This window comes from Virgibacillus sp. MG-45, assembly GCF_036409425.1.
GTDB lineage: Bacteria > Bacillota > Bacilli > Bacillales > Amphibacillaceae > LDC-1.
Window position 1 is genome coordinate 230,685 of record NZ_JAXOFU010000002.1, and the last position, 57,671, is coordinate 288,355.

Consider the following 57,671-nt stretch of genomic DNA (forward strand, 5'->3'; position numbering starts at 1 on the left):
TTGGAGTGAAATACCGTATTTCGCAGCCGCTTGCTGATACCCTTCAACTAAACGATCGACTTTTAAATTAATTTCTTCATATGAAGCATGTTCTAATGCCTTTAATGTTTCATACCCAGCAGTCATTGCCAGAGGATTTCCTGAGAGCGTACCAGCTTGGTAAATCGTTCCCGTTGGCGCGATGTTCTCCATTATTTCCCGTTTACCACCATAAGCTCCTACTGGAAGTCCTCCTCCAATTACTTTACCTAAACACGTAAGATCAGGCGTGACACCAAAATAACCTTGTGCACAATGATAGCCTACTCTAAAGCCGGTCATTACTTCATCAAAAATGAGTAATGTTCCATTTTGTTCGGTAATCTCCCTTAAGCCGGTGAGAAAGTTTTCAGTTGGTGGAACAACACCCATATTTCCAGCAACCGGTTCTACAATTACTGCTGCAATTTCTGAACCAAAATTATCAAAAGCAAGTTTTACACTCTCGATGTCATTGTATGGAACAGTAATCGTTTGACTTGCTACTGATTGTGGCACTCCTGGACTGTCTGGCAAGCCAAGCGTTGCCACACCAGAACCTGCTTTAATAAGTAATGAATCCCCATGCCCATGATAACACCCTTGGAATTTCAAGATTTTGTCTCTTCCCGTATAGCCTCTTGCTAATCGTAACGCACTCATCGTGGCTTCTGTTCCTGAATTAACCATGCGAATCATCTCAATAGATGGAACGCGTTCAATTACAAGGGATGCTATTTCGTTTTCCAAAGTAGTTGGTGCTCCAAAGCTTGTCCCCTTCTCAGCAACTTCCTTTAGCTTTTGTACAACACGCTCATCGGCATGTCCTAGAATTAATGGTCCCCAGCTTAATACATAGTCAATATATTCATTACCATCTATATCATAAATCTTTGAACCTTTTCCATGATCCATAAAAACAGGCGCCATTCCTACTGATTTAAAAGCACGCACTGGAGAATTAACCCCGCCAGGCATTAGATCTACTGCTTTTTCGTACGCATTGATTGATTGTTGAAAGCTCTTCACAATATACCCTCCCAATATTTAGATCATTTATCTGTTAGCCATGTCGCTACATCTTTTGCAAAATAAGTGATGATTAAATCTGCCCCAGCACGCTTCATCGATGTTAGCATTTCGATTACTAATGCTTTCTCATCAACCCATCCGTTTTGAGCAGCTGCTTTAATCATCGAATATTCTCCACTTACGTTGTAAGCAACAATAGGAACATTCGTATCGTTCCTTACATCGCGAACAATATCTAAATAAGATAAACCAGGCTTAATAATTAGAAAGTCTGCGCCTTCCTCTACGTCTGAAGTAGCTTCTCGCAAAGCTTCCCGTCGATTAGCTGGATCCATCTGATATGTCTTCCGATCTCCGAATTGCGGCGTGCTTTCTGCTGCATCGCGAAATGGACCATAAAAAGCAGAAGCGTATTTAACAGCATAAGACATTATTGGAATATGCTTAAATCCTGCTTTATCCAATGCATGTCGTATAACTTGAACAAACCCATCCATCATATTTGACGGGGCAATAATATCTGCACCCGCTTTCGCCTGTGATACAGCCGTTTTTGCTAGCAATTCTAATGAAGCATCATTATCCACATCATGATTATGAATAACACCACAATGCCCATGGGATGTATATTCACAAAGACAGGTATCTGCAACAACTAGCGTTTCAGGACTCGTTTCTTTTACAACACGCGTTGCTCGCTGTACAATCCCTTCTTCTGCATATGCACCAGTACCAACTTCGTCCTTTTCATTTGGTACCCCAAATAAGATAATTGCGTTTATTCCTAATGCCTCTATTTCTTTTACTTCTTGTGGTAACAAATCTAATGATAAATGGTATACACCTGGCATCGAAGGAACTTCCTTCTTTTTATTCGTTCCTTCTACAATAAATAACGGATAGATAAAGTCGTCCGTTGTTACAGTATTTTCTCGTACCATTGCTCGCATCGCATTAGAGGATCTTAGTCTGCGATGTCGTTTAAAGTCCATCGTTTCACTCATTAGAATCTATCCTTTCATTCAAGTAATCATTCATACAAGCTATCATGCCTTCTATAGTAAATTCCTTTGGTATTAATATTTGCTTAAATCCTACAGCCTTTGCTTGTTTTGCTGTTGTTGTGCCAATACAAACACATTGTTGTTCTCGGAACTGTTCCATGTCTAAATCAATCATTTGTATAAATGCATCAATCGTAGAAGGACTTGTAAAAGTAAGAAAGTCGAAATGCACATCTTGTAATAGTTGATTCAACTCAGACTTCACACGAGTGTTTATCGTCGTATCATATACTTCTATATTGTCAAAAGCGATTCCTGCATGCGAAAACTCGTGTGGTAATACAAATCTCGAACGGTTGCCACGAACTAACAGTATACGTCCTGTCCACTCTTTCTTCTGCAAAAACTCGGTTGCCATATGCTCTGCATCATACACAGAAGGAATAAAATCAGCTGTTATACCATATCTTTGTATTGCTTCCTCCGTTTTATGTCCGACTACTGCCACTTTTAGTGTTTTTAAAGCATCCATCGAAACACCATGAATTAAAGCTAGTTTGATAAAACAATCAACCCCATTCGCACTTGTAAAGAAAATCCATTTATATACGTGCAATTGATTGAGATAATGTTTTACAGAAGCATCTTCCTTACACTCGATTGAAAGTAAAGGTACTTCAAAAGAGCTTCCACCACACTGCTTTATCTTCGCAGAAAATTCCTTTGCTTGGTTTCGTTCACGAGTTACTAAAATATTTTTTCCTTTTAGCAAAGCTGTCATTCGTTATCGAGCTCCGCTTTTACCTTTTCTACAATTGTTTTTGCGCCTTGTTCAATAAGTTTCTCTGCAGCTTCTTGCCCCACTTTTTCAGGATCATTTCCTCGTACGGTCTCTTTTAAGATTGTTTTTCCATCGGGTGTACCAACTAATGCTGTTAATACGATTTCATCCTTATCCAAAAACGCATACCCGCCAATTGGAACTTGACAGCCGCCCTCCAATAAATGCAGGAAGGTCCGCTCGGCTGTTACTGTTCTACAAGTTTCCTCATCATGAATAACCCGGAGAAGCTCAATGAGTTCTTTATCGTCTTCCCGGCATTCAATAGCAAGTGCGCCTTGTCCTACTGCTGGCACACAAATTTCAGGTGCCAAGTATTCCGTAATCAATGATTCACTTAACCCCACTCGTTTTAAGCCTGAAACAGCTAAAATAATGGCATCATAATCCTCTTCTTTTAATTTGCGAATTCTTGTTTCAATATTTCCGCGAATCCACTTAATCTCTAAATCAGGTCGATACGCAAGAAGCTGTGCACCTCTCCGTAGACTACTCGTCCCAACAATTGCTCCTTCAGGAAGCTCCCTTAAGGGGACATCGTTGTTTGAAATAAACGCATCACGATGATCTTCTCTAACAGGAATGGTGGAAATAATAAGACCTTCTGGCATAAGAGCAGGCATATCCTTCATACTATGTACTGCAAAATCAATCTCCTTTTCATACATTGCTTGTTCTATTTCTTTGACAAACAATCCTTTTCCGCCTACCTTCGATAACGTAACATCTAGAATTTTATCCCCTTTCGTAACAATCTTCTTTACTTCAAACGGATTGTTAACCCCAGCTTTTTTTAATTGATCAATTACCCAATTTGTTTGCGTTACTGCTAAATTACTTTTTCTTGTACCAACGATTATTTTTCGCACATTAATGCCCCCTTATTAAAAGTGAAAGTTGGATAGTAAGCTAAATAAAAAGAAATTAATTAGTAAAATTAAGAAAGCTGCTGAATTATATAAGGCAATCGTCTTCCCCTGATAACCACGAACCAAACGTAAAAATAAATAACCCGCATACACAAATAAAAGAAAAATAGAACCAATCGTCTTTATATCAAACCAATAAAATTCATCATTTGATACATGAGCCCAGACAATTCCAAGGGTGAGGCCAATCAAAAGTAATGGTACACCAATCGTTACAGATTTATAGGAATAATCATCCATCTGATTTAGATCGCCTAGCTTCCGTATCCATTTTAACCCTTTTTTCTTTTTTAAAAAACGATATTGCATGATGTATATCAAAGAAAAAATAAACGATAATGTAAAAAAACTGTAGGAGATGACCGCAAGTGTAATATGCGTCACCAGAATTTCATTTACTAATTCTACTCCACCACTTCCCATCGTTTGCTTTGCGCTCGAAAGAATATAGAGAAGCAGCATAAAGAAACCGAATAAGTTGGTAAACAAAACAATAAAATGCATTCTGAAGAATTTATTAATAATTAAAGAAAACGTTACAAGTGTCCAGCTATAAAAAAATAAACTATCCGTTAATGTTTGAATAGGAAAGCGCTGTTCTTTGATCAACACACTAAATAAAAAAACGGCTTGAATAATCCAAACCATACAAAGTAACCAGAAGGCAATTCGATTTACCTTCCGGTTATGTTGAATAAAGTCAATAAAATAACCTATCAAGCTAAGGCCATATATCGCAATAACCATTTCATATGCAAGCTTCATAACAACCACTCACAGAATCCTTTCTTCATTAATTCGTTGGCATTCTTTCAAGAGAAGAAAAGGATGAATTCGGATTGGATTCAATCATTTTTTCATTTTTTTTTGTGTGTTTATTTTTCTCTGCTGCAACCTCTTTTTCAATTCCAAAAATATTAATAAACAAAGCTAAGGCTTGTTCAGGATCGTCCTTTCCAGCAAGCTCCTTTGCCTGCGTTATTGGATCTTTTAGCAATTGATTAATAATACTTTTCGTATGCTTGCTTAACACTTTCTTCTCACGTTCTGTAAGGTCAGGCATTTTGCGTTCAATACTCTTCATTGTTTCTGCTTGTATTGTCAATGCCTTTTGCCGTAATGCTGAAATAACTGGAACGACCCCTAATGTTGTTAACCAATTATTAAACACTTCTAATTCCAAACCGATCATTGATTTTATCTTTATCGCTGCAGCTTCGCGTGCGGCCAAATTTTCATCGACAATATGCTGCAGATCATCGATATCGTATAAAAACACATTGTCTAAACTACCTATCGTTGGATCAATGTCCCTTGGAACAGCTATATCCACTAAAAATAGTGGCCGGCCTTTCCGCTTTTTTTGTACTGGTGCTAATTCTTCCTTTGACAGTACAACAGAATCTGATCCAGTAGAGCTAATTAATATATCTGCATCGGTTAATATTTGCTGCAAATCTGTGATGGCAGCAGCTTTTCCATGAAAGGTCTTGGCAAGTTCTTCTGCCTTTGATAGCGTGCGATTTACAACTGTAATACGATGCACACCAGATCCATGTAAGTTCTTTGCCGCCAACTCTCCCATTTTTCCAGCACCTAAAATAACAACATGCATTTCGTGAATTTTGCCAAAGATTTTCTTCGCAAGCTCCACCGCTGCATAGCTAACGGAAACTGCATTTTCTCCAATCGCTGTTTCACTATGCGCACGCTTCGCGAAGCTAATCGCCTGTTTAAATAACTCATTAAAAATGGTACCTGTTGCCTGTGCTTGTTGAGCAGTTAAAAAGGCATCACGTACTTGTCCTAGAATTTGGGTTTCTCCTAGAACCATAGAATCGAGTCCAGCAACTAGTTGAAAAAGATGCTCTATTGCATGCTCGTTTTCTTCAATGTGTAAATAGGAGACAAAGCTTTCCTTTTCCATTTGAAACCATTTTTCTAAAAATGACTTAATATAATAGCGACCTGTATGAAGCTGATCTACAACTGCAAAAATTTCCGTACGGTTACAAGTAGAGACAATAACATTTTCCAATACGCTTTTTTCGTTATTCAAGGAAGTTATTGCATTCGCAAGCTCGTTTTCTGGAAAAGTCATCTTTTCTCTTATTTCAACTGGAGCTATTTTATGATTGAATCCCACTTTTATAATATGCACCTAATCTCCTCCAATAAATCTTGAAGAGGTTCAAGACCATCCTTATCGCATGCTAATACTTATTTATATAAATTATAACATAACAACTGTGTCCACTATGTAAATTATGTGAACAGAAATTGAAACAATATGGTACGATTAATCGTATATAACACTCTAAATGGAACTCTACCACAACCAGTTTGTGGAAGCAAGAAAACCTTATTAAAAGGGAGTTAAGCGGGGGATACGATGAAAAAACAGCAAATTTTTGTAGCATATGTGCTAATTGGCATTGGCGTTTATTACTTGCTGAGACAATTAAAGATTCCAATATTTACCGATTTCTATTCATGGCCAACACTTTTAATTATTTTGGGAATAGCCTTTTTAGTGCATGGCTATTCAACAAGAGATTATAATAATCTGTTTCCTGGAACAATTTTATTAGGAATCGGTATTCACTTTCACGGGGTTCAGCATTACCCATTCTGGATTGATCATTGGGCTGTCTTTCCATTAATTGTTGGGCTTGCATTCTTCGTGCGTTTTTTCAAAACGAAAGAGGGATTATTACCTGGCGCTATTTTAGTTGGTTTGTCTCTTTTGATTATTTTTTCAATCCAACTACCTGCATGGTTTCACTGGATATATGATCTCATTTCCTATATAGAGTTATATTGGCCAATTGCACTTATTATAGTCGGTCTTTACTTATTAAAAAAGAAATAAATCAAGCTAAAGAGCTTGATTTATTTCTTTTTAAAGAATAGAGCCTAGAAATTCTTGCGTTCTTTCTTCTTTCGGTTGATCAAATAACTCGTTTGGTTTTCCATATTCAATAATTTTTCCATCATGCATATACACAACCCAATCTCCTACCTCACGAGCAAACCCCATCTCATGCGTTACAACCACCATAGTCATTCCTTCATTGGCAAGTTCCTTCATCGTTGTGAGCACTTCTCCTACTAACTCAGGGTCTAACGCTGATGTTGGTTCATCAAACAGCATAATATCCGGCTTCATTGCTAATGATCTTGCAATCGCAACGCGCTGTTTTTGTCCACCAGATAGTTTAGAAGGATATACATTGGCTTTATCAGACAAGCCAACCTTTTCCAAGAGTTCCTTTCCTTCTTGAATCGCAGTTGCTTTTGGTACTTTGTTTACTTGAATAGGTCCTTCTATAACATTCTGAAGTACGGTTTTATGTGGGAATAAATTAAAATGCTGAAAAACCATCCCAACCCTTTGACGAATCTTATTTAAATTTGTTTTGGTAGGCTCAACCGTTTCTTCTTCGATTTGGATTGTTCCACTCGTTTTAATCTCTAAAAAATTTAAGCAGCGAAGTAACGTACTTTTTCCAGATCCACTAGCCCCGATTAAAACAACGACATCACTTTCTCCTACGGTTAGATTAATATCCTTTAAAACGTGTAAATCACCAAAATATTTATTCAGCTTTTCTACGCGAATCATTTCCTTCTGCTTTTCCATTTCCAGGTCCTCCTTAATCACTTACAGCTAGTTTCTTCTCTGTATAACTTACTAATAACGTTAATAGGAAAACTAAAAGCAAATAATAGATTGCACTAATTAATAGCCAGGTCATAAAATCAAACGTATTTGACCCCATTGTTGTTGACACATTAAATATCTCAGCTAATCCAACAAATGCTGCCAAAGAGGAATCCTTTAAACCGATTATAAATTGGTTACCAAGAGGGGGAAGTGCGCGCCGAAAAGCTTGCGGCAATACAATACGCTTCATCGTTTGCCAGCTTGTCATTCCTATTGAACGACCTGCCTCTGTTTGCCCGTTACCAATCGATTGAATGGAGCCTCGAAATATTTCTGCGATATATGCCCCGTTATGGAATGCTAATCCTAGAACCGCAGACCAAAATCCACTTATTTGCAATGGACCATAGGATAAACCATAATAGAATATAAAAATTTGCACAATAAGTGGTGTCCCTCGCACGACAAAGATATACGTATTTGCCAACCAAACAAACAGCTTAATTTTAGTGATCTTTAGCAAGGCAAATAATAATCCGATAAAAATAGCAATAAAAATAGAAATTGCAGTCAATTTTAATGTTAAAAGGGTGGCTTCTAAAAATAGCCACTTACTGTCAATAAAGGTTTGCCATAAATGACCAAAATAGCTAATAAAATCTTCAAACACATTATTCATCTCCTACTGTATCTATGAATTAAACAACGATATACCGAGAATAGTTATCATTCTAGTAACCGTTTAAAATAGCCCTTCATCACTTGGATAAAGGGCAGTATCCACTTTTTCATATACGAACAACTTTATTTCGGTTCTTCGGTTATATCTGCATCAAAGTATTTTTCACTAAGTGATTTCAGTGTTCCGTCTTCTCGAAGTGTTTCTAGTGCATCATTCACTGCTTTTAGAAGCTCGGGATTATCTTTAGAGACCGCAACTGCTTGTTCACTTCTTTCAATTAAATCTTTTCCTTCTATTTTCAATCCACTTGCGATTGCCTCTTTTCCTGTCAGGAAATCGGTAATGACTGCATCATGATGTCCTTTTTCTAATGCCTGAAGGGCTACTACATCACTATCATAGGTTTTAATATTATCTGTTACTTGCTCTGCATATTCGGTATATGTAGAGCCTTTAGATAGTCCGATTTCTAGACCTTCTAAATCGTCCAACTTCTCTAGGTCACTGTCTGGTCTAACGAAGATTTGGGCACCGGAATAATAATATGGGGTGGAAAAATCGACATTTTCGGAGCGTTCAGGTGTAATCGTATGACTCGCAACTGCAGCATCGAACCTTCCTGTTTTCACACCTTCTACAATGGCAGAAAATTTATATCTTTTTTGAACAGGATCAAGTCCTAGCTCTTCTGCAATGGCATTGCCAACTTCAATATCAAACCCAGTCATTTTACCGTCTGCTTCAACATAGCTAAACGGCTTAAACTCACCAGATGCAGCAAATGTAAAGCTTCCTTCCTTCACAAGATTATAATCACTTTCACCTTGTTCCGCACTTGTCTCTTTGTCTTTTTCCTCTCCACAAGCCGTCAGGAGAATCGTAAATAAAGCGATAAGTATCAAAAAATTCAGTTTTTTCAATCGAAATTCTTCCTTTCCTTGTCCATCTTTTCATATATTTTGAAAACGAAAGACACAAATTATGTGTCTATAAAAATTATAGCAATAGTCTTTCCAATTAACTAATTTGGTATTTTCTGATATTAATGCCTATAGCTAGTTTATACGTGATGTCGATATAATATCTCTAATATACTTAATTATCGTGCAATTTACTCTCGGATACACCTGAACTCGTAGAATAGAATCACCAAAAAGCACAGCTCTTCCCACTATCGATGGAAGGAGCCGTGCTTTATAGAATTAATCATTCATATTTTATAACGAATACCTATGAAATAGATAAATAGTGCTTGATTAGCCCCCAAGCCTCATCTTTTCCTTCTCCCGTTTCAGCTGAAAATAACACGACTGGATCTCCTTTTTGAATCCCCATCTCGTTAATGAGTCGCTTTAGATGACTTGCTTTTTTATTTTTAGGAATTTTATCTAGCTTCGTTCCAACTACAATTACTGGAAGATCAAAGTATTTCACAAATTCATACATTTGAATATCATCTCGAGTAGGAGAATGGCGTATGTCTGTAATAAGTACTACAGCCTTTAACGTTTCTCTTAATTGGAAATATTCCTCCATCATATGGCCCCATTTTTCACGTTCCTTTTTAGAAACCTTTGCATAGCCATAGCCAGGAACATCTACAAAATAAAATTGTTCATTAATTTTATAAAAATTTAACGTCTGTGTTTTCCCTGGCTTTGATGATGTTCTGGCAAGATTTTTGCGGGTAATCAATTTATTAATAAAAGAGGATTTCCCAACATTTGATCGACCCGCTAAAGCGATTTCAGGTAAGCGATCATTCGGATATTGTTTTTGACTAACCGCACTAATAATAATTTCTGCACTTGTTATTTTCATGATTTTTCCCCCACCAATGCATGTTTTAATACGGCATCTAAATGATCCACAGGAATAAAGGTTAAATCGTTCTGAACACTAGCTGGAATGTCATCGATATCGCGCTCGTTTTCTTTTGGAATAATAATTGTTGTAATCCCAGCTCGATGTGCACTCATCGATTTTTCTTTTAATCCTCCGATTGGGAGCACTCGACCACGCAAGGTTATTTCTCCTGTCATTCCAACATCCTTACGAACCGCTCGTCCACTTAGCGCAGAAACAAGTGCTGTCGCCATCGTAATTCCCGCAGAAGGACCATCCTTTGGTGTTGCTCCTTCTGGCACATGGATATGAATATCATATTTCTCATGAAAATCAGGGTCCACGTTGAGCTCTTCTGCTCTAGAACGAATATAGCTAAATGCAGCTTGAGCTGATTCACGCATTACTTCGCCAAGCTTACCAGTAAGAATGAGCTTCCCTTTTCCAGGGTAATGAGAGACTTCAATCGAAAGCGTGTCTCCTCCTGCAGCAGTGTATGCCAAGCCAGTAGCTGTTCCAATCTGATCTTCCTTCTCCATTTGACCATAACGGTAAATAGGCTTTCCAAGCAAATCTTCTAACGTTTTTTTCGTAACAATAATTCGTTTCTTATCCTCTGAGATAATAATCTTAGCGGCTTTTCTACATAAGGTAGCAATCTGTCTTTCTAAATTACGAACCCCCGCTTCTCTCGTATACGTTCGAACTAATTCAACAATCGCTTCGTCTCTAATTTGTAAATTACCTTTTTTCAAGCCATTTTCTTTTAACTGCTTTGGAAGTAAATGCTCTTTGGCAATATGAAGTTTTTCTACTTCCGTGTATCCTGAAATAGAAATAAGCTCCATGCGATCCAATAAGGGGCGAGGAATGTTATTTACATAATTCGCTGTAGCGATAAATAACACATTTGAAAGATCATATGTCTCCTCAATAAAATGATCGCTAAAATTATTATTTTGCTCTGGATCTAATACTTCTAGCATGGCAGAGGCAGGATCTCCGCGAAAATCGTTCGCCATCTTATCAATTTCATCAAGTAAAAAGACTGGATTTACCGTCTTCGCTTTTTTCATACCTTGAATTATTCTACCTGGCATCGCTCCTATATAGGTTCTTCGATGCCCTCTTATTTCTGCCTCATCTCGAACACCACCAAGGGAAATGCGGACGAAATTCCGTTCAATTGATGAAGCAATCGATTTCGCTAAGGATGTTTTTCCAACACCTGGAGGACCTACCAGACAAAGAATTGGACCTTTAATCGCATTCGTTAGCTTTTGTACGGCCAAATATTCTAATATGCGTTCTTTAACTTTATCCAATCCATAATGATCCTTATCTAATATCTTTTTTGCACGGTCAATATGGATATTATCTTTTGTCTTTTCAGTCCAAGGCAATGCTAATAGCCAATCAAGATAATTGCGAATAACAGCGCTCTCTCCGGAGCTTTGTGGGATTCTTTCGTACCGTTCAAGCTCTTTATACGCAACCTCTAATATGCGTTCAGGCATATTAGATTGTGCAATACGCTCTCTTAACTGGGTGATTTCCCCACTCTTGCCATCCTTTTCACCTAGCTCATTTTGTATTGCTTTAAGCTGTTCCCGTAAATAGTATTCTTTTTGTGTTTTTTCAATTGAGCTTTTTACTTGTTGTCCAATCTTCTTCTCTAAATCCAGAACTTTTTGTTCATTTGATATTAGTTTTATTAGCTTTTGAAGTCGTTCAACAATAGCGATCGTTTCAAGCAGCTCTTGCTTTTCTTTCAGCTTTAAAGGAAGATGTGATGTTACAATATCTGCAAGTCTACCTGGTTCTTCAATATCTGAAACAGTTGCAAATGTTTCCTGCGTGATTTTTCGAGATAGCTTTAAATATTGTTCAAATTGACTTAATAGAGAACGCATTAACGCCTCCTCTTCATGTGGATCTCCATCGATATCTTCCATTATTTCTATATCTACTAAAAACGAATCATCATCGTCTACATATTGAACAATTGACCCTCTATTCAAGCCTTCAACGAGTACTCGAATTGTACCGTTTGGGAGCTTTAACATTTGATTAACCTTTGCTATTGTTCCAACGTGATAGATGTCTTCTTTTTTCGGATCGTCGACGCTCACTTTTTTTTGGGCAGCAAGGAAAATTCGCTGATCCTCCATCATTGCTTTTTCTAAAGCAGCAATTGACTTATCTCGTCCTACATCTAAATGGAGTACCATCGTTGGAAAAACGAGTAATCCTCGCAATGGAAGAAGAGGAAGACGGTTAGAATCTTTATGCATAATTGTACCTCCATGACTGTATGTATAATCGATTGTATCAAAAGTAAAACAGGTGTTGCATCTAATCCGTAGTATAACCTTCGTTGCTATTCCTAAACTCTGCATTAAGAGATCTCGACGTGATTGATCATCCTATAATCTTAGATAACGAAAAAGACTGACTAGGGGTTACATAGCCTTCCATCTTGTAGTTAGAAGGATTCAGTAAGCCAAGTCAGTCCTCATATGCCAAAATCGATATTTATTCGATTATGCACTTTCCTTTGGCAATTTTTCGTTACCTTTTTGTACGGTTCCATCATTAAATACAAGCTTCGGACTTCCATCTTCCTCTGTAACTGTTTCTTTCGTAATAATACATTTTTCAATATCATCTCGTGAAGGAAGCTCAAACATCACATCGAGCATGATGCTTTCGATGATGGACCGAAGTCCTCTGGCACCAGTTTTTCGTTCAATTGCCTTTTTAGCAATTTCAACAAGTGCTTCGTCTTCAAATTCAAGTTCAACATCATCCATTTGAAATAGCTTTACATATTGTTTTACTAAAGCATTTTTTGGTTTTGTTAAAATTTCTACCAATGCTTCCTCATCTAGCGGCTCTAAGCTACCAATTACCGGCAATCTTCCAATAAATTCTGGAATAAGACCGAAACGTAAAAGGTCTTCCGGTAATACTTTTGAAAGAAGCTTGCCTTTGTCCATTTCTTGGTTTTCTGTGTTTGCTCCAAAACCAATCACTTTTTTACCAAGACGACGCTTAATAATTTGTTCGATACCGTCAAATGCACCACCACAGATAAAGAGCACATTTGTTGTATCAATCTGAATGAATTCTTGATGTGGATGCTTTCGACCACCTTGAGGCGGCACACTTGCAACCGTTCCCTCTAATATTTTTAATAAAGCTTGCTGTACACCTTCACCAGAAACATCTCGCGTAATAGATGGATTTTCTGACTTGCGCGCAACTTTATCAATTTCATCAATGTAAATAATTCCTTTTTCTGCTTTTTCAACATCATAATCAGCAGCTTGAATAAGCTTTAAGAGAATATTTTCTACATCCTCCCCTACATAACCAGCTTCTGTCAATGACGTTGCATCAGCCATCGCAAAAGGAACATTCAAAATCCGAGCAAGCGTTTGTGCGAGAAGTGTTTTCCCACTTCCTGTCGGTCCAATCATTGCGATATTACTTTTAGATAGCTCAACATCTTCTGAATTCTTAACTGAATTGATACGCTTATAATGGTTATAAACAGCAACAGATAAGTTTTTCTTTGCTTTTTCTTGACCAATAACGTAATCATCAAGAATTTCGCAAATTTCCTTTGGCTTTGGAACTTCTTTAAATTCCGATTCTTCTTCTGTTCCGAGTTCTTCTTCTACGATTTCTGTACAGAGCTCAATACATTCATCACATATATAAACGCCTGGACCAGCAACTAGCTTACGAACCTGTTCTTGGCTTTTTCCACAAAATGAACATTTTAATTGTCCTTTTTCTTCATTAAACTTAAACATTCGCTTTTCACCCCTAATGTGTATCTTCATTTAACCAACAATTTAGAATAGCTTAATGTAATCATATCAAAACAAAAATGGAAAACAAAACAAAATACTTCTTAAAGCTGTGTATTTTGTTTCTATATCCTTTTCAATTATTATTTTATGTTTTTATTATGGAGGAGTTTTTTCAAAAGTCAAATCATCCGTATTGTTTATTGTATGACGTGGTGGATAATTCCATTTCGTTTTTCATTCTACAAATTATCCTATGTACTTATGGAGAAAAATGTTGCCAAACGTATTCACATTTACATTTTATATTGCAAAACAAGGTGCGATTCACTCGCACCTTGTTATCATTACCATTTCCAACTTAATCTAAACTTATTCGTATTAAACAGTTTTGCTATGCTCAACTAAAAATTCAATTGATTTTTGAACTTTAAGATCTTCTTTAAGCATATTCGTATTACCACCAAGCATTTGAACTAGCTGATCTTTTTCCACACTATACATGCCTGCCATCTTTTCTAGCTCTGCATCTATATCTTCTTCAGAAGCTTCTAGCTTTTCAGTTGCAGCAATTGCTTCAAGTACAAGATTTGTTTTCACACGTTTTTGTGCATCGTCTTTCATTTGCTCTTTTAAAGCCGCTTCATCTTGACCTGAGAACTGGAAATACATATCCATTGTCATCCCTTGCATTTGAAGGCGTTGTTCAAACTCCTTCATCATACGGTCAAGCTCTGTATCGACCATTGCTTCAGGAATTTCTACTTCAGCATTGTCTGTAGCTTTTTCAATTAACGTTTCGCGCGTTGCATTTTCAGCATTTTGCTTCTTCTGTGCTTCTAGCTCTTCTTTTTTCTTGCTCTTTAATTCTTCAAGCGATTCAACGTTCTCATCAACATCTTTAGCAAATTCATCATCAAGCTCTGGTAATTCTTTCATTTTGATTTCATGGATTTTCACTTTGAAGGTAGCTTCTTTACCTGCAAATTCTTCTGCATGATAATCTTCTGGGAATGTTAATTGCACTTCAGTATCTTCCCCAGCTGTTTTACCAACAAGCTGATCTTCGAAGCCTGGGATAAACTGACCAGAACCAATTTCTAATGAATGGTTTTCACCTTTTCCACCCTCAAAAGCTTCTCCATCAATAAACCCTTCAAAATCGATTACTACCGTATCACCTTGTTCTACAGCACCTTCTTCTTTTACAACAAGCTCCGCAAAGCGTTCACGTTGATGCTCTAGCTCATGGTCTACATCTTCATCTGTCACAGTAACATCTTGTTTTTCTACTTCAAGATCTTTATAATCACCAAGCTTTACTTCTGGCTTTACTGTTACTGTTGCTGTGAATACAAGACTCTTTCCACGTTCGATATCATCAATATCGATTTCTGGTTGGTCGACTGGTTCAATTCCAGCTTCGTCTACAGCTTTCGTGTATGCTTCTGGTAGAACGATATCAATTGCATCTTGATACAATGATTCTGCACCAAAACGCTTTTCAAACATATTACGTGGAATCTTTCCTTTGCGGAATCCAGGTACTTGAACTTTTTTCACAACTTTTTTAAATGCTTTATCCAAAGCACCTTCAAAATCTTCGGCGCTAACTTCAAAAGTTAAAACACCTTCATTTCCTTCTTTTTTATCCCATTTTACTGACATAACTATTTCCCTCCAACACTATTATTTCGATAAACAGCTGCACATGTCATCAGCTAATCTGATTTGGTATGGCGCTAAACATCAAGGATTACTGCAATAACACTATGTATACATATCGAAAAAAAGCCTCCAATATGATACGCTTCTTATCCATTGTATATCATTCAAGGATCTTCACTGCAGACTCAAATTTACAACCATTTCATTATAACATAATTGACAAGCCTTTCAAGCATTTATCGTTAAGATTTCCTAGTCTTCTATAATGCTTAAATATAGTTTTTCGCATATTGTAATTTCTTCTATATATTTTTGCGTTCTATCATCTAGATTTATTTCTTCTTCCACTTTCCCCATAAAATATTGCTCTCCTAATATTTCCAATGCCTTAGCTATTTGTGGTGCATCTTCATTTGCAGGAAAAAAAGGATATTTCACATACAAATATCGATAAAGAAGTCTAACTATTAATTCATAGAGAGTTGGATTCGACTGTTCCAATTTACTTATTATAAAGAGCACTTGCTTCACTGTTAGGTGTACTTCAATTTCGGGTATGTCGATAGGTTTCACATCTAATTCCATTCCTAGCTTATGTATATGGACTAAATAAGGATACTTTTCAGCTTGAAGCCATTGAAAAATAGCTGTTTGAATCACTGGATGCATTCCATCTTTATGCAGTAAATCAACAACTTTTGAAGCTGGAACTACTCCAAGTGCCTGCAGCTTCTTAATCGTTCGCCATTGTGTTTTATAATCATTAGCTTCAATTGCTTCCATTAAATCATCTATGTACGTGCTTGATTTTTCTATATGAATATCATCTTTCATTTTTTCACTCATCGTGTAAAGCTGTTGAAACTGTTCTCGCATGATTTCTGGAAGTGTTCTATCTTTAAGTTCATGCTCGACCTGCTCCATTAACAATTCATATTGGTTTGTTTGAAATAAAATAGTTAAATATATATGTACATAATGAAAATAATGATCGTCCTTTTGATGCATTGCATCTTCACAGAGAAGCTGGGCTTCCGTATGTTTTCCTAATTCCATCAAGCATAAGAGCTTCCCAATAATAATTTCATGACCTTGAACATCATAGTCAAGGAGCTCTTCAAACGCTTCTAAGGCTTCTTCATAACGCTTTTCTTTTAAAGCTTTTAAGCCTTTTTCTTCTAGTATCTCTCTCCATTTTGGAAAGAGGATGATATTTTCTGTATCATTTTTCATATTTCCCCTCCTTCACTTCTTATTGTTAAGTAAAAAAACATAATGTATACATTCCCGCTTCCAGCTACTGTGAAACATTTTATATTCAAATGTAGAAAAAGATGACGATAAAGATAAAAAATGAGAGACCATTTATTTCGGTTTCTCATTAAACATTCCAAGCGCTCTAGCTCATATGCAAATATGTAAATTGTTTTCAAGAATCAACGTAATATATTTATATTATCACATTTTTTTCATTTTTGCTTTGAATACGAAATTATATTTTTTCATCGTATATGAAAGCTTGCTAATTAAATATGGTACAATTACATGTAAAAAGAGGTGTTATATTTTGGTAATTTTAATTAATGCTTTGATGCTAGCAGCCATGATTGCGGCAATTGCGGCTTGGTTTAATACACGTGCTATTTTAAAAGATTTAAACGCTATTAAAATGAAGCTAGAGATTCAAGAGGAGCAGCTTAAAAACACGCCCTTTGTAAAGAATGATCTCGACAAATAAATAAGTGGACTAATTCGCATGCTATTACTTTCATCACTTTTTTTTCTAACATGAGGATGCATCCAAATGAATAAATAAACCATAATCCGTTTAGTTGGATGGATCTATATTGTAATAATTAGTTATTTAAAATGTATTATCCAGAAGAATCTTCTCTAATAACCTCTAGTTTGGGCGGACTTATTTCTATAATAATTGGTACAGTGTTGATTAGTTACTACGAAAGCAAGTAAGGGAAGGGTTGAAAATAGTCCAACAAATGAGGGAAATAAGTAACTTCTTTTATTATGTTTCTCCTGTGATTATCCACTAATTGTTTTTTACGAATTTTGACTACTCGTTGCAGAATTAAATATGTAATGAAGGCAGAAAGAAAATCAAAATGACTTCTTTAATAGAAACCCTCCTTTAAATTTCACGAGGCAAACCAGATAATTTTTATAATGATGACAACTGCCAACACGAACTTACACATTTCTCATAGGATGTTGTATCAAAGGGAAGGAGGTGTTTGTATGAGTGCTGGTTATGGATACGGAGCTGGGTCTGGTTTTGCTTTAATTGTTGTTCTCTTCATTCTTTTAGTTATCGTAGGTGCTGCCTTTGTAGGTGGTGGTTACGGCGGAGGTTACGGATATTAATTTTTAAGTTATTTTTATTTCACATCTCACTATCCACTAGTAAGCCCTCAACAATTCAGCCTTAACTAAAGCGCATCCTTAAAATAAGAGGGAGCTAAACGCTCCCTTATTTTTCATGTGATATTAAACGAAGTACCAATTTCCACATCAAATTTTTGATGCAACTCTATATATTCCTCCATCACTTTTATTACTATCATGATTGCCAATGGGTATAAGTGGTGTGAAAATTTTTTATCAGAACAGCATAAAACAAAAACCTTTATGAACTCGAAGTTCATAAAGGTTTGGTTTAACGTCCCAGGCAGGATTCGAACCTGCGACCCACAGCTTAGAAGGCTGTTGCTCTATCCAGCTGAGCTACTGGGACATATTGGAGCGGGTGAAGGGAATCGAACCCTCGACATCAGCTTGGAAGGCTGAGGTTTTACCACTAAACTACACCCGCATTGTAATCCGTAAAATGTATGTACCATTTTTGGTCACAAGATTTATTATATGCACTTTGATTTTTTTTGTCAACAACAAAATTTACATTCGTTTATACACTTGAAAAGGATCCTGTAACTATAAACAGAATCCTTTTTCCATAAATCACTGACATGATGTTTATTAATTTCCATTTAATGTTGTTTGATAAGTCATTTCTGGAACGAGTGAACCATCCATATCATAAAAGGATACTTGTACATGCTGAAACCCTTCATCCCACTCGATGATTGCATAGGTTCTTTCCTGCCTTCTCCTTGGAAGACGAATACTACCAGGGTTAATAAAAAGCTGATTCCCTTGTTTAATGGCTCCAGCTACATGTGTATGACCAAAACAAATAACTTGTGCGCCCATTTCATCTGCTTTATAAGAAATTCTAGTCAATCCTTCTTTGACTCCATACAGATGGCCATGGGTTACAAAGAAGGAAAGCCCACCAACTGTAAAAAATTGATCATTCGGATACCGACTATCAAAGTCACAGTTCCCACCTACTTTAATAAAATTATCCAATATAGGTGCATCCATGTCTAATTCAGAGTCTCCACAGTGAATCATTAGATCGAGTGAATGTCTTTTTTTAATCGTATCCACTTCTTTTGTCATACCATGACTATCACTAATAATCAGTGCTTGATTCAAGCTATCCCTCCTTTACAATTGATTGTACCCAATCTTCCAACTGGTCTATCGCATTTTTTCGATGACTAATGGAATTCTTCTCTTCCGGTGAGAGCTCGGCCATTGTTTTTTCATATCCATCAGGAATAAAAATAGGATCGTAGCCAAAGCCGTTTTCTCCTTGTGGAGCCAAGGCGATTTTCCCTTCACAATACCCTGTACGAAAAACGGTTTGCTTGCCTGGTACACTTATAGCAAGTACACAAATGAAACGGGCAGTCCGTTTTTCCAAGCTCACCCCTTCAAGTTCTTTTAACACTTTTTCTAGGTTGGCTTGATCGTTTTTCGGCTCTCCTGCATATCTTGCTGAAAAGATTCCCGGTCTGCCATCAAGTGCATCAATGATAAGCCCTGAATCATCTGCTAGAACCGCTTGTCCTAATTTAGCAGCGATTTCTTCCGCCTTTAATGCTGCGTTTTCCTGAAATGTGCTACCTGTTTCTGCAATATCCGGTACACTTGGCATATCCAATAAAGACTTCACATCTATGCCATATTCCGAAAAAAATTGATTAAATTCCATCACTTTTCCTTTATTTTTTGTAGCAATTACAACATACTTCATGATGGATCACCATTTCCCTTTGCAATATATGATGCTAATTCTCCTACCGCTTCTTTTTGAATTGTGAAAATTTCGTTCATGCCTTCCTCTGCAAGCTGAAGCATTGCTTGTAGTTGCTTATATGTAAAGGTAGCTTCTTCACCTGTACCTTGAATTTCAACAAACTCTCCCACACCAGTCATAACAATATTCATATCAACACATGCCTGCGAGTCTTCTACATAATCAAGATCTAGCACTTCTGTACCTTCTGGAAGAACACCTACCGAAATAGCAGCTAGAAAATCTGTTACAGGCATCTTCGTTATTTTCCCCTCATTAAGTAGTTTTCCAAAAGCAAGCACAACAGCAACAAAGGCACCTGTAATGGATGCGGTTCTCGTACCACCATCTGCTTGAATGACATCACAATCCACCCAAACTGTTCGCTCACCAATAATATCTAAGTTCACAACAGAACGAAGCGCCCTTCCGATCAATCGCTGAATCTCCATCGTACGCCCACTAACTTTCCCTTTTGAGGATTCTCTAATATTTCGTTGTGAGGTAGCACGAGGGAGCATAGAATACTCTGCAGTTATCCAGCCTTTACCTTGTCCTCGTAAAAAAGGCGGCACTCGATCTTCTATACTTGCATTGCAAATAACCTTTGTATCTCCTACCTGAATTAGGACAGAGCCTTCTGGGTGTTTTACAAAATTAGTCGTTATTGAAATTGGTCTTAAACTATTGTTGTTTCGTTGTTGACTACGCATACGCTTCCTCCTAACATTTTCATCATCTAGCTTACCATATTTTTGTCCGATTGCCGAAAAAAATCCATCCAACAAAACCCTTTCCGCCCTATAATCTTAAAAATTTCCAAGACAATTTCCTAAAAAAAAGAAGAGGCAGTCAGCCTCTATTTCCTTTATAATTTTTCACTTGGAATAAATGACTTTTTAGACACCGGTTCCTCATATGCTTCTCCATTTTCATTTACAAGTTTGTCAATGTTGTCCACTTTAATGTCAACCGCATCAACTAGTTGTTGTTCTGTCAGGGTCCGGACAATTGTTTCAATGACTTCATCAGAAATCACCGCTTTATCTTTATCCTTTAAAATTTGCTGATTAAATTTTAATTGAAGCACACCATCACTTAACACTGGTTCTGAAATTAGTTCTGCTTCTGTATTAAACACATGGACCGTATTTGTTGTGTATCCAGGTCCATCAAGCATCGCTTCGACAATTGCTTGATACATATCTTTCCCTGTTACATCGACATGCTGTGTCATTGGAACATAGTATCGATTTTCGTTATGTTCAGCAGGGTAGTACATCGTGACAGGCTTGCTATTAATTAAATCAACGGTATCTGTTTTCAATACATTAATTCCATTTGCTCGGGAGTAACCATCCGTAAGTGGTGTTCCATTCACAGGCATCTCGCTTTGAGGATGACCATTTATCCATAATTTAATTCGATCTACATTTTCAAATTGAGTTAAGGTAAAGGTCATTGCTTCGAGAATTTTCGTCTCGTCTTCTGCCTTATAATTTTTAAAGTCTTCCGAAACGTCCACAATCATTGTTCCATCTTTTTCTAAGCGCAATCCAAGAATCTCTGTTCCCTCTGGAAGTACAGCCTGAAATCCATTTGGAAGCAATGAGGTTACTGGTCCTCCCTTTACTAGATATTCTAATACTTGCTTTGCTACCTCTTTTGAATCCGGTAAAGGTAAATCTAATGTCTGAGGTGCTACCATCCCATTTACATCCATTAAATACAGTTGACGGGCAACTGTTTCTGTTTTTCCTTCATCATCCGTTTCCTTTTCATCTTCTTTTGTTTTCTTTGTTTGATTTGCTTCCTCCATATTATCTACTTCTTCTGCATTTTGCGGTGGATCAATTTCTTCCATGGATTGCTCCCCTTTAAAGCATCCCGTCAGTAAAACTGAAACGATACCAATTAGGAACAAAAGCAATATTCCGCGCTTTTTCATGTCATTCCCTCCTACGATGGTTTGTACTATTATATATACGAGCCCATCGTAAAATTAGACCAAATTTGCGAAGAATGAGAAGATAAATCTTGACGAGAAAAACGACTATTTATAAATCATTCCTTTTAATGGACGATCATTTACGAGAAGAACTCTCGTCAAAAGAGAGTTTTTTAACTTTTCTTTATATCAATTAAAAACAAACAGGAGCCACATATAGCTAAGCTCCCGTTTAACAAATTACCGCTTTTTCGATCATTACGGTTTGTAAGTTTTCGATTTTAGAATGAAAAATTTCTTCTGTTATTTTAGTGAATATGTCTAATTCGCCGGTTGTGTAAAATTGATGCTTTGGTGCTTCTTCTGAATCATTTAATAAATGATTCCATTCAAGAATTATACTCGTTTCCCTTGCTGTTTCTTCACTTGAAGAAATGAGCGAAACTTCAGAGCCTAATACTTCCTGAATAATATCTTTAATTAATGGATAATGCGTGCAGCCGAGAATCAACGTATCGATTTCACTCGACCTAAGTGGGATTAGGCTTTTTTCAACGATATCATACGCCTGCTGACCAGCTAAAATACCTTGTTCAACCATTGGCACAAATAAAGGGCAAGCTAACGGAGTTACCATGATATGTTCGTTTATTCTTGTTAATGCTTGTGCGTATGCACGACTACGAATAGTTCCTTCTGTTCCAATTATACCAATGCGATTATTTTTAGTTACTTTAATGGCTGCACGTGCGCCTGGCTGAATCACACCAATTACCGGAATATTTAGTTGCTTTTGTAATTCTTCCAATGTATAAGCCGTCGCTGTATTACAAGCAATAACTAGCATTTTTATTTCTTTTTCAAGGAGAAAATCAACCATTTCCCAAGTGAATTGAACGATTTCTTCCTTTGACCTAGGGCCATAAGGACAGCGTAATGTGTCTCCTAAGTAAATTAGTCTTTCTTTAGGAAGCTGTCGCATAAGCTCGTGCGCTACTGTTAATCCACCTACTCCGGAGTCAATTACTCCAATTGCCCGCTTCAAATTAAATCGCCTCTTCTTCTGTTTTATTTCTGTTGTATATGTTTCATCTCTTCGTGTAGCATTTGAAGCAGCTCATCTAATTGCTCCGTTTGTTTTTCTGAAAAACTTTCCAGTACTTCTCCTAAAAATTCCTGACGCTTTGCAATAACCTCTTTTATAATACTATTTCCTTTTTCCAAAACTTGTATCCGAACGATTCGTCGGTCATTCAAATCTTTTAATCGGACAACTAATTCATTCTTTTCCATACGATCAACTAAATCTGTCGTGGTACTAAAAGCTAATCCAATTTTATTGGATAACTCTCCTATCGTTAACTCCCCTTCTTCCACCAGCCATTGAAGTGCAATGAATTGAGGAGAAGTAATTGGATAATTATTTAAGATTTTCCGTCCGTTTTGTTTAATTTGCCCTGATATATGACGAAGTCGCTTTTCAAGTGTCGCTATAACATCGTTAGATAAATTGTTTTCCAACACACTACCTCCCATAGTCTCTCTACAGGCATATTTTATCACAAATTTAGACAAAAAAATTGTTTTTCTTCTATAAAGTTACATTCAATCCCGATGTAAATGCTAAAGCATTGATCAAACCCTATTCTAATTGATTTTTTAAACGATCATTTTGTGAGTAATTTATTCAAGAGCATAGGAACACGTGACTCCTGACAAGCTTTTTTTAATCTACTAGTAATGATAAGAAAATGACTTTCACCAAGCATTTGTGCGCACCGATTCCCTCTTGATTCATAAGCTATTATTGACTAGATAATTCCCTTCATACTGCAGCTCTATGACAGCAAGGAGGGGTTAACATTTGAAGGACAACGACTACAAGCCAAAGCAATTACTAACAAAACGTGAGAGAGAAGTATTTGAACTCTTAGTTCAGGACAAAACGACAAAGGAAATTGCCCAGGAATTGTTTATATCTGAGAAAACCGTCCGAAACCACATTTCAAATGCTATGCAAAAGTTGGGTGTAAAGGGGCGCTCACAAGCTGTAGTAGAGCTTATCCGAATGGGAGAACTAAAGCTCTAAGACTATAGGAGATTTGCTTCAACAAGCTTCTCTCCTAATCGAAACACGATCCAATGGATCGTATAATGAAACCGACTACCTTCATGGTTAGTCGGTTTTTATTGTTCATTAAACTTTCAAATCATTTTACCTGTTCAAGCATTAAGATTTAGCCTACGCTTTCATGCCCAGTTTTAAATAATCTTTATAACTATTTTAAACGCACATCAATAACCATTCTTTCTTGGTTCGTACCATTGAAAGATGTCGTTAATTTCATCAAGCTTACGGGATTGGATTGCTAAAACATCCTTACCTTCTGTACCAATTATGCTACAATGACATCTTGACATCGAACCTTACACACGATTTTTAAAAAGCAAGATCCAATTAAATAGCAAACGAATCAAGGTGGCATGAGCCTGGTACAATATCGAATTCAGATCTCAAGCAGGTGCCGTTTAAAGGGCGTAATAAACAAGTATGATGCCAAGATATATACTACAGCGAATATACTTTCATTAGTATAAATAATTAATAAATAATTCTTGGTTAAATCTATCTATTGCTTCTTTAGTAATTGAAGATAATGATCTATTACTTTGGGTGATCCAGCCAAAGTAAACAACATGATCTGAAAAATTTTCAATATCAATCGTAATAAGCTCTCCTGATAAGACAAGCGGATGATTAGCAAATGAATAATCGTGTCCAATTGTCACTGCCATGTCTTCTGTAAGAGCAGTAACAATGGCATCTCCATTATTCGTAGAAAATAGCACATCAATCTCACCATAAATATTAGAAAAGTCACGTATAAACCAATTTATATAATCGTCTTGATATAAAACAAAAGTTTGATTTTTGAGTTCTTCCGGTGTAAGCGATTTTTTTTTAGAAAGAGGAGAATCTCGTCCAACACAAAGAACGATCTTCCCTTCGATAACTGATTCGAAAGTAAATTCTACCCTCTGTTGAATCATTTTCTCGCTCATTGCTATAAAGCCTGCATCTAAATTATTCTCTAAAAATCCTTCCATAATTTCAAAGGAACCTTTTTCAATAATTTCTACTGTAATATTTCTGTATTTTCTTTTTAATTGAGCAGCTATTTTAACAAGTGTAGGTGTTACTCCTGGCATTCCTGCCAAACGCAGTTCACCAGTAACTATATTTGGTTGACCTTCTGCTTCTTCTCTAAGTTCTCTAACTTTATTTAATACGTCATTAGCCTTAAGGATAATTTCCTTCCCAACTTCAGTAGGTACTGTACCTATTCGGGATCTCCTGAATATTTTAATATTTAATTCGTTTTCTAGAGAAGAAATAGACTGACTAATCCCTGATTGAGTAATATGGAGAGTTTCCGAAGCTTTTGATATTGATTTCATTTTTGCAACTTCTACAATATGCACTAATTGTTCTATATTCATCCGTATACCCTCTTTCATTAAGTTAAACTTATATTAATATAACTAAAAGTAAATTTATTAAACTATATTTGAATATTATAATAGGTATATAGGTATATTATACTCAATATTTTTTCCTAGTGTAATCATACTATAAAAATAAATAATCTAAGGGGATGTTACACAATGAAAGCAGCAGTATGGTACGGAAAGTATGACGTGCGTGTTGAAAGTACACATGAACCTGTAGTTGAGCCTGGAAAGGTTAAAGTTAAAGTTGAATGGGCAGGTATTTGCGGAAGTGATTTACATGCTTACCATGGTGCAGGTGTTCAACAGAATGAGCCTCATCCTGTTTCAGGTGAAATGGCGCCTCTTACATTGGGGCACGAATTTGCAGGTGTCATTACAGAAGTCGGGGAAGGAGTTTCCGATTTTGTGGTTGGTGACCGTGTAGCAATTGAACCGCTTATTTATTGTGGAGAATGTGAATATTGTAAAGAGAATCATTATAACAAATGTAATTCCGTTGGATTTATCGGATTAAATGCAAACGGAGGGTTTGCTGAATATGTTGTATTAATGCCGAATATGCTCCACAAGCTCCCTGAAAAAGTATCCCTTGAAGAAGGTGCACTTGTTGAGCCGACTGCCGTTGCTTTGCATGCGGTGAAGCAAAGCAAGTTAAAAGTAGGGGATAAAGTTGCTGTATTTGGTGTAGGACTAATAGGATTGTTAACAATCATGGCTGCTAAAGCTGCAGGTGCAACTGATATTTTTGCGGTCGATATGTCTCCTGAGCGATTACTTAAAGCGCAAGAGGTGGGAGCTACACATACAATCAATCCTGCTGAGGAAAACGCCGTAGAAACAATTTTAAAATTATCTAACGGTGGTGTTGATGTTGCATATGAAGCTGCAGGTGTTGAAATTACGCTAGGAAACGCATTATCATCAGTGAAAAAAGGTGGAGAGATAATGGTGCTCTCTATCATTCCGGAACCTGTAAAAGTAGATATTTTACAATTGACTTTTAAAGAAGCTAACATTACTTCCACATTAGCTTATAGAAGTATATTTCCTGAAGTAATCGCTTTAATCGCTTCAGGTGTTCTTGACGTAAAAAAAGTTGTTACTAAAAAAATTACTTTAGACCAAATCGTGGAGGACGGTCTTAAACTATTAGATAGCGACAAGAGCCAAGCAAAGATTTTAGTTAAAGTACAACAATAATTATAAAATCAAGCCACTGAATACTTGGGTGGCTTGATTTTTAGCTTGATTTAAAATAATAATTTATTAGCATTATTTTGCCTTTTATGTGAAGAATAGTATGCTTTTTTTACTACATTATGAACGGTGGTCATATGAATAAAAAAATCAAATTGTTTTTAGTTAGACATGGAGAAACCTATTTAAACAAGTATAATAAGCTACAGGGGTGGACTGATAGTCCTCTAACAGAAAACGGCAAAAGAATAGTAACAAAGACTGGTAAAAGGCTAAAAAATGTTCCTTTTCACTATATATATACAAGTGATTTAGAAAGAACAGTAGAGACTGCAAAATTAATCCTTGAACAAAATAGGAACAACAAAAATAGGAACATACACAAAAATAACAATTTAAGAGAAGTATTCTTTGGTAGCTTTGAAGGAGAATATATAGACGATTTTTATAAAAAAGTACTCCAACAAAGTGGTTGTAATAATACAACTGCATTGTATAAAAATCATAGCCTAGAAGAGGTAATGAATTTCATAAAAAAAATAGATCCGTTTTCACATGCAGAGAATTATCCGGAATTCTGGAAAAGAATTGAGATCGGATTAAATGAAATCGTATCTCAATGTTGTAACAACGAAAATATTTTACTTGTCACTCACGGCGTTGTAATAAAAACTATAATAAATGAGTTTTCGAAAAAAGGAAATATTGAACAAGAAATAAAAAATTCCAGTATTTCTATACTCGAATATTCAAATAATACCTTTAGCGTTGTTTCAATTAATGGATAAATTAATTAAGTGGTACTTGTGTGAAAAGGCGCTCATAAGCTGTATTAGAGCTTATCTGCTTCAGAGAACTAAATCTATAAGAAATGCTTCATTAGATTATTTTATGAAACCGACTACCTTTATGGATAGTCGGTTTTCTCATCGTTTCATTCTGTTTACTGTTCTCACGATTTTTCAATTAGCTTGCGCTTCATTTTTATTCGTTAAAAAAGAGTAAAAAGTGTATCTTCACAACTATTTCAAGCGCATATCAATAACCATTCTCCCTTGGATCGTACCATTTTCCATCTCATGAAAAATGTCGTTAATTTCATCAAGCTTACGGGATTGGACAACAGGTACAACTTTCCCCTCTGCACCAAACATAAATGCTTCTTCTAAATCTTTTCTCGTCCCAACAAGAGAACCAATTACTTCAATCCCGTTGAGAACACTCTTAATTATGTCTAAATCCATTGTTTCAGGAGGTAAACCAACGTTAACCACTTTGGAGGTCGGACGTACAGAGTTAACCGCTTGATTAAAAGCTGCCTTTGACACAGCTGTTACAACAGCAGCATGTGCTCCTCCCACCTCTTTTTGAATCACCTCATCAACATTCGGAACTGTTTTTACGTTATATGTTAAATCAGCGCCAACTTCTTTCGCCAGCTGTAGCTTATCATCATTAATATCAACGGCAATTACTTTAGCATTGAATACACGCTTTGCATATTGAATAGCTAAGTTTCCAAGTCCTCCTGCACCAAATATTACTATCCACTCACCTGGACGAATATCGGATACTTTAATTGCCTTATAAGTTGTAACACCAGCACACGTAATACTTGTTGCCTGTTCTGGGTCTAACCCTTCTGGCACCTTTACGGCATAGTCTGCTGCGACAATACATTGTTCTGCCATTGCTCCATCAACGCTATACCCTGCATTTTTTGAATATAGACAAAACGTTTCGCGACCTGTCACACAGTATTCACATGCTCCGCAGCCTTCAAAAAACCAGGCTACACTAACACGATCTCCTACCTTTAAACTCGTTACATCATCGGCGATTTCTTTTACAATTCCTACTCCTTCGTGGCCAAGGATACGTCCTGGCACTTCACCAAAGTCACCTTGTGCAACATGCAGATCGGTATGGCAAACACCACAAAATTCAATATCTACAAGTGCTTCGCCAGGCTCCAACGGGCGCAATGTAACATCCTTCACTTCTACAAGCTTGTCTTTATCAGAACTTACAACAGCTGCTCTCATTCAGTATCATCCACCTTTTCTTGTGATTTTTATCATATATATTTCAATGATAATACGTATAAAGGTTCATTATAGTAATACCCAATACGATATAAATTACACGACAAAAACAACAAATAGTAGACATTTATAGCGCGGATAAATTTAACCCTTTTCCGACTCCTTTAATCTCCTAATAACTTTTCTTTACTTTCCTCATCCAATGGAATGGGTTGTCCTGTCGTCGCATTTACATAAACCAACCTTCCCCGACCAGTAAGACAAATGTCACCGTGTTGATTCAAAGCCATATAATGCAAGTCAAAAGAAGAATTCCCTACTTCATCTGTTTTAACAAATAATTGAACCGAATCTCCAAAATATAACGGCTTATGATAATCACAATGTAAATCAGCGACAACTGGAATTCCTTCATTTCCTTTTAGATCCGTGAATAAACCGCATGATCTCATATAAGCAATTCGCGCCTCTTCAAAATAAATAAATGGCGATACATTGTTTACATGCCCAAACATATCTGTCTCAGAAAAACGAATAGTAATCGGGATATAAAATGAAAATTCTGATTTCCAAGCTTCTAAGTCGTTTATATAGGATGCTTTCATGCGTATCCTCCCCTTTATATCTTTTAACGAATTATCAAAAAACCCTCGCCATCTAAGAGGCAAGGGTCTTGTTGTAAAAAAAATTAATGTGCGTTATCACTACCAAAGAAATTCTTAAAGGCTTGAATATTTGTAGCTCTGTTCATTGCTGCAATAGATGTAGTCAATGGAATTCCTTTCGGACAAACCTGTACACAGTTTTGCGAGTTACCACAGCCGGTAATTCCACCATCTTCCATTAACGCATTTAAACGTTCACTCTTATTCATTGCACCTGTTGGATGCGCATTGTATAAACGCGGCAGCGATAAAAGTGCCGGTCCGATAAAGTCGGATTTATCATTAACGTTTGGACAAGACTCTAAGCACACACCACAAGTCATACATTTAGACAATTCATACGCCCATTGTCGTTTCTTTTCAGGCATGCGCGGTCCAGGTCCAAGATCATAGGTTCCATCAATTGGAATCCATGCTTTAATTCGTTTTAATGCATCAAACATACGAGATCGATCTATCACTAAATCACGTACAACTGGAAACGTATCCATTGGTGCTAGATGAATCGGTTGCTCAAGCTCATCAACTAAGGTAGAACAAGATTGTCTTGCTGTACCATTAATTACCATCGAACACGCTCCACAAACTTCTTCCAAGCAATTCATTTCCCATTGTACAGGACTTACATGTTCCCCTTTGGCATTGACCGGATTTTTTTGAATCTCCATCAAACCGGATATAATATTCATGTTTCTACGATATGGAACATGAAATGTTTCCTTATACGGAGCCGAATCCGGACTGTCTTGACGTGTGATTATAAAAGTAACCGTTTTTTGATTTTCAGCCATTTCACTAACTCCCTCCGCTTCATTAGTGCTTCGTCGTGTAATCACGCTTACGTGGTTCAATTAATGACGTATCAACATCTTCATAAGTAAATACTGGTGATTTTGTTACCGGATCATATGCTGCGACCGTCGTTTTCAACCACTCTTCATCATTGCGTTCAGGGAACTCTGGCTTATAGTGTGCCCCACGACTTTCATTACGGTTATATGCACCAAGCGTAATCACTCGAGCTAGATTTAGCATGCTTTGTAGCTGACGAGTAAACATAACACCTTGGTTACTCCAACGTGATGTATCATTAATATTAATGTTGTTCCAACGTTCTAATAGCTCTTTAATCTTCTCATCTGTCTTTAGGAGCTTGTCATTATGACGAACTACAGTAACATTATCTGTCATCCATTCTCCTAATTCCTGATGAATACGGTATGCGTTCTCATTTCCATCCATCTTCATTAAAGCTTCAAACTTTGCTTCTTCTTCTTTTACTTTGTCTTCAAACAGTTTGGATGGTAAATCTTCCACATGAACAGCAAGCCCATCAATATATTCAATTGCTTTCGGCCCAGCAACCATTCCACCGTAAATAGCGGACAATAAAGAGTTTGCTCCAAGTCGATTGGCACCATGCTGTGAATAATCACATTCACCTGCTGCAAAAATTCCAGGGATACTGGTCATTTGATCATAATCAACCCAAAGTCCACCCATTGAATAATGGACAGCAGGGAATATTTTCATTGGGACCTTACGTGGATCTTCACCAACAAACTTCTCATAAATTTCTATAATTCCGCCTAGCTTTACATCGAGCTCTTTCGGGTCCTTGTGTGAAAGATCCAAGTAAACCATGTTTTCTCCATTAATACCAAGCTTTTGATTTACACACACATCAAATATTTCACGTGTTGCAATATCACGAGGAACAAGGTTCCCATAAGCAGGATACTTTTCTTCTAGGAAATACCACGGTTCGCCATCCTTATATGTCCAAACGCGCCCGCCTTCTCCACGAGCAGATTCACTCATTAATCGTAATTTATCATCACCAGGAATGGCAGTCGGATGAATTTGAATAAATTCGCCATTCGCATATCTTGCACCTTGTTGATATAGAATACTTGCAGCTGAACCGGTATTAATGATCGAATTCGTGGACTTCCCAAAAATAATACCTGGTCCACCAGTTGCAATTATTGTAGCATCCGATGGAAATGCTTTAATTTCAAGCGATTTAAGATTTTGGGCAACAATTCCTTTTCCTACACCATCATCATCAAGTATGGCACCAATAAATTCCCAGCCCTCGTATTTAGTAACTAATCCTTCTACTTCATACCGACGCACTTGTTCATCAAGTGCGTATAAAAGCTGTTGGCCAGTTGTAGCCCCAGCGTAGGCCGTTCTATGCACTTGTGTACCTCCAAAACGACGAAAATCTAATAACCCCTCAGGTGTTCGGTTAAACATAACTCCCATACGATCCATGAGATTAATAATTTTGGGAGCAGCTTCACACATTGCTTTTACAGGGGGTTGATTAGCAAGAAAGTCCCCACCATAAATCGTATCATCAAAATGTAGCCATGGAGAATCTCCTTCTCCCTTCGTATTAACCGCACCATTGATTCCGCCTTGGGCACAAACAGAGTGAGAGCGTTTTACAGGTACAATGGAAAATAAGTCGACGCTTACCCCAGCTTCAGCAGCTTTTATGGTTGCCATGAGCCCAGCTAGACCACCGCCAACTACAGCAACTTTACGATTACTCATTGAATGCTCACCCCTTCTATTCTATTAAATAACTTCTCGTCAATGCTTTCATCTAAACAATGTCAGTGTTATACAAATGCTAATAGCGCTCTAATACCTATAAAACTAACAACTAAAAACACCGCTAATGTAACATATGTAACAATTTTCTGTGATTTTGGTGATTGTGCAAAGCCCCAATGTACCATGAAGCCCCAAAGGCCATTTGAAAAATGGAAAACTGCAGCCAGCACACCTACAATATAGAACCAGAGCATGATTGGATTCGATAAAATGTTCTCCATTAATCCAAAGCTTAGTTCTTCATTTCCTAGCCCAATTTGCACACGCGTTTCCCATACATGCCACGCAATAAAAATTAATGTGAAAACACCTGTTATTCGTTGTAGGTAAAATAACCAGTTTCGAAAAAATGAGTATTTCACTGTATTATTTCGCGCGGTAAAAGCAATGTAGACCCCTAGAATTGCATGAAACAAAATTGGTAAATAAATAACAAAGATTTCAAGCGCTAAAAGGAATGGAAGGCTTTCCAAAACTCCCGCTGCTGCGTTAAAACTTTCTTCTCCATACACAGCAAAATGATTCACCACCAAGTGCTGAACCAAAAAGATCCCAATTGGAATTACGCCTAATAGTGAGTGTAATCTTCTCCAAACAAACTCACGATGCTCCGCCATGTGTTACCCCCCTCAGATTTGATGTTGTTTTTAATGGCATGACATATTAGAGCAATAATAAAAAGATTTATTGCCGTATCAGTCACAAAATGTACATTTTGTGACATATTTATTGTACTTCTATCTGATAGGAGCGTCAAGGAAACGAATCACAAATTAATGGGAGTATTTTCCTTCTAACGCGTAATCTATTTTGAAAAGAAAAGCCTATTGCATGAATGCTAAAATAGTTGGATAATAGAGCTAATCATTAAGCGGTTTTACGATTAAGTAGCCTGCATATTTTTCCTCTTTAGAAAGGATGAACTTCATGACGAAAAAACAAAATCTACATTCCTTATCCATACTGGACAATTTACATACTTCTGGTGCCGGCTATGATGTGTTACGATATCTTGCTCTTCCTGAACTATTAGGAAAGGAAAAGGATAGCTTGCTTTATTTTATGGGGAAATCGCTCGCAAGAAACTTTGAGTTCCAAGCCTTTGGAGATATCTTATACTTTTTTGAAACAGTCGGCTGGGGAAAATTAGAGCTGATAAAAGAGAAACGAAAAGAACTTGTCTTTTATATGATGTCAGATGCTGTCGCAAGAAGACTAACTTCTGATATTCAAGCGGAGTTTCGTCTAGAAGCAGGCTTTTTAGCAGAAGCCATTCAAGCAGTAAAAGGAATCGAATGTGAATGTATGGAAGAAGTGAATTATAAAATTCATCAGGTTGAATTTAAGGTAGTATTTACAGATTAAAAGACGCTTATGCAATGATGTGTAATAACTGGGCTAGACACAGAATTCTTTATTGAAAAAATCGAATAATATCGTTGAGTTTTCGATTTAAATATGATTTTTTTCATAATGTGTTTTCTAGCTGTTGAAATGGGTGAGACGCTAGTGGAACAGTACAAACCTCGGGCTAGCACGGAAAAGCACATTTTCTTTTCGTGTTAGCCCGAGGCCATGCCGCAGAAGCGCTCCCCCTTTTTAAACGCTGTTGCGATTATTCATAATTCAAGACAAATGCTAGCGATTTATCTTAACACCTTCTAATGCGATTTATTTAAAGCCTCAATAATTGCTTTTGCAATATTTGCTGGAATACCAAGCTTTGTAATATCTCCTATATCGGCTTGCTTAATCTCATCCAATGATCCAAAATGAGTTAACAGCAATCTTCTCCGCTTTTCACCAACACCTGGAATATTATCTAATTCGGACTGGAACAAGCTTTTACCTCGAAGCTGTCGATGAAATGAAATGGCGAAACGATGCACTTCATCTTGAACACGTTGCACTAAATAAAACTCCTGTGATTGTCTAGATAAAGAAACTACTTCTGGAGGTTCGCCATACAACAATTCACTTGTTTTATGTTTATCATCTTTTACAAGTCCACATAATGGAATATCTAAGCCCAACTCATTTTCCAACACATCTCTTGCTACATTCATTTGCCCCTTTCCACCATCTACGACTATTAAATCAGGTAATGGTAAAGCTTCCTTTAATACCCGGCTATAACGACGTCTAATGACCTCGCGCATTGTTTCGTAATCATCTGGCCCGAGAACATCTCTTACCTTAAACTTGCGATATTCTTTTTTGTTCGGCTTTCCATCAATAAAAACAACCATGGCAGAGACGGGGTCTGTCCCTTGAATGTTGGAATTATCGAAGGCTTCAATCCGGTGCGGTGTTTCAATATGCAATGCTTGTCCAAGCTTTTCTACTGCAGCAATCGTTCGTTCTTCATCTCTTTCAATTAATGAGAACTTCTCATGTAATGAAATTCTCGCATTTTCCATTGCAAGCTCAACTAACTCCTTTTTTCGTCCACGGAAAGGAATATGCACATCTGCACTTAGAAGCTCTTGAAGAACATCAATATCTGTACCAATCGGAACAAATATTTGTTTTGGCTGCAAATGATTTTTATGCAGGTAAAAACGACCAATAAAGCTAACAAACGTTTCCTCTGGACTATCAAAGAAAGGAAATAATGATACTTCTCGTTCAATTAGCTTTCCTTGGCGTACAAAGAAAACCTGTACACACATCCATCCTTTATCATAACTGAAACCGAACACATCTCGATCGACTAGATCATTTAACATCATCTTTTGTTGTTCCATAACAACCTCGATATGCTGTATTTGATCTCGAAGCTCCTTTGCGCGTTCAAAGTTTAGTTGCTCACTTGCTTCAAGCATCTTTTCTTTTAATCGCGATTTAATATCTTTATAACCACCTTGAAGAAAAGAAGAAATACTTTGAACGATTTCTTTATACGTATCTTTAGAAGGCGGATCATCACTACAAGCCAAGCATTGATTCATATGATAATATAAGCAGTACCTTCCAGGCGGATTATTGCATTTCCTTAGCGGATATAAACGATCTAATAGCTTTTTTGTTTCTCTAGCGGCAATAACATTCGGGTATGGGCCAAAATATTTCCCTTTATCTTTTTTTACTTTTCGAGTTATTAACAGCCTTGGATGTCTCTCAGACGTAATTTTTAAGTATGGATAGGATTTATCATCCTTTAGCATCACGTTATACTTGGGATCATATTTTTTAATCAAATTCATTTCTAAAATTAATGCTTCAATTTCAGATGAAGTAACAATATATTCAAAATCAACAATCTCTTGAACAAGACGCTGTGTTTTTTGATCATGTGCACCAGTGAAATAAGATCTAATTCGATTTTTTAATAACTTCGACTTTCCTACATAAATAATGGTACCGTGCTTATCTTTCATCAAATAACATCCTGGTTGTGCTGGTAGGACGGATAGCTTTTCTTTTATGATTTGGTTCATTTATTATTCCTTCCTTTTAATCACACATGCTTCCTATATTTACTCCTCTTCCACTTCTCAATGAAAGAAACGAAAGTATACATAAATCATAATCCGCACGTTGTAAAAAAACAATCCCCTGTTACAAATTGTAACAAGGGATCTCTTCTTTTTTGATAAAGACGTATTAAGCGTGCTTGTTAATTAAATCAACAAGAGCTTCTTTTGGTTGGAAACCAATTACTTGGTCAACTACATTGCCGTCTTTGAACAGCAACAATGTTGGAATACTCATTACTCCAAATTTTCCTGCTGTTTCTTGATTTTCATCCACATCAAGCTTTACGATTTTAACTTTATCGCTCATTTCTCCATCAATTTCTTCTAATACTGGAGCGATCATTTTACATGGTCCACACCAAGGTGCCCAAAAATCCACCAATACAAGTCCTTCTGAAGTTTCTTTAGTAAAGCTTTGATCTGTAGCAGTAACAATTGCCATCTATAATCCTCCTCATTTAAGCTTAAATCTTATAATGCAAAACCATTAAAGTGAGTATATCATTAATAAGAATTCCATACTAACACTTTGCTTATACATAACTAAAATAGTAAAAAGAAACGAAACAAAAGCCTTCACATCTATTTATGAAAAAGGAATATAGAGAGACCTTTCACTATGCTTTAAGCTGCTTAATTTCCTCAGTAAGCATTGGTACTACCTCAAACAAATCACCGACTATTCCATAATCAGCAACATTAAATATATTTGCTTCTGGATCTTTATTAATCGCTACAATTACTTTTGAATTTGACATTCCTGCTAAGTGCTGAATAGCTCCAGAAATACCAACTGCAATATATAAATCTGGTGTTACTACCTTTCCAGTTTGCCCAATTTGCAAGGAATAATCACAATAGTCGGCATCGCAGGCTCCACGAGATGCGCCAACTGCACCGCCTAAAACCTCTGCTAGCTCGTATAATGGCTTAAAGCCATCCGCACTTTTTACACCGCGCCCGCCAGCGATAATAACATTCGCTTCTGATAAATCTACACCTTCGGAAGCTTTACGAATAACATCTTTAATTACTGTGCGAAGATCTGTAATATCCACATCTATTGCTTCAATGGATCCTGTTCTAGATTCATCTTTATCAAGCGAAGGTATGTTATTTGGACGGATCGTAACAAATACGATACCACCTGTTACGACTTTCTTTTCAAACGCTTTTCCTGAATAAATCGGTCTTGTAAATACGGGATTATCTCCATCCATCTCGATTGCAGTTGCATCAGAGATCAAACCAATTTCTAACTTACTAGCTATTTTGGGAGTTAAATCCTTTCCGATTGCAGTATGCCCCATGATAATTCCGTTTGGTGATTCTTTTTCAATAGCTGCTAAAACAGCCTGGCCGTAGCCATCAGATGTATATTTATCTAATTTCTCATGTTCCACGGTAATAACACGATCGGCTCCATGGTAGATCATTTCCTGTGCCTGTTGGTCTAATCCATTTGCACCACATATCACACCGACAACTTCTGCATTGGCATTCATTTGTTTTGCGGCTGCTATTGCTTCAAAGGTGACATTTCGTAGCATCCCTTCTCTTGCTTCTCCAATTACAATAATTTTCTCACTCATTGGTATTTCTCCTTTCTAGCATGTAGTTAAAGTACTTTCGCTTCATTCTTAAGCAATGATACAAGCTCTTTTACTTGATCACCTATGTCACCTTCTAATACTCGACCAGCTTCTTTTTCCGCTGGTAAAAATATATCTAATGTTTTTGTTTTCGGTGCTAAGTCATCTTCATCTAAATCAAGATCATCAATTTCAAGCTCTTCTAAAGGCTTCTTCTTCGCTTTCATAATTCCAGGCAAGGAAGGATATCGTGGCTCGTTTAATCCTTGCTGACAAGTAACGAGTATCGGTAACGATGCTTCGACCTTTTCTACGTCACCCTCCACATCCTTGTCTAAGAATATCTTCTCACCATCAATTGTTAAGCTCGTAATTGTCGTCACGTAAGGAATTCCTAATCTTTCTGCTAGCCTAGGGCCAACCTGACCACTTGCCTCATCAATTGCAACATTACCTGCTAAAATCAAATCAGCATCTTTTCCATCAAAGAATGCCTCCAAAATTTTAGCTGTTGTAAACTGATCGCCTTCCTCTAAATCATCTTCTGTATTAATTAATACCGCTTTGTCTGCTCCCATCGCTAATGCAGTACGTAGTTGTTTCTCAGAATCTTCATCACCAATCGTAACGACTGTCACCTCGCCACCGTGCTCATCACGTTGCTTAATTGCTTCTTCCACTGCATATTCATCATAAGGATTGATAATGAATTCAGCACCGTCTTCTTCAATATGTCCATTTGACACAGCAATTTTTTCTTCCGTATCAAATGTCTTTTTTAGTAGTACATAAATGTTCATGTACGCTCCTCCTTCATTGAATGTTTTTAAACTAGTCATACACGCATGCTTAAATCAATTAATCTTTGAAATTCGGTTTTCGTTTTTCCATAAATGCTTGAATACCTTCTTTCGCATCAGCAGAGCCGAAAATTTCTCCAAATAAATGTGCCTCTGCTTTTGCTCCCTCATCAAATCGAGATGTCTTCGCATATGGCAAAAGTTGCATAATCCGATGAATAGAAGCTTTGCTTTTGGCAGCGAATTTTGTTGCTAGTTTACTAGCTTCATGAAAAGCTTCGCCAGTATCAACTGTTTGGTTAACTAATCCAAATTGTGCTGCTTCTTTTCCCGATATTGGTTCCCCGCTTAAAATCATCTCATATGCTTTTGCCATTCCAACATATTGTGGTAGCCGTTGTGTTCCTGCAAAGCCAGGTATTATTCCTAGGTTTAATTCTGGTAATCCAAGCTTTGTGTTCTCTTCTGCAATTCTTATATGACAAGCCATTGCCAATTCTAATCCACCACCAAGTGCCGCCCCATGAATAGCAGCAATTACAGGGATTGAAAAGTGTTCAATTCGCGAAAAAATTTCCTGTCCACTGCGCGACAATGCTTCGTAGTCTAGCGAATTTTGTAAAGAGGTGAATTCCTTTATATCCGCCCCAGCAGAGAAGAATTTCCCATCTCCACGTAAAATAATAGCCTTAGCCACCCCATTATTTTCAATAGCATCAAGTTTCTTATTCAAATCAGATAATAATGAACTGGATAATGCATTGGCAGGTGGACTTTGAATCGTAAGAATCGCTATACTCCCATCTTGCTTATAATCAACTGTACTCAACATACCCCTCCTCATTGCACATCATGCATCTTTTTAAAAAATTCCCACCTTTTTCATTCTATCAAAAAAATGAAAGCGTTTTAATCTTTTTTTGAAAGTCCTTTTGTTATCAAATCATGAACATTTGGCGCAAGTTGAACTAAATCATACTTTTCATCCTTCATTACCCAGTTTGTTACCGTCTCATCCAACGTTCCAAAAATCATCTGTCTAACGAGTGGAATGTTCATGTCCGAACGGAACAGACCTTCCTGTATTCCTTCGTTAACGATCGAATCCATTACCGTCAAATAAGACTTTAACACCTTATTAATTTCTTGACGCAACGCTAAATTTGATTGACGAAGCTCAAGCTGTGTGACAATCGCCAGATGATGGTCCTCAGCTAACTGTTGAAAATGCATTTTTATTAGTGTTAATAATTTATCATTTGCATTTTCTTTTTCCGCAATAGCGGCAGCAATTTTATCTATAAATTGCCCCATCTTCTCTTCGAATACGGATACTAATATATCTTCCTTGTTCTTGAAATACAGATATATTGTACCGTCTGCCACACCAGCCTTCTTTGCGATTTTTGAGACTTGTGAAGCATGGTAGCCATTTTCCGCAATGACTTCAACTGCAGCTTCAATAATCATTTTATACTTCGGTTTATTTTTTTTCATATTGATCTCCTTTTAATCCTTACATAAAATGAATGAGTAATCATTCATTTTATATTGTACTGATTAGAAAAAAAATTGTCAATATGAAGCCTGTCCATTATTTGGTTAAAAAGAGCTATTCGTAAATAAATACGAATATAGAGCGAGCTTATATAAAACGTTTCTTTACTAAAACGACAACCTTGACTTATTAATTATACTTTTTCTGTCTGACGTCTTTTTTCCTCATCGATTAGCTGTCTTCGTAATATTTTACCAACAGCTGTTTTTGGAAGTTCATCACGGAATTCAAATATTCTTGGTACTTTAAATGGAGCTAGATTCTTTCTGCAATACGTGTTTAATTCCTCTTCTTGAAGCTCAAATCCAGTCTTTGGAACAATATATGCTTTTACTGTTTCACCGCGATATGGATCAGGAACGCCAGCTACGACAGCCTCTAAGATTCCTTCATGCTCATAAAGCACTTCTTCAATCTCGCGAGGATAAATATTATAGCCGCCGGCAATAATCATGTCTTTCTTGCGATCGACAATATAAAAATATCCATCCTTATCCATGTATCCAAGATCACCTGTTAAAAACCAATCATCTTTAAACACAAGTGCTGTTTCTTCTGGTTTTTCCCAATACCCCTTCATAATTTGCGGCCCTTTAACTGCAAGTTCTCCAACTTCTCCTAATTCTGCTTCCTCCATTGTGTCCATATCAAGTATTTTAGCATCTGTATCCGGCCATGGAACGCCAATACTACCTGGAACTCTTTTCTCCCATATAAAATTGGCATGTGTAACTGGAGATGTTTCGGTCAGCCCATAACCTTCTACAAGCTTTCCTCCCGTTACTTTTTCAAAGCTTTCTTGAACTTCAACTGGTAATGGAGCAGATCCGCTAATACAAGCCTCAATCGAAGATAGATCATAATTTGTTATATCAGGATGATTTAACAAACCAACAAAAATCGTTGGAGCCCCCGGAAATAAGGTCGGTCTTTCTTTTTCAATTGTTTTTAAAACTTCCTTTACATCAAACTTAGGCATCAAGAGCATCTTAGCTCCAAACATAATGGAAAGATTCATCACCGCAGTCATACCAAACACGTGGAAAAAAGGGAGGATCCCCATTATTACTTCTTCCCCTTGTTTCGCTTTATACATCCAAGCTTGGCACATTTGAACATTTGCAACTAGATTATAATGTGTAAGCATTACACCCTTTGGATATCCAGTTGTTCCACCAGTATATTGAAGTAGAGCTAAATCAGTCATCGGATCAATTTCTACTTTCTTATATTCTGCGTTTGCATTTGATAAAATGTGACTCCATTTGTGTGTCGTTTCACTTTGTTCAACCTTTACGACAATATTATATTGTTTTTTTTGTATAAAAGGATATACAACATTTTTAGGGAATGGCAAATAATCCTTTATGCCAGTAACAATAACATGCTTTAATGCCGTCTTCTCCCGAATATTCGTTACCCTTGGTAACAGGATATCTAAACATACGATAAAGGTTGCTCCAGCATCATTTAATTGATATTCTAATTCCCGCTCGGTGTATAAAGGGTTTGTTTGTACAACAGTTGCTCCTGCAAATAAAGCACCATAGTAGCTAATAACAGATTGCGGACAATTCGGAAGCATAATCGCAATGCGATCTCCTTTTGTCAATCCAAGCGATTGCAAATAATTTGCCATTTTCTTTGCAGCTGTATACAACTCATCATAGGTTAGCTCTTTCCCCATAAAATGAAGCGCTTTCTTTTTCCCGTAACGAGATGCAGCCTGCTCTAAAAAAACATATAATGGTTCTTTTTCATACGCAATCGTAGTCGGTATTTCCGTTGGATAATGCGAGTGCCATCTTTTCGCTTCTCCCATCCTTATTCCTCCTTTTTTACTATATTTATTCCATTATACCGACTAATTGATATTTTTTGAAATTTTATTTAACTTTTTTTAAAATAATCTACATTAGATAAATAATACCAATAATGACGAAAACAGCTGCTACAACTATTAATACCTTGGCCAATGTTTCCACGTATTCTTTTCTCCCCTATCCAATAATAATGCTTGCTCCAATGACGAAAGAAAGTCCGATTGAAATGGTCATTGAGATAAACCCTACTGCAATGTTTCCTTTCCCGATTTCCTCATCAATTTTAATCGAAGGTGTCATAAACTCAAAAACAAAATAACCAATTAATAATAATAGAAATCCAAAGGCTCCCCATCCAATACTCTGTAACAGCGTATCATTATGCTCAATCGAATGCCTAAATATGGTTGCAATTCCAAAAAGCTTTCCTCCAGTTGCCATCGCGACTGCAAAATTTCCTTTTTTTATTTGTTCCCAATTTTTATAAGATGTAACAAGCTCAAAAATAGCTAAAAATACAAAAGAACACAAGATAACAACACTATATCGAGCCACTGTCTCCACAAAAACATTTTCCCAAAAAGCTCCCATTTAGCATCCTCCTCTCCTATTTCAATTCAATTACAGTAACGCCACTTCCGCCTTCCTCCATGGTTCCTTCTCTGTAATTCGATATAGAGCGATGCTTTTTCACAAAATCCTGAACCCCTTTTCTTAAAGCACCTGTTCCTTTCCCATGAATAATAGATACTCTCGGATATCCTGCAAGCAATGCATCATCGATATATTTTTCTAATCGGATAAGCGCGTCCTCGAAACGTTCTCCTCTTAAATCAAGCTCTGTTCGTATATGATAGTTTGCACCCTTTACTGTGGCCATCGGTTTTTCATAGCTCGTTTTCTTTGTCCTTACAAGCTTTAAATCCTTTCGTTTTACTTTCACCTTCATAATTCCTGCTTGAATAAGATATTCATCATCACTTACCTTTTCAATAACCGTACCCTTTTGATTATAAGCTAATAATGTAACATCATCACCAGCATGTAAATCCCCTTGAGATTCCACTGTCCTCGGTTCTTCCCTTTTTTCTGCTCCTAGTGAAGGTAATGCATCGTCCAATGCTTTTTTAGCTTCAATCCATTCATGCTCCTTTAAGACTGCACCAGCCTTCATTTCTCTTAGTTGGCGAACAATTTGTTCTGCTTCATCTTTCGCCTTTTGAATTGCTCTCTCAGCTTTCTCCTCAGCTTTTTTATATAGCTTTTCACGCTTTTCATCAAGATTCTTCCATTCTTGTTCCAGTTGATGTTTAAGCTGTTCACTTTCTTCTAGAATTCGCTGTGCAGCCTCATAATCCTTTTCTGCTTCATGCTGTGAACGTTCAAGGGAAGCAATCATATTTTCCACACTCTTAGAATCCACACCAATAAGACTTCTCGCATGTTCAATAATTCGCGTATTTAAACCAAGTCTTTTTGATATTTCAAAGGCATTACTTCTACCTGGTACCCCAATTAATAGGCGATAAGTTGGTTGTAGAGTTTCTACATCAAATTCTACCGACGCATTCGTAACATTTTCGCGATTATAGCCATATGCCTTTAGCTCTGGATAATGCGTTGTAGCGATTACACGAGCACCTCTATTTACGACTTCATCCAAGATAGACATGGCGAGTGCTGCGCCTTCTTGTGGATCTGTTCCTGCACCGAGCTCATCAAATAAAACTAAGGATTGATGGTCGACCTGCTCCATAATTTGCACGATATTTGTCATATGCGATGAAAACGTACTTAAATTTTGTTCTATGGATTGTTCGTCACCAATGTCTGCATACACATGCTTAAACACGGCAAGCTCACAACCATCTAAAGCAGGTACTTGCAACCCTGATTGTGCCATTAATGTACATAAACCGATCATTTTTAATGTAACCGTCTTTCCCCCTGTATTTGGACCAGTTATAACAATGGTTGTAAAGGAGGTACCAATTTCAATATCGTTGGCAACAACTTGGTCTTGTGGAATTAATGGATGTCTTGCTTGCTGCATCTTAATTATGCCTTGATCATTTATCTTTGGCTTTGCTGCTTTCATTTTCTCTGCTAGCTTGGCACGCGCATGAATAAAATCAATGGTCGCTAAAATAGAAAGATTGTCCATTAATACCGCTTCGTTTTCAGCAATTTGTCCAGTTAAACGCATTAAAATTCGATCAACTTCTTGTTGCTCATTTAAGCTAGCTTCTTGAAGCTGATTATTCATCTCTACAACAGCTTTCGGTTCCATGAATAACGTTTGACCTGATGCAGATTGATCATGTACGATTCCACCAATTGCTGCTCGATATTCATGTTTGACAGGTAAAACATACCGATCGTTTCGAATTGTAATGATTGCATCAGATAACATATTACTTTTCGTTCTCGTATAATTATCTAATTTATCTCGAACTTTGCTCTCTAATGTCCTTATTGATGTACGAATACTGCGTAGCTTTTCCGAGGCACTATCCATTACATGTCCATGATCATCAATACAGCTCTTTATTTGTTTCTCAAGGTCTCGAAGAGGTGTTATACTAATTGCTAATCCTTGAAGTATTGGTACATCCACCTCTAACTTTTCAAAAAATTCCTTCACCATTCGCCCGCCATAAATTGTATTAGCAACATCCAGGCACTCACCCGAATGTAACATTCCACCAATTACACTTCGTTTAATGCTCGGCTTAATATCGGAGATGCCACCTAGTGGAATTTCCTTATTTAGTCGCCTAATATTAACCGCTTCATCGGTTTCATTTTGTCTTAATTCTACTTCCTCGAGCTCCGTATCAGGAGTCAACTGGGCAGTAAGTTCTTTTCCCAATGATGTTGCTGCTTGCTCGCGAAGCTGTTCTATGATTTTTGTAAATTCTAACACTCGATATATCCGTTTGTTCATTCTACTTGCTCCTTTGAATACAGCTTAATATTAACGATTACGATTAAAGAAAGAGAAAAGTTTCTCTTTTGACCAAGTATTAATAACAAGCTCCTTATTAGCCCATCCTTTTTTAGCGATGCCAACTCCATATTGCATATAATCAAGCATGGCATAATTATGCGCGTCTGTGTTTATTGCAATGGGGATCCCCTGTTGTATTGCTTCTTCTACCCAACGTGCCGATAAATCCAATCGATTCGGATTTGCATTTACTTCAAGCGCCGTATTTGTTTCTTTTGCACGCGCTAAAAGCGACTCCATGTTAACAGCATATCCTTCTCTTCTTCCAATCAGCCTTCCTGTTGGATGTGCAATCAGGTTTACAAAAGGATTTTCCAGTGCGGTAAACAAACGATACATGATTTGATCCTCGGTTTGATTAAAAGCCGAATGAATAGCACCGATAACAAAATCCATTTCTTTTAAAAAATCAGTGGAGAAATCAAGCTTCCCATCTGGGAGAATATCCATTTCTACGCCCGCAAATACATGAATATCCCGATACTTCGCATTAAGTCGTTCAATTTCTTCACGCTGTTTTCTTAAACGTGACTCATTCAGACCGTTCGCAACACGTAAATTTTTGGAGTGATCAGTAATCGCAATATATGCATATCCTTTTTCCCTTGCTTTCGCTACCATTTCTTCGACTGATTGTGCCCCATCACTCCAAGTAGTATGCATATGCAAATCTCCTCGAATATCTTCTAACGCAATGAGTGGCTTTTCGTTATTCAATGAATGAAACTCTTTATCTCCTTCTCTAATCTCTGGTGGTATATAAGGCAAATCAAAATGATGAAAAAATTCAACTTCATTTGCAAAGGTCAACGTTTCATCCGTTTCATCCACGTGCACCCCATATTCACTAATCTTTTGACCTTTTGATTTTGCCAGCTGACGCATTGCTACATTATGATCTTTTGAACCAGTGAAATGATGCAATGTAGTTGCAAATGCTGGAGGATTTACTAATCGAAAGTCAACATTAATATCATAAACGTCCGCTAATGTAATCGATACCTTTGTTTCTCCCTCTGCAATAACTTCTTTTATTCCTGGTATGTTCAATAAAGCATCGCGAACCTCCGAAGGTTTCTTCGTTGCTATGATGAAGTCAAGATCCTTTATTGTTTCACGCATTCTTCGTAAACTGCCAGCACGTGCAAATTGATCTATTTCTAGAATTCTAGCCAGCCTTTCTTCTATCTTTTCAGCAATAGGAAGCATAATAGCAATCGGAATACGTTCCGGGCGTGAACCTACCTCGTCTAGAGCGGCTAATATTTTCTTTGCTGACTTTTCTCCAAAACCAGCTAGCTTTTCTACACGTCCATCCTCAAGTGCCGCCTTTAAAGATTCTCCATCTATCACTTGAAGTTCTTGGTACAGCTTTGCTAATTTTTTTCCGCCAAGCCCAGGTATATTTAATAAAGGAACTAATCCTTCTGGCACTTCTTCTTGTAATTGGCGCAATGTTTCCGATGTATCCTCTTGCAAATATTCTTCGATAACTGCACTCGTTCCTTTGCCGATTCCTTTAATCTTCGTAAAGTCATCAATATCTGTTAATGACCTTTCATCCCTTTCAAGTGCCTGTGCTGCTCGTCGATAAGCTGCAATTTTAAACGGGTTCTCTCCTTTAAGCTCCATATAAACTGCTATATTTTCTAATAGCTTTATCACATCTTTTTTGTTTTTTGTCATCCATATTCACCTACTTTATTCTCTTAAGAAACATTTATTTATTTTCAGTTGAGTTCTAGTACAAACCAACATATTATATCAAGAAAAAAGACTAATTCAGCAGCGGTTATCCTTATTGTACATGTTATACAATAGCATCCCCAACATTTTGAATCAGTCTTCATGGTTTCCTTCTAATTAATTTACGATTGCATTTACATACGAAAACCAAAGTTCACTTACTTTCCCTGATAAATATGGTGTATGTTCTAAAATAAACAATGCCACCGTAGAATCATTCACATATGCTTGCACACTTGGAACTGGCGCCAGTGCTAAAATATATAATACAATAAAAACAATTAAATAAATTTCTAAAAAACCAAGCACTGCTCCTAGCCCTTTATTAACAGAATTAAGAACTGGTAAAGATGCAACGAAATCAAGCATTGAACCAATTATTTGTAATAATATTTTAGTCGCAAAGAAAATAGCAGCAAAGGCAATAACATTGTAAAACGCAGTCTCTAGTGGCATCGATTGCAAAAGTTCTGCCCATAAACCATCATTAGATATGTCTGGATACGGAATCCATAGTGGAAGCTTAGAAGCTAGCACATCATAGTATATTGCTGCTACGATAAAAGCAACAATAAATCCAATTAAATGAATCGCTTGTAGGATTAGCCCCCTTTTTAATCCCATCAAGAATCCAAATATGAGTAATAAAATTATTATGAAATTGATCATTCTTTATTTATCCTCTTTCTTTTTTAATGAGCCTAGCAATGTAGCGTAGTCTTCTTTTAATTTCAAATAATCGTTCATCGCGTTGACCGCAGTTAATACAGCTAAACTAGATGTATCTAGCTGTCTATTCATTTCCTGTATTTCACGCATCTTTTGGTCTACGAGACTAGCAACTAGTCTAACATGGCTCGAAGACTCGCTTCCTACAATTGTATATGGTCTATTATGTATTTCAACGGTTATCCGTGTTTTTTCATTTTGACTCACACGTATATCCTCCTAAATATATTGCTTGATTTCCTCTCATATTGAGAGGTTTGAGGTTCGACAATCCAATAACTGTCTATATCTTAACATGAAATTATGAATTTAGGGAACTATTGTCTTGTGAAATTTTTTCATTTATTTCTTATGGTTGCTTTGATATAGTCTATATATATTGATGATAGGAGCGATAATTTTGCCACAATACGTGCAAGTTTTCTCGGAACAAACGATTCAATCGATGAAGCAGTATTATGCTAGCCATATTACGAATACGCCACAAGGGGCGGTTTTTCAGGCTAAAACGGCTAATGCTGTAATTACTGCCTACAGTTCAGGGAAGGTATTATTCCAAGGGGCTTCACCTGAGGTAGAAGCTGATAAATGGTTATTAAACAAGGATGAAAGAACTCCTAAAATAGAGAACCTAAAGAAGAAAACACATTCCTATGCACCAAAAGAAGCCCTATTTCATGCCGCACACATTGGCTCAGATGAAGCTGGAACAGGGGATTATTTTGGGCCGATTACCGTTGCATGTACATATGTTCAACCTAAGGACATCCCGGAACTAAAAAAAATGGGTGTGAAAGATTCAAAGCACCTAACTGATAATATCATTGTTGAAATCGCCAAGGAATTAGCGATACGAAAGATTCCATATTCGCTTCTTGTTATGCGGAACGAAAAGTATAATCGGCTGCAAAAGCAAGGATGGTCACAAGGGAAAATGAAGGCCATGCTTCATCATCACGCCATCCAATCCTTACTAAAAAAAATTGGCAATGCACCATTAGACGGGATTCTAATTGATCAGTTTTGTGAACCAAATGTATATTTCAACCATCTTCGAACAGAAAACGAATTCGTCAATAATCAGACTTATTTTATGACAAAAGCAGAAAGCTACTCTATCGCTGTTGCTGCGGGATCGATTATTGCTAGAGCAAGCTTTGTAAGAGAAATGGATCTACTTTCAGAAAAACTTGGAATTCCGCTTCCGAAAGGAGCATCTGATAAAGTGGATCGTACCATTGCAACCATTATTAAAAATAAATCTGCGGACACGTTGCATACATGTGCAAAGGTTCATTTTGCGAACACAAAAAAAGCTACTAAATATTTGTAGCTTGGACAGAAGTTAAAGCAAGCACATTTGCATCTAATAAAGGTAAGCGTTATCCAGCTAGGGTCCTTTACAAAGTCAGTATAAACTAAATCCACCACACTTCGTAAAAACAGAAGAATGGTGGATTTTTTCAGTTAAGAGCGGATATACGCATCATATTTCGTATTTATCTCTTGAATAATTTGTTCAAAGGATGCTTCTACTTCATCATCCTTTAATGTTTTATCAGGATCCTGATAAACTAATTTAAAAGCAACTGACTTTTTCCCTGCTGGTAAATTGTCTCCAGTATAAAGGTCAAAAATACTAACATGCTTCACGAGTGGAGCGCCAATTGCTTGAATGGACTCTTTGACAGCTCCAGCAGCTACACAGTCATCCATTATGAAAGCAACATCACGTGTAACGGAAGGATACTTAGGGATATCTGTATAGCTAGGGACATGCTGATACCCATTTAAAACCTCTTCCATATTAATATCAAATACATAGGTCTCCTTTAATCCGAGCTCCTTTTCAAGACGTGGATGAAGCTGTCCAATAAATCCAATCGTTTGGTTCCCATAACTTAGTGTCGCACATCTGCCAGGATGCATATCTGGCAATACTGCCTGCTCGAACCGTACAGATAAATTTAAATGGTCAAAAAGCGCCTCGACAATTCCTTTTACAACATAAAAATCGACTCGTTTTCTTTCTTGTTGCCATGGCTGTTCTAACCACATACCAGATAAAGCTGCAGAAAGTCGCAATTTTTCATCCGGCTGCTTTGATAACGCTTTTTCTTGAGAAACGAAAATCGTACCGAGCTCATAGGAAGCAAGATTCAGCTGGCTTCTCGCCACATTATGCGAGAGTGTTTTTAAAAGCTCTGGCAAGATGCTCAGTCTAAGATAGCTATGATCCTCTGTCATTGGCATCGCTAAACGGATTGCTTCTGGTTTTAACGCTTTAATTTCTGGGCTGATTAGCTTCGAAACAAAGCTTTCACTTGTTAATGAATACGTAATTGTCTCCATTAAACCCGCACCTTGTAAAAACCGCTTTACTTCACGCTTTACACGTTGACGTTCTGTTAAGGCACCTGCTTGCGCCGCACCTGCCGGCAATGTAAAAGGTAAACGGTCATAGCCATAAATACGAGCAATTTCTTCTAGCATATCTTCAAAAATCGTAATATCATCACGTCTTGTCGGAACGTGTACCGTAAAATGAGATGCCTCTTGCTTAAAATCAAAACGAAGTCTTCGTAAAATATCACGAATTTCTTCTGCTACCATATCTGTTCCTAATCGTTTATTAACTTCATCAACTTCTATTTCGACAACTTTTTGTGAACGATCTAGATTATCAACTTCCACAACTCCTTGAAGTACCTTTCCTCCAGCATATTGTTCCATCAACTGACAAGCACGCATTCCAGCTCGTTTTACACGTTCTGGATCTATCCCTTTTTCAAAGCGTGTACTTGACTCACTGCGAAGACCAGTTTGTTTCACTGTTTGACGTACAGTTCCACCATCAAAAAAGGCTGCTTCTAATAAAATGGTTTTTGTTCCACTATGAACCTCCGTATTTGCTCCACCCATTACACCTGCAAGTGCAACGGCTTCTGTACCATTTGTAATAACAAAATCGGCTGTTGAAAGGGATCTTTCTTCATTATCGAGTGTAATGATTTTTTCATTCGAATTTGCTTTTCGTGTGACAATCTGTTTTGTATTTAACCGATCGTAATCAAATGCATGTAAAGGCTGACCATATTCAAGTAAAACATAATTAGTAATATCAACCACATTATTTATTGGTCGAATTCCAGCGGCAATTAGATAGTTCCGCATCCAAAGTGGCGACGGCTTTACTGTAATATCCTTTATTACAAAAGCTCCATAATATGGATTGATCTCTTTGTCCTTTACTTCAACCGATATATAATCGGATGCCTTTTCCGCTATTGTAGATACCGATTCATCTGGTAAATCAAGCGGTTGATCTAAAATGGCAGCTACTTCATATGCTACCCCAAGCATGTTTAAACAATCCGCTCGATTAGGTGTTAGATCAAATTCAAGCACAGCATCATTTAAATTAAGTAATGGCTCTACACTTTCCCCTACTTTTACATCTTCGGGAAAGACGAATATCCCTTCTGATACATCCTTAGGAACATATTTCTCTTCGATTCCTAATTCTTGGAGAGAACAAATCATACCGTTTGATTCTATTCCTCTTAATTTAACTTTTTTTATTTTAAAGTTACCCGGTAAAATAGCCCCTGGTTTTGCAACAGCGACCTTTTGACCTTTTGCAACATTAGGAGCACCACAAATGATTTGCAGTTTTTCCTCCTCTCCAACATCCACTTGACATAAATTTAACTTGTCTGCATTTGGATGCTGTTCACAGGATTCCACATAGCCGACAACCACATTCGAGCTTTGTTCAGCAATATATTCGATTTTATCTACTTCAATCCCGGATTTCGTTATTTTTTCAGCCAGTTGCTCTGGACTAATTCCTTCGATATTGACATAATTTTTTAACCAGTTTAATGAAACTAACAATGCACGCTACCTCCTTATGCTTGATGGAATTGTTTTAAGAATCGTGTGTCATTCAAATAAAATTGACGGATATCATTCACACCATACTTTAGCATGGCGATTCGATCTGGACCCATTCCAAAGGCAAATCCAGAATAAACATCTGGATCATATCCAGCCATTGACAGTACCTTTGGATGAACCATTCCTGCCCCAAGAATTTCAATCCATCCCGTTCCTTTACATACAGAACAACCTTCACCATTACATGTTTTACAAGAAATATCCATTTCAACCGATGGCTCCGTAAATGGAAAGAAGCTCGGACGCAATCGAATTTTGCGGTCTTCACCAAAAAGCTTTTTCGCAAAAACATTAAGAATACCTTTTAAATCGCTCATCCGCACATCTTTATCTACATATAGGCCTTCTATTTGCGTAAATTGATGGGAATGTGTTGCATCATCCGTATCACGACGGTAAACAATTCCTGGGCATATCATTTTTACTGGTTTTTCACCTTTATATTCACGCATTGTTCGTGCTTGCATCGGTGATGTATGGGTGCGCAAAAGTAATTCATTCGTAATATAAAACGAATCTTGCATATCCCGTGCTGGATGGTTCTTAGGTAAATTTAACGCTTCAAAATTGAAATAATCGGTTTCCACTTCCGGTCCCTCGCGAACTTCAAAGCCCATACCAATAAATAAGTCTTCAATTTCTTCAACAATTTTTGTTAATAAATGTGGGCCACCTATTTCCACTGGACGACCTGGAAGCGTGACGTCAATAGACTCGGCATTTAATTTTTCATTTAAAGCCGCCTCTTCTAATACATCATTCTTTTCTTCAATTGCTTTTGTAATTATTTCACGTACTTGGTTTGCTATTTCACCTACGACTGGACGTTCTTCCTTAGAAAGCTTCCCCATCCCACGTAATACACCAGTTATGGATCCTTTCTTCCCTAGAAATGCTACTTTAATGTCTTGTAGCTCCTTCTGATTATCCACTTCATTAATTTGTTGAAGTGCATTCTGTTGCAGAGCCAATAATTGTTCCTTCACTAACAACTACCTCCTTAAATAATGAATTAGAACGTTAATACAATTGCATAAAAAAAAGCCCCAATCCCTTGTAAGGGACGAAGCTTGGTTTCGCGGTACCACCCTTGTTGACACATTTTCGTGTCCACTCAATTTAATGATAACGGATTATAATCCGGAACACCTTTACTTGTTATATCAAGGTCCAAGTGTCAGCTCCAGAGTGAAATGACAGCAATTTCTGTATTGGAAATGCTCTCAGTCTATGACATTTCCTCCCTTTTACACAGAACAAATCGGATTGCTGCTAGCTCCTTCTTCGCTCATAATATGCAATTCACATTGTATTATGATTATAAGTAATTTATTACTCGTTTGCAATGGTTTTAATATGGTACATTAAAATTCCTGCTGCAATCCCCACATTTAATGATTCTGCATCCCCATAAATGGGAATTGTTACCCGTGTTGTTGCCAGCTTAAACAGATCCTCCTGTATACCGGACCCTTCGTTTCCAACAATCAATGCTGTTCTCTCTTTAGGATGAACAGTATGATAAGAACTTGCATTTTTTAAAGCACTCGCCCAAATCGCAACTCCTTGTTGCTGTAAATCTTGCGCTATAGTCACTAGATCACCAGTAATGACTGGTAAATGAAACAAAGAACCTTGTGTAGCTCGAATTACTTTATCATTGTACAGGTCGACCGTTCCTTTACCTAAAACAACCATATCAAAGCCAGCCGCATCTGCTGTACGAATTAAAGTGCCTAAATTTCCCGGATCTTGTATCGCGTCCACTAAAAGCAAGTGGTTTCCTTCCACACTTTGTTGCTTCTTCTGCTGTAAGATAGCCGCAATGCCTTGAGGCGCTTCTGTCTGTGATATATGAGCAAACACAGACTTGCTAAGCGTTGTAATTTCGAGTCCAGCGCACCAATCTGGTACTGTTATATTTTCATCTACTAAGAGCTCAATAATAGGCCAATCGCTCTTTACCGCTTCTTCCACCAAATGAAATCCTTCTACTAGAAACGTATTTGTTTTACTACGTTCTTTTCGTTTATGCAGCTTGCGCCAATATTTAACGTTATCATTTTGTACAGAGGTTATCACCATAAAATCATTCCTATTCTTCAAATTAGCCATTCTAATCATACATATTTATTGCTATCCCGGTCAAACTATCTATAGCAAATTGTGAATTAGGAGTGATAAAAATGAATTTAAATTTAAGAAAAGCAATTATCACCAACATTTCTTCAAACAATCAAGAACAGTTAGAAGCAACAATTGTAGACGCAATTCAAAATGGAGAAGAAAAGATGCTCCCCGGACTAGGTGTTTTATTTGAGCTCATTTGGAAGCAATCAAACGATCAAGAAAAACAAGAAATGTTGGACGCACTAGAACAAGGTGTAAAGGAAGCGTCATCCTTGAGTTAATAACGGTTATTGCTACAACTAAAGCTAGAAATTCCCCAAAAAAGGTCCTAGTATAGCCCCCAAATATTAGATTACATTGGGAGGCTCTACTTTGGCCTTTTTCTTATTTTGGAACACAGCTTCATCATTCAGATTATTTTAAATATGGTTCACCTATATAAATTTTCCCACCCCTTTCCAAAAAATCCAATTATTTTTTCAAAATCGATTGACTATAAGATGGATTCAGATAAAATAATCGTATGCGCTTTTATACCTAATTACATTATCATGTGTGCGCAAATCGAAAGGGGATTACATAATGGAAGAAACGTTTACAGAAGAACCAAAGAAATCAAAAGGGTCAAAGAAACTAATTGCTATTGTACTTGTTGCCCTGCTCCTTATTGGTGGTGGAATTGCAGCCGCTATGCTGTCATTAGGTTCGCCAAAAACGAACTATTTCCAAGCGGAGAAAGCAACGATTGAATTCATGACAGAACAAATAGAAAATCGTTATGAGCAAGAGCTAGACTGGAAAGAAAAAACAACAGAAGACCCATCAAGTACAACTTATGCGCTTACTGCAGAATACAACGATCCGTACGGAAGCTATGGGGGCTTCATTAGTCCTGATCAAATCATTAATAATTCAAAGCTAACGATTACAACAGAAACAGATATAGAGAAAAAGCAGCTGGCTTCTAAAATCAGCGGGAATTTTGCTGAGATGGACCTTGGCAGTATTGACTTTTATCTTACCGAAGAAGATATGCTTGTTGGGTTACCATTTTTAGATGAATTACTTCAAGTAAAAGGAAATGACATAGGAAGACTACTATATGAAGCCGACCCAACAACGTTCTCCGAGGATACAACAGTTGATCTAGGAGCCCTATTTGAAAATACAAGTAGCCTTTACCCAGAAGAAGACCTCGAATATCTTCAAAAAGAGTATTTAAAGCTAATTTATGAAGAACTGCCTGAGGGTGCATTCTCGTCTGAAGATGACAAAGTTGAAATTGAAGGAAAGTCAGTAAAAACAGAGAAAATTACGCTGAACCTTTCTGAAAAAGAGGTAAAAGAGCTTCTCTCGACAATTTTTACAAAAATGGCGAACGATAAAAAACTCAAAGAAATGATCAAAGAACAATATCAAATTCAACAATTCGGTGCAGGTATTTCAATTCCCAATACTTTAACACCTGCAATTGAAAAAGAGGCTGACGCTTTCGTTAACGAATTTGAAAAAGCTACAAAAGAAGCCGATAAAGAATTAAAGGATTTTCAAATTCCAAATGGTTTAACATCTACGATATGGACAAAGGACGAATTAATTGTTAAACGAAGCTTTACTATCGAATTAGGACCAACGAAGGAAGAGCTTGTTACACTATCCTTAGATGGAACACAGCTTTTAGAAGAAAAAACACAGTCTTTTTCCTATGACTTTAACTTTAAGGACTCCTATGAAGAAGGAACATTAAATCTGACTGGTGATTTAGCATGGGATGGCAAAAAGGTAGAAGATTCTATTAAACTAGTAGTAGATGAAATCGAAATGGCTTATCAAGGTTCAGAAACGTTAAAAGATGGTACAAAGGACTTTGAACGTATTTTTTCACTACGGGATTCTTCAACTGAAGGAAAGTTAGTTTGGGCAGGAAATGCATCCTATAAAAAAGATAGCATGAAATCAACGCATGAATTTTCACTTGAAAGCCCTGATATGGAACAAGATATGTTCACTCTCTATATGAACAAGGATGCAAAAACAATTAAAAGCGTCGAAATGCCAAATAAAGATAATGTACAAAATATAGGTGAAATGACGCCTGATGAAATGATGAATTATGTTGAAGCAGAAGTTATGCCGCGTTTTCAAGAATGGATGATGGGGATTATGGGACCTGTTTGGTAAGGCCCCTCCTCAATCTTTAAATTTGAACGGCAAGAAATGAGTGGTTGCATGGTTTTTATCAAACATCTTATTTTATTTGTGAAGCAATATAGCATGCAATTACAGAGGAAGTGGCTCTCACTTCCTCTTATTTTGCTTTTTCCCATCCTCCTTATTGCGATGGGAACGTTAATCATTGCCACTTTTTTTTCTCCCCAAGAAAAAGAACCAATCCGTGTCGGATTGGTTGACTTAGACCAATCGAAAGAAACAAAAATGGTTGTGCAATTAATTGAAAGTGCATCACAATTAGGAAGTTACTTAGATATAGAAAGCATGGATGCTCTGGAATCCAATGAACAATTAACACAGAACACGCTCAGTGCAAGCATTGTTTTTCCAGAGAACTTTGTGCAAAATCTTTACGAAGGAGACAAAGTCAAGATTCACGTATTAGGGAATCCGCAACAGCCGACAAATAGTCAGCTTATAAAATCATTAATTGATAGTGTTACGAGACACATAACAGCATCACAAGCTAATATTTTAACGATTAACTATTATGCACGCGAATTAGGGATGCCAAAGGATGAACGTGACACACTTCTTTTTGAACAATTTAAAGAATTTGTTTTCTATGCGATGGGAAAGGATAGTGTCGTATCTGAAGAAACGATAATAAATCAAACTACTTCTTCCCCCGTGTTGTATTTTAGTATGGCTAGCTGGTTTATTACCCTAACGGTGTGGACCTTCTCCCTTTTTAATCTGCTATATCAAGAAGGAAGCGTTCTTTTAAGGCAACGAATGAAGCTCTATGGTGTTACTCAAATACAGCAAGTAATAGCACGAATTATCGTTACAATTGGTACGGTAATGATTCTTTTTAGTTTATCGCTTTTTTTCATTCATTATTTTTTAAAGTTAGACCTAGTGGTGAACGATTACATCCGGATTTCTGGAATAATATTTCTATACATTCTGATTGCTCTAAAACTGTTAGCATTAATTGAGCTGCTTATTCGTTCTGCAAAATTTCGGATCTTACTGCAAATCATGTTCATCACCTTTTCCTTGTTTTTTAGTGGTGCTATCATTCCAACCATTTATTTTCCTATACAATTCCAAGCTGTTATTGAAGGGATATATGCAAAGCACGCTTTTTATTGGCTACAAGAAATTGTCTTGAATGATCGGATAAGTGTAGTCTGGCAGCCTCTCCTATTAACGCTCATTGTTTCTACTTGTATGTTGATTGCAGCTTCGATATGGAAGGAGCGAGTATCTTAATGAAATCTATATGGATAACAAGATGGCTCCATTGGAAAAAGCAACTGATTAGCCTATTATTTTGGTTATTCCTTCCACTCTTTGGAACGATAATTATTATTCAGGCAGCTCACGCTTTTCAAGAGGATGCCCAAATCCCAATAGGACTTGTCCTACACGATGATAGTCCGTTCGCTCAACAGTTATACTCAGATATTGCTGCCTCCCCCTTTGTTCAAGTTCAAATTCTTCAAGAAAAAGATGCCTTAAAGCAGCTGGAGGCTCATGATCTAGATAGTGTATTTGTTATTGAAGAAGACTATGGCGAACAAATTCAAAAAGGAAACCGAAAAAACGTCATTACGGCCTATCGATCCGACCTTTCCTTTGCATATTCTCCTATCAAAGAAATGGTTGTATCATTGGTACAACAAGAAACAGGTAGATCAAAGGCTGCATTCTATGTAATGAGATTAGCTGAGAAATATCCCCCTTATGAAAAAAGGTGGAGCTGGGAAGAGATTACTTCTAAGAGCAAGGAGATTCAAAAAGAAGAAGATTTATTAACATCTACCTTTTCTTTTTTCGGGGAAACGAAAAAACAAGGATCAAGCTCAAGGCTTTGGGATCCAAATCCTTGGGGAATCTGGGGTCTGTTCCTGATTCTAAGTACGTTTTTCTTGTTTGATTGGATGGTGAAGGAACGTGAAAAAAAGCTAACGAGTAGATTTGCTTTTATGCGGATATCTTTTTCTGCGTATTTACTCGGCAATGCCTTTCTATACTTGTTGCTCTTTCTTATTATTGACAGTCTATCCTTTGTCATACTGCAACGAATATACGATTCCTCCATTTCAACCGAGTTATTCCTTTCCATCATAACCTTTCGATGGATGACGGTAGCTGGATCTTTTATTATTGCATTATGTGTTAAAAATATATATACACTTTATGGAACTGGATTGGCAATTGTTTTATTATTCGCTATTACAAGTGGTGTAATCCTACCTACTGATCTATTTCCAAATTCTATGGGTTGGGTCTATACATACCATCCGATAACCTATTTACTTCATAATAAACCGATTTGGAACTGGCTAGCACTATTTTTATTCATCATTGCACTATGGTACATACGAAAGGAGAACAGCAATGCTCCAAGTAAATGGCATTCATAAACGTTTTGGAAGAAATACCGTCCTCAATCAGCTCACATTCTCTGCAGTGGATGGAGAAATTATTGGACTCGTTGGTGAAAATGGGGCTGGTAAATCGACTTTGCTAAAGCTATTGGCGACATTAGATTTACCAGATGCGGGATCCATCACGTTAGAAGGAAAATCATACACAAAACAGTTGAAGGAAGTAAGAAAGCGAATCGGTTTTGTTCCGCAGGATATCGTTCTTTGGGAACATTTTACAGTTGCTGAAAACATGCGCTTTTTTGAAAAACTATCATGGACAAAGAAATCAACAGCTGCGTTACAAAGCCTTTGTGCACAGATGAAGTTAGATAAATGGGAAGAAAAAGTTTCCACCTTGTCTGGTGGTATGAAACGAAAGTTAAACCTGGCCATTAGTATGATTCATGATCCTAAACTTCTATTGTTAGACGAGCCGACAGTAGGAATTGATTTAAAATCACGCAAAGAAATCGGAGCTTATCTTCAAAAAGAAGCAAAGGAAAACAACAAGATAATTTTATATACCTCTCATGATATGGATGAAATTATCCATTTATGTGATCGTGTTATTT

At 37.0% G+C, this 57,671-nt stretch carries 54 protein-coding genes and 2 tRNA genes (2 of these 56 cut by a window edge); 13 read left to right on the forward strand and 43 right to left on the reverse strand.

Features of this window, described 5'->3' with window-relative positions; all coding sequences use genetic code 11:
- The 6 genes in view from hemL to hemA are tightly spaced (at most 28 nt apart) and all read right to left on the reverse strand, a layout consistent with a single transcriptional unit that may run on beyond the window.
- Window positions 1-1,047, reverse strand: partial view of a glutamate-1-semialdehyde 2,1-aminomutase gene (gene hemL / locus SPK86_RS03385; protein WP_284139737.1) — the 5' portion only. 243 nt of this gene lie to the left of the window's left edge; 1,047 of the gene's 1,290 nt are visible here — the first part of the coding sequence; its start codon is at window positions 1,045-1,047; its stop codon lies off the left edge, out of view.
- 23 nt (window positions 1,048-1,070) lie between these two features.
- Window positions 1,071-2,054, reverse strand: a complete 984-nt coding sequence (hemB, locus tag SPK86_RS03390; RefSeq protein WP_330948657.1) for a porphobilinogen synthase — start codon at window positions 2,052-2,054, stop codon at window positions 1,071-1,073.
- Complete coding sequence (locus tag SPK86_RS03395; protein ID WP_330948658.1) at window positions 2,047-2,835, reverse strand: uroporphyrinogen-III synthase; 789 nt, start codon at window positions 2,833-2,835, stop codon at window positions 2,047-2,049. Before SPK86_RS03395 ends, hemB begins: the two co-directional genes overlap by 8 nt.
- Window positions 2,832-3,764, reverse strand: a complete 933-nt coding sequence (gene hemC / locus SPK86_RS03400; RefSeq protein WP_284139740.1) for a hydroxymethylbilane synthase — start codon at window positions 3,762-3,764, stop codon at window positions 2,832-2,834. Before hemC ends, SPK86_RS03395 begins: the two co-directional genes overlap by 4 nt.
- 15 nt (window positions 3,765-3,779) lie before the next feature.
- On the reverse strand, window positions 3,780-4,589 hold the full coding sequence (locus tag SPK86_RS03405) for a cytochrome C assembly family protein (protein ID WP_330948659.1): 810 nt from the start codon (window positions 4,587-4,589) through the stop codon (window positions 3,780-3,782).
- Window positions 4,590-4,617: 28 nt separating this feature from the next.
- Window positions 4,618-5,985: a glutamyl-tRNA reductase gene (gene hemA, locus SPK86_RS03410; protein ID WP_330948660.1), complete on the reverse strand. Its 1,368-nt coding sequence runs from the start codon at window positions 5,983-5,985 to the stop codon at window positions 4,618-4,620.
- Between the two features lie 231 nt (window positions 5,986-6,216).
- On the opposite strand from hemA, the gene SPK86_RS03415 reads away from it, so the two are divergent.
- Window positions 6,217-6,696, forward strand: a complete 480-nt coding sequence (locus SPK86_RS03415; RefSeq protein WP_284139743.1) for a LiaI-LiaF-like domain-containing protein — start codon at window positions 6,217-6,219, stop codon at window positions 6,694-6,696.
- 30 nt (window positions 6,697-6,726) lie between these two features.
- Here the strand turns inward: SPK86_RS03415 and SPK86_RS03420 are convergent, their stop codons facing one another.
- From SPK86_RS03420 to SPK86_RS03455, 8 genes are all read right to left on the reverse strand, one after another.
- Window positions 6,727-7,467: an amino acid ABC transporter ATP-binding protein gene (locus SPK86_RS03420; RefSeq protein ID WP_284139744.1), complete on the reverse strand. Its 741-nt coding sequence runs from the start codon at window positions 7,465-7,467 to the stop codon at window positions 6,727-6,729.
- A 13-nt stretch (window positions 7,468-7,480) separates the two neighbouring features.
- Window positions 7,481-8,146 carry an amino acid ABC transporter permease gene (locus SPK86_RS03425; protein ID WP_443089751.1) on the reverse strand — a complete coding sequence of 222 codons (666 nt, stop codon included), beginning with the start codon at window positions 8,144-8,146 and terminating at the stop codon, window positions 7,481-7,483.
- 149 nt (window positions 8,147-8,295) lie between these two features.
- A complete protein-coding gene (locus SPK86_RS03430; protein WP_284139746.1) occupies window positions 8,296-9,093 on the reverse strand; it encodes a transporter substrate-binding domain-containing protein in 798 nt (265 codons plus the stop codon).
- A 310-nt stretch (window positions 9,094-9,403) separates the two neighbouring features.
- Entirely contained in the window at window positions 9,404-9,994 is a 591-nt protein-coding gene (gene yihA, locus SPK86_RS03435; RefSeq protein ID WP_284139747.1) for a ribosome biogenesis GTP-binding protein YihA/YsxC, read from the reverse strand.
- Window positions 9,991-12,312 carry an endopeptidase La gene (lon, locus tag SPK86_RS03440; RefSeq protein WP_284139748.1) on the reverse strand — a complete coding sequence of 774 codons (2,322 nt, stop codon included), beginning with the start codon at window positions 12,310-12,312 and terminating at the stop codon, window positions 9,991-9,993. The genes yihA and lon overlap by 4 nt, the downstream gene beginning before the upstream one ends.
- A gap of 249 nt (window positions 12,313-12,561) precedes the next feature.
- Entirely contained in the window at window positions 12,562-13,839 is a 1,278-nt protein-coding gene (gene clpX / locus SPK86_RS03445; protein WP_284139749.1) for an ATP-dependent protease ATP-binding subunit ClpX, read from the reverse strand.
- A 378-nt stretch (window positions 13,840-14,217) separates the two neighbouring features.
- Entirely contained in the window at window positions 14,218-15,504 is a 1,287-nt protein-coding gene (gene tig / locus SPK86_RS03450; RefSeq protein WP_284139750.1) for a trigger factor, read from the reverse strand.
- A gap of 252 nt (window positions 15,505-15,756) precedes the next feature.
- A complete protein-coding gene (locus SPK86_RS03455) occupies window positions 15,757-16,737 on the reverse strand; it encodes a tetratricopeptide repeat protein (protein WP_330948661.1) in 981 nt (326 codons plus the stop codon).
- A gap of 334 nt (window positions 16,738-17,071) precedes the next feature.
- Here SPK86_RS03455 and SPK86_RS03460 point away from each other — a divergent pair, with 334 nt between their 5' ends.
- Window positions 17,072-17,242 carry a hypothetical protein gene (locus SPK86_RS03460; RefSeq protein ID WP_330948662.1) on the forward strand — a complete coding sequence of 57 codons (171 nt, stop codon included), beginning with the start codon at window positions 17,072-17,074 and terminating at the stop codon, window positions 17,240-17,242.
- Between the two features lie 515 nt (window positions 17,243-17,757).
- Entirely contained in the window at window positions 17,758-17,883 is a 126-nt protein-coding gene (locus SPK86_RS03465; RefSeq protein WP_284139753.1) for a YjcZ family sporulation protein, read from the forward strand.
- A 296-nt stretch (window positions 17,884-18,179) separates the two neighbouring features.
- On the opposite strand, the gene SPK86_RS03470 is transcribed toward SPK86_RS03465, so the two are convergent.
- The 8 genes from SPK86_RS03470 to SPK86_RS03505 form a co-directional block, all read right to left on the reverse strand.
- Window positions 18,180-18,253 (reverse strand) — tRNA-Arg (locus SPK86_RS03470).
- 4 nt (window positions 18,254-18,257) lie between these two features.
- Window positions 18,258-18,331, reverse strand: a tRNA-Gly gene (locus SPK86_RS03475).
- Window positions 18,332-18,495: 164 nt separating this feature from the next.
- Window positions 18,496-19,017 (reverse strand): metallophosphoesterase family protein, encoded by a 522-nt coding sequence (locus SPK86_RS03480; protein ID WP_284139754.1) that lies wholly within the window; start codon window positions 19,015-19,017, stop codon window positions 18,496-18,498.
- Window position 19,018: 1 nt separating this feature from the next.
- Window positions 19,019-19,621, reverse strand: a complete 603-nt coding sequence (locus SPK86_RS03485) for an XTP/dITP diphosphatase (protein WP_330948663.1) — start codon at window positions 19,619-19,621, stop codon at window positions 19,019-19,021.
- Complete coding sequence (gene rph / locus SPK86_RS03490; RefSeq protein WP_284139756.1) at window positions 19,618-20,376, reverse strand: ribonuclease PH; 759 nt, start codon at window positions 20,374-20,376, stop codon at window positions 19,618-19,620. The genes SPK86_RS03485 and rph overlap by 4 nt, the downstream gene beginning before the upstream one ends.
- Before the next feature lie 155 nt (window positions 20,377-20,531).
- Window positions 20,532-21,611 carry a GerMN domain-containing protein gene (locus SPK86_RS03495; protein WP_330948664.1) on the reverse strand — a complete coding sequence of 360 codons (1,080 nt, stop codon included), beginning with the start codon at window positions 21,609-21,611 and terminating at the stop codon, window positions 20,532-20,534.
- A gap of 232 nt (window positions 21,612-21,843) precedes the next feature.
- On the reverse strand, window positions 21,844-22,656 hold the full coding sequence (racE, locus tag SPK86_RS03500; protein ID WP_330948665.1) for a glutamate racemase: 813 nt from the start codon (window positions 22,654-22,656) through the stop codon (window positions 21,844-21,846).
- A 23-nt stretch (window positions 22,657-22,679) separates the two neighbouring features.
- Entirely contained in the window at window positions 22,680-23,147 is a 468-nt protein-coding gene (locus tag SPK86_RS03505) for a MarR family winged helix-turn-helix transcriptional regulator (protein WP_443089749.1), read from the reverse strand.
- Window positions 23,148-23,475: 328 nt separating this feature from the next.
- Here SPK86_RS03505 and SPK86_RS03510 point away from each other — a divergent pair, with 328 nt between their 5' ends.
- Complete coding sequence (locus SPK86_RS03510) at window positions 23,476-23,700, forward strand: helix-turn-helix domain-containing protein (protein ID WP_284139760.1); 225 nt, start codon at window positions 23,476-23,478, stop codon at window positions 23,698-23,700.
- Window positions 23,701-24,200: 500 nt separating this feature from the next.
- Here the strand turns inward: SPK86_RS03510 and SPK86_RS03515 are convergent, their stop codons facing one another.
- Window positions 24,201-25,112, reverse strand: coding sequence for a LysR family transcriptional regulator (locus tag SPK86_RS03515; RefSeq protein WP_284139761.1), 912 nt, complete (start codon window positions 25,110-25,112; stop codon window positions 24,201-24,203).
- 165 nt (window positions 25,113-25,277) lie between these two features.
- On the opposite strand from SPK86_RS03515, the gene SPK86_RS03520 reads away from it, so the two are divergent.
- Both SPK86_RS03520 and SPK86_RS03525 read left to right on the forward strand, forming a co-directional pair.
- Window positions 25,278-26,324, forward strand: coding sequence for a 2,3-butanediol dehydrogenase (locus SPK86_RS03520; protein ID WP_330948666.1), 1,047 nt, complete (start codon window positions 25,278-25,280; stop codon window positions 26,322-26,324).
- 134 nt (window positions 26,325-26,458) lie between these two features.
- The gene (locus SPK86_RS03525; protein ID WP_330948667.1) at window positions 26,459-27,109 is read left to right on the forward strand and encodes a histidine phosphatase family protein; all 651 of its coding nucleotides are present in this window, start codon (window positions 26,459-26,461) and stop codon (window positions 27,107-27,109) included.
- Window positions 27,110-27,343: 234 nt separating this feature from the next.
- Here SPK86_RS03525 and adhP read toward each other — a convergent pair whose 3' ends face one another.
- The 5 genes from adhP to SPK86_RS03550 all read right to left on the reverse strand — a co-directional run bounded on the left by adhP (window position 27,344) and on the right by SPK86_RS03550 (window position 32,276).
- On the reverse strand, window positions 27,344-28,366 hold the full coding sequence (gene adhP, locus SPK86_RS03530; RefSeq protein ID WP_284139764.1) for an alcohol dehydrogenase AdhP: 1,023 nt from the start codon (window positions 28,364-28,366) through the stop codon (window positions 27,344-27,346).
- 164 nt (window positions 28,367-28,530) lie between these two features.
- Window positions 28,531-28,971 carry an acyl-CoA thioesterase gene (locus SPK86_RS03535; protein ID WP_284139765.1) on the reverse strand — a complete coding sequence of 147 codons (441 nt, stop codon included), beginning with the start codon at window positions 28,969-28,971 and terminating at the stop codon, window positions 28,531-28,533.
- 83 nt (window positions 28,972-29,054) lie between these two features.
- The gene (sdhB, locus tag SPK86_RS03540) at window positions 29,055-29,822 is read right to left on the reverse strand and encodes a succinate dehydrogenase iron-sulfur subunit (protein WP_330948668.1); all 768 of its coding nucleotides are present in this window, start codon (window positions 29,820-29,822) and stop codon (window positions 29,055-29,057) included.
- 22 nt (window positions 29,823-29,844) lie between these two features.
- Window positions 29,845-31,596 carry a succinate dehydrogenase flavoprotein subunit gene (gene sdhA / locus SPK86_RS03545; protein ID WP_284139767.1) on the reverse strand — a complete coding sequence of 584 codons (1,752 nt, stop codon included), beginning with the start codon at window positions 31,594-31,596 and terminating at the stop codon, window positions 29,845-29,847.
- A gap of 68 nt (window positions 31,597-31,664) precedes the next feature.
- Window positions 31,665-32,276, reverse strand: a complete 612-nt coding sequence (locus SPK86_RS03550; RefSeq protein ID WP_284139768.1) for a succinate dehydrogenase cytochrome b558 subunit — start codon at window positions 32,274-32,276, stop codon at window positions 31,665-31,667.
- Window positions 32,277-32,586: 310 nt separating this feature from the next.
- Between SPK86_RS03550 and SPK86_RS03555 the strand changes: the two genes are divergently transcribed.
- The gene (locus tag SPK86_RS03555) at window positions 32,587-33,024 is read left to right on the forward strand and encodes a DUF2507 domain-containing protein (RefSeq protein ID WP_330948669.1); all 438 of its coding nucleotides are present in this window, start codon (window positions 32,587-32,589) and stop codon (window positions 33,022-33,024) included.
- A 296-nt stretch (window positions 33,025-33,320) separates the two neighbouring features.
- On the opposite strand, the gene uvrC is transcribed toward SPK86_RS03555, so the two are convergent.
- The 12 genes from uvrC to zapA form a co-directional block, all read right to left on the reverse strand.
- A complete protein-coding gene (gene uvrC, locus SPK86_RS03560; RefSeq protein ID WP_284139770.1) occupies window positions 33,321-35,099 on the reverse strand; it encodes an excinuclease ABC subunit UvrC in 1,779 nt (592 codons plus the stop codon).
- Between the two features lie 166 nt (window positions 35,100-35,265).
- Entirely contained in the window at window positions 35,266-35,580 is a 315-nt protein-coding gene (gene trxA, locus SPK86_RS03565; protein ID WP_284139771.1) for a thioredoxin, read from the reverse strand.
- Between the two features lie 175 nt (window positions 35,581-35,755).
- Window positions 35,756-36,730, reverse strand: coding sequence for an electron transfer flavoprotein subunit alpha/FixB family protein (locus SPK86_RS03570; RefSeq protein ID WP_284139772.1), 975 nt, complete (start codon window positions 36,728-36,730; stop codon window positions 35,756-35,758).
- A gap of 26 nt (window positions 36,731-36,756) precedes the next feature.
- Window positions 36,757-37,530, reverse strand: a complete 774-nt coding sequence (locus tag SPK86_RS03575; protein ID WP_284139773.1) for an electron transfer flavoprotein subunit beta/FixA family protein — start codon at window positions 37,528-37,530, stop codon at window positions 36,757-36,759.
- A gap of 58 nt (window positions 37,531-37,588) precedes the next feature.
- Window positions 37,589-38,362, reverse strand: coding sequence for an enoyl-CoA hydratase (locus SPK86_RS03580; protein WP_284139774.1), 774 nt, complete (start codon window positions 38,360-38,362; stop codon window positions 37,589-37,591).
- A 77-nt stretch (window positions 38,363-38,439) separates the two neighbouring features.
- Window positions 38,440-39,027, reverse strand: coding sequence for a TetR/AcrR family transcriptional regulator (locus SPK86_RS03585; protein ID WP_284139775.1), 588 nt, complete (start codon window positions 39,025-39,027; stop codon window positions 38,440-38,442).
- 194 nt (window positions 39,028-39,221) lie between these two features.
- The gene (locus tag SPK86_RS03590; protein ID WP_330948670.1) at window positions 39,222-40,910 is read right to left on the reverse strand and encodes a long-chain-fatty-acid--CoA ligase; all 1,689 of its coding nucleotides are present in this window, start codon (window positions 40,908-40,910) and stop codon (window positions 39,222-39,224) included.
- A gap of 178 nt (window positions 40,911-41,088) precedes the next feature.
- Window positions 41,089-41,502, reverse strand: a complete 414-nt coding sequence (locus SPK86_RS03595) for a DUF350 domain-containing protein (protein WP_330948671.1) — start codon at window positions 41,500-41,502, stop codon at window positions 41,089-41,091.
- 16 nt (window positions 41,503-41,518) lie between these two features.
- Complete coding sequence (locus SPK86_RS03600; RefSeq protein ID WP_330948672.1) at window positions 41,519-43,858, reverse strand: endonuclease MutS2; 2,340 nt, start codon at window positions 43,856-43,858, stop codon at window positions 41,519-41,521.
- 30 nt (window positions 43,859-43,888) lie between these two features.
- On the reverse strand, window positions 43,889-45,607 hold the full coding sequence (gene polX / locus SPK86_RS03605; RefSeq protein WP_330948673.1) for a DNA polymerase/3'-5' exonuclease PolX: 1,719 nt from the start codon (window positions 45,605-45,607) through the stop codon (window positions 43,889-43,891).
- Window positions 45,608-45,784: 177 nt separating this feature from the next.
- Window positions 45,785-46,336, reverse strand: coding sequence for a CvpA family protein (locus SPK86_RS03610; RefSeq protein ID WP_284139780.1), 552 nt, complete (start codon window positions 46,334-46,336; stop codon window positions 45,785-45,787).
- Window positions 46,337-46,339: 3 nt separating this feature from the next.
- Window positions 46,340-46,603 (reverse strand): cell division protein ZapA, encoded by a 264-nt coding sequence (gene zapA / locus SPK86_RS03615; protein WP_284139781.1) that lies wholly within the window; start codon window positions 46,601-46,603, stop codon window positions 46,340-46,342.
- A gap of 193 nt (window positions 46,604-46,796) precedes the next feature.
- Here zapA and rnhC point away from each other — a divergent pair, with 193 nt between their 5' ends.
- On the forward strand, window positions 46,797-47,729 hold the full coding sequence (gene rnhC / locus SPK86_RS03620) for a ribonuclease HIII (protein WP_330948674.1): 933 nt from the start codon (window positions 46,797-46,799) through the stop codon (window positions 47,727-47,729).
- A 134-nt stretch (window positions 47,730-47,863) separates the two neighbouring features.
- Here the strand turns inward: rnhC and pheT are convergent, their stop codons facing one another.
- The 3 genes from pheT to SPK86_RS03635 all read right to left on the reverse strand — a co-directional run bounded on the left by pheT (window position 47,864) and on the right by SPK86_RS03635 (window position 52,438).
- The gene (gene pheT, locus SPK86_RS03625; RefSeq protein ID WP_330948675.1) at window positions 47,864-50,293 is read right to left on the reverse strand and encodes a phenylalanine--tRNA ligase subunit beta; all 2,430 of its coding nucleotides are present in this window, start codon (window positions 50,291-50,293) and stop codon (window positions 47,864-47,866) included.
- A gap of 14 nt (window positions 50,294-50,307) precedes the next feature.
- Window positions 50,308-51,342 (reverse strand): phenylalanine--tRNA ligase subunit alpha, encoded by a 1,035-nt coding sequence (gene pheS, locus SPK86_RS03630; protein ID WP_284139784.1) that lies wholly within the window; start codon window positions 51,340-51,342, stop codon window positions 50,308-50,310.
- A 346-nt stretch (window positions 51,343-51,688) separates the two neighbouring features.
- Window positions 51,689-52,438, reverse strand: a complete 750-nt coding sequence (locus SPK86_RS03635; protein ID WP_330948696.1) for a TrmH family RNA methyltransferase — start codon at window positions 52,436-52,438, stop codon at window positions 51,689-51,691.
- Window positions 52,439-52,542: 104 nt separating this feature from the next.
- On the opposite strand from SPK86_RS03635, the gene sspI reads away from it, so the two are divergent.
- The 5 genes from sspI to SPK86_RS03660 form a co-directional block, all read left to right on the forward strand.
- A complete protein-coding gene (gene sspI, locus SPK86_RS03640; RefSeq protein WP_284139785.1) occupies window positions 52,543-52,767 on the forward strand; it encodes a small acid-soluble spore protein SspI in 225 nt (74 codons plus the stop codon).
- A 301-nt stretch (window positions 52,768-53,068) separates the two neighbouring features.
- Window positions 53,069-54,667: a DUF6583 family protein gene (locus SPK86_RS03645; RefSeq protein WP_284139786.1), complete on the forward strand. Its 1,599-nt coding sequence runs from the start codon at window positions 53,069-53,071 to the stop codon at window positions 54,665-54,667.
- A 48-nt stretch (window positions 54,668-54,715) separates the two neighbouring features.
- On the forward strand, window positions 54,716-55,936 hold the full coding sequence (locus tag SPK86_RS03650; protein WP_284139787.1) for an ABC transporter permease: 1,221 nt from the start codon (window positions 54,716-54,718) through the stop codon (window positions 55,934-55,936).
- Window positions 55,936-57,093, forward strand: a complete 1,158-nt coding sequence (locus tag SPK86_RS03655) for an ABC transporter permease (RefSeq protein ID WP_284139788.1) — start codon at window positions 55,936-55,938, stop codon at window positions 57,091-57,093. The genes SPK86_RS03650 and SPK86_RS03655 overlap by 1 nt, the downstream gene beginning before the upstream one ends.
- Window positions 57,068-57,671, forward strand: the 5' portion of a protein-coding gene (locus tag SPK86_RS03660) for an ABC transporter ATP-binding protein (protein WP_330948676.1). It continues 71 nt past the right edge of the window; the window shows 604 of its 675 coding nt (coding positions 1-604); it begins with the start codon at window positions 57,068-57,070; its stop codon lies off the right edge, out of view. The genes SPK86_RS03655 and SPK86_RS03660 overlap by 26 nt, the downstream gene beginning before the upstream one ends.

What these genes read in the sequence shown, in the direction of transcription:
- hemB (WP_330948657.1), bottom strand. Translation starts at nt 2,054, where the DNA reads ATGAGTGAAACGATGGACTTTAAACGACATCGCAGACTAAGATCCTCT.
- SPK86_RS03395 (WP_330948658.1), bottom strand. Translation starts at nt 2,835, where the DNA reads ATGACAGCTTTGCTAAAAGGAAAAAATATTTTAGTAACTCGTGAACGA.
- SPK86_RS03405 (WP_330948659.1), bottom strand. Translation starts at nt 4,589, where the DNA reads ATGAAGCTTGCATATGAAATGGTTATTGCGATATATGGCCTTAGCTTG.
- SPK86_RS03415 (WP_284139743.1), top strand. Translation starts at nt 6,217, where the DNA reads ATGAAAAAACAGCAAATTTTTGTAGCATATGTGCTAATTGGCATTGGC.
- SPK86_RS03420 (WP_284139744.1), bottom strand. Translation starts at nt 7,467, where the DNA reads ATGGAAAAGCAGAAGGAAATGATTCGCGTAGAAAAGCTGAATAAATAT.
- yihA (WP_284139747.1), bottom strand. Translation starts at nt 9,994, where the DNA reads ATGAAAATAACAAGTGCAGAAATTATTATTAGTGCGGTTAGTCAAAAA.
- lon (WP_284139748.1), bottom strand. Translation starts at nt 12,312, where the DNA reads ATGCATAAAGATTCTAACCGTCTTCCTCTTCTTCCATTGCGAGGATTA.
- clpX (WP_284139749.1), bottom strand. Translation starts at nt 13,839, where the DNA reads ATGTTTAAGTTTAATGAAGAAAAAGGACAATTAAAATGTTCATTTTGT.
- tig (WP_284139750.1), bottom strand. Translation starts at nt 15,504, where the DNA reads ATGTCAGTAAAATGGGATAAAAAAGAAGGAAATGAAGGTGTTTTAACT.
- SPK86_RS03455 (WP_330948661.1), bottom strand. Translation starts at nt 16,737, where the DNA reads ATGAAAAATGATACAGAAAATATCATCCTCTTTCCAAAATGGAGAGAG.
- SPK86_RS03465 (WP_284139753.1), top strand. Translation starts at nt 17,758, where the DNA reads ATGAGTGCTGGTTATGGATACGGAGCTGGGTCTGGTTTTGCTTTAATT.
- SPK86_RS03485 (WP_330948663.1), bottom strand. Translation starts at nt 19,621, where the DNA reads ATGAAGTATGTTGTAATTGCTACAAAAAATAAAGGAAAAGTGATGGAA.
- rph (WP_284139756.1), bottom strand. Translation starts at nt 20,376, where the DNA reads ATGCGTAGTCAACAACGAAACAACAATAGTTTAAGACCAATTTCAATA.
- SPK86_RS03495 (WP_330948664.1), bottom strand. Translation starts at nt 21,611, where the DNA reads ATGAAAAAGCGCGGAATATTGCTTTTGTTCCTAATTGGTATCGTTTCA.
- SPK86_RS03505 (WP_443089749.1), bottom strand. Translation starts at nt 23,147, where the DNA reads ATGGGAGGTAGTGTGTTGGAAAACAATTTATCTAACGATGTTATAGCG.
- SPK86_RS03515 (WP_284139761.1), bottom strand. Translation starts at nt 25,112, where the DNA reads ATGAATATAGAACAATTAGTGCATATTGTAGAAGTTGCAAAAATGAAA.
- SPK86_RS03520 (WP_330948666.1), top strand. Translation starts at nt 25,278, where the DNA reads ATGAAAGCAGCAGTATGGTACGGAAAGTATGACGTGCGTGTTGAAAGT.
- SPK86_RS03525 (WP_330948667.1), top strand. Translation starts at nt 26,459, where the DNA reads ATGAATAAAAAAATCAAATTGTTTTTAGTTAGACATGGAGAAACCTAT.
- adhP (WP_284139764.1), bottom strand. Translation starts at nt 28,366, where the DNA reads ATGAGAGCAGCTGTTGTAAGTTCTGATAAAGACAAGCTTGTAGAAGTG.
- SPK86_RS03535 (WP_284139765.1), bottom strand. Translation starts at nt 28,971, where the DNA reads ATGAAAGCATCCTATATAAACGACTTAGAAGCTTGGAAATCAGAATTT.
- sdhB (WP_330948668.1), bottom strand. Translation starts at nt 29,822, where the DNA reads ATGGCTGAAAATCAAAAAACGGTTACTTTTATAATCACACGTCAAGAC.
- sdhA (WP_284139767.1), bottom strand. Translation starts at nt 31,596, where the DNA reads ATGAGTAATCGTAAAGTTGCTGTAGTTGGCGGTGGTCTAGCTGGGCTC.
- SPK86_RS03550 (WP_284139768.1), bottom strand. Translation starts at nt 32,276, where the DNA reads ATGGCGGAGCATCGTGAGTTTGTTTGGAGAAGATTACACTCACTATTA.
- SPK86_RS03555 (WP_330948669.1), top strand. Translation starts at nt 32,587, where the DNA reads ATGACGAAAAAACAAAATCTACATTCCTTATCCATACTGGACAATTTA.
- uvrC (WP_284139770.1), bottom strand. Translation starts at nt 35,099, where the DNA reads ATGAACCAAATCATAAAAGAAAAGCTATCCGTCCTACCAGCACAACCA.
- trxA (WP_284139771.1), bottom strand. Translation starts at nt 35,580, where the DNA reads ATGGCAATTGTTACTGCTACAGATCAAAGCTTTACTAAAGAAACTTCA.
- SPK86_RS03570 (WP_284139772.1), bottom strand. Translation starts at nt 36,730, where the DNA reads ATGAGTGAGAAAATTATTGTAATTGGAGAAGCAAGAGAAGGGATGCTA.
- SPK86_RS03575 (WP_284139773.1), bottom strand. Translation starts at nt 37,530, where the DNA reads ATGAACATTTATGTACTACTAAAAAAGACATTTGATACGGAAGAAAAA.
- SPK86_RS03580 (WP_284139774.1), bottom strand. Translation starts at nt 38,362, where the DNA reads ATGTTGAGTACAGTTGATTATAAGCAAGATGGGAGTATAGCGATTCTT.
- SPK86_RS03585 (WP_284139775.1), bottom strand. Translation starts at nt 39,027, where the DNA reads ATGAAAAAAAATAAACCGAAGTATAAAATGATTATTGAAGCTGCAGTT.
- SPK86_RS03590 (WP_330948670.1), bottom strand. Translation starts at nt 40,910, where the DNA reads ATGGGAGAAGCGAAAAGATGGCACTCGCATTATCCAACGGAAATACCG.
- SPK86_RS03595 (WP_330948671.1), bottom strand. Translation starts at nt 41,502, where the DNA reads ATGGGAGCTTTTTGGGAAAATGTTTTTGTGGAGACAGTGGCTCGATAT.
- SPK86_RS03600 (WP_330948672.1), bottom strand. Translation starts at nt 43,858, where the DNA reads ATGAACAAACGGATATATCGAGTGTTAGAATTTACAAAAATCATAGAA.
- polX (WP_330948673.1), bottom strand. Translation starts at nt 45,607, where the DNA reads ATGACAAAAAACAAAAAAGATGTGATAAAGCTATTAGAAAATATAGCA.
- SPK86_RS03610 (WP_284139780.1), bottom strand. Translation starts at nt 46,336, where the DNA reads ATGATCAATTTCATAATAATTTTATTACTCATATTTGGATTCTTGATG.
- sspI (WP_284139785.1), top strand. Translation starts at nt 52,543, where the DNA reads ATGAATTTAAATTTAAGAAAAGCAATTATCACCAACATTTCTTCAAAC.
- SPK86_RS03645 (WP_284139786.1), top strand. Translation starts at nt 53,069, where the DNA reads ATGGAAGAAACGTTTACAGAAGAACCAAAGAAATCAAAAGGGTCAAAG.
- SPK86_RS03650 (WP_284139787.1), top strand. Translation starts at nt 54,716, where the DNA reads ATGGTTTTTATCAAACATCTTATTTTATTTGTGAAGCAATATAGCATG.
- SPK86_RS03655 (WP_284139788.1), top strand. Translation starts at nt 55,936, where the DNA reads ATGAAATCTATATGGATAACAAGATGGCTCCATTGGAAAAAGCAACTG.